The organism is Novosphingobium flavum (assembly GCF_014230315.1).
Taxonomy (GTDB): Bacteria; Pseudomonadota; Alphaproteobacteria; order Sphingomonadales; family Sphingomonadaceae; genus Novosphingobium; species Novosphingobium flavum.
Genome location: NZ_JACLAW010000013.1, coordinates 55802 through 112322, shown reverse-complemented (window position 1 = coordinate 112322; position 56521 = coordinate 55802). Strand labels below are relative to the sequence as shown.

Sequence of the window (56521 nt, the reverse complement as noted above, 5' to 3'; positions counted from 1 at the left end):
CGACAAGACATTGCGGACGGGCGTCCGCGAGACTCCGAGCCGGTCGGCAAGACTGGATTCAGTAATGCGCTCCCCGGGCAACAGTTCGCCCGACAGGATCATCTCGCGCAGGCGGTTCAACAGGGCATCGGCAGCTGCCATACCCTCCTTTCCGTCGGTTCGGCAGCAATGTCAATTCAAGCATCGCACCTCGCCACGACCTCTCGGGAGGGCACGATGGCCACGAAAGGCCTAGGATGGCACCTTCCCCGGAACACAACTACGTATCCAAAAATATCGACATATGCACAACAAACCCCAGAATTTCCGCATAATTGGATACAATGATTGCCGTTTGAATCCAAAAAGTCTATTCAGGCTCGAGTCGAGTCATCCATCATCGCAAGGGAGTTTGGAATGGGCAGTTTACAGGACAGGATCGATCAGGCGGGCGGGCCGCTCGCCATGTTGCGCAGCTCACAGATCGGTCAGTACGTTTTCCCGGTGGCCGCCGAGTGGTCGAACTGGCGCGACGAACAGGAAGCCTGGAACAATTCCGCCGTCCTGCTGGACCAGTCGCACCACATGACCGATCTTTACATCGAGGGACCGGACACCGTCCGCCTGCTGTCGGACTTTTCGATCAACAACTATCGCAATTTCGGCCGCGACAGGGCCAAGCAGATCGTGTGCTGCAACGAGCAGGGCCAGGTGATTGGCGACGCTGTGCTGTTCGGCCTCGATGATTGCCGCGTCAACGTGGTGGGCCGGCCGCATGTCCCCAACTGGCTGGAATACCAGGTTTCGCGTGGCGGCTACGACGTCGTCCTGGATCGCGATGAACGCACAGTGGGCAATCTGCGTGGCCGCCGGACTTACCGTTTCGAGGTCCAGGGCCCGAACGCCTGGGCCGTTCTGGAGAAGGTCAACGGCGGTCCGATCGAGGGCATCAAGTTCTTCGGTATGGGTCAGATCACGATTGCCGGGCGCCGCGTGCGGGTACTCAAGCATGGCATGGCTGCGGCTCCGGGGCTGGAAATCTGGGGTCCGGCTCACGAGGGCGAATTGGTTCGCAACGCCATACTCGAGGCCGGGCGCGAATTCGGCCTCATTCAGGGCGGCGGCCGGGCCTATTCCACCGCCAGCACGGAATCCGGCTGGTATGCGTCGGTCCTCCCTGCGGTTTACAGCGATCCGACGATGGCGGACTACCGCAAGTGGCTTCCCGACAACGGCTTCGAGGCAATGGCCTCGCTGGGCGGCAGCATGATCTCCGACCGGATCGAGGACTACTACATCCTGCCGTGGGACGCGGGGTACAAGTTCGCCGATTTCAACCACGATTTCGTCGGCCGCGATGCCCTGCTTGCCCTCAAGGACGAGCCGCACCTCAAGAAGGTCTCGCTGGTGTGGGATAACGACGATGTCGTTGACATCTTCCGCTCGCAGTTCAACGACGGCGATCAGCGTTACAAGTTCATGGAAGCGCCGGCCGCCTATTACGCCACCTTCCCGTTCGATCAGGTCACCAAGGATGGCAGGTCCGTCGGATTTTCAACTTACGTCGTCTACAGCTCCAACCTCCGCCGCTGGGTGTCACTCGCCCTGGTCAACGAAAATGACCTTACCGATGGCGACCAGGTCGAGGTGCTTTGGGGCGAACCGAATGGCGGATCGAACCGGCCGCTGGTCGAACGCCACCGGCAGAAACTGGTCAAGGCCACCGTCATGCCCAGCCCGGTTCCCTCGCGTGTTCGGGAGGGTTATCGCCCATATCTTGAAATGGCCTGAACCTTTCGATCGATGACCTGTCACGCGCCCCGGCTCACGGTTGGGGCGCGTGGCAACTTTTCGCTCCACGTCGCCATCGGCGCTTTCGGCTATAGCCGTATAGGAAGTTCGCTGCGCCCCGAACCCGCAGGTCCCGTATAGGATACGATCCCGTAGCAACCGCACCCGGACGTGTGCGGAACATCATGCACGGGAGAACGAGTGATGAGCCAATATTCGCGACGGGCGTTCGGCCTCGGCGCAACTGTAACACTTGGCGCCACGTTCCTACGCGGTCCGGCCCTGCATGCCGCACGTCCGCGCGGGGAAATCCGGGTGATCTGCGGATTCCCGGTCAAAAGTGGCGGCGACAACTTCGTGCGCTTCTTTGCCAAGGCGATGCAACCGCTGCTTGGCGCAAAGACCACCGTGTACAATTTCATGGAGGAGAACCTCCACTATGAAGGCAATCTCGCCACCCAGAACGTGATCGATTCCCCGCCCGACGGTAGCACGATCTACATCACCTCAGGCGGTATCCTCGCCGCCAATCAAGCGTTGATGAACGCCCCCCCGTTCGACGCGGGCAAGGCGCTCCAGTCGTTCGGCACCATCACCACGGTGCCCAACACGCTCCTTGTGCGCGCGGATTCTCCCTATCGCGACCTCAACGACCTGACCCGCGCAATGATGACCAAGGGCACGGCGGCACGCTATGCCGTGGCCAACGGCTCCGTCGTCCGGATTGTCGGCCTGCTCTACAAGAAACTGGCCGGCCTGGAGGTCGAGGAGGTTGTGCGGCGGGAAAGCCTGCAGACCCTGAAAATGCTGTACGACGGCGAGGTGGACTATGTCTGCTCCAACAATGTCTACCCGGTAGCCGAGGAGAAGGCGGGCCGGGTGCGGATCCTCGCCATAAACGGCCAGACCCGCCAGAAGGTCGCGTCCAAATACCCAACCTTCAAGGAGTTCGGCTACGACATGAAGCTGGACAACTGGTGGGGCGGCTTCGTTCGCGCCGACACCCCCAAGCCGATCGTGAACCGCCTCGGCCGGATACTCACAGCCGTCACCAATCTTCCCGCCAGCCGCGCCTACCTGAACGGTATCATGTGCGATCCCTGGACCCAGACCCCGGCGCAAAGCCAGGCCCATCTCCTCGAGCAGATGGAGGCCTGGCGCGAATCCGTCGACTTGGCGGGCCTGGCCAAGGAAGGCTGATCACCCCAGGTGAGCGCCCCTGACAGGCCGGCATCTCCACTCAAGCCGCACAACGAAAGGGCCGGACTTCATTATCCGGCCCCCTTTTCCTCGTCCGCTCAGGCTGTCACAGCCGGTGAACGTCCAGCCGGCGATTGTCCTTCTTGTAGGGCGCAGGCGCGATCGTCGCGCGGATCTCCTTTTGCGGACCACCCGGATTGCCCCAGATCACCGTCACCGCCTTGCCGATTTCGGCATGCTTCACGTCGATCGTCGCGAGCGAGATCATCTCGCGGAAGAAGTAGCTGTAGCCGCGCGAGGTCGCCGCGCCGATGACATTGCCGTTGAGACGCACCTCGTCGACCCACATGTACCCGCGCTGGTCGCGCGGCAGTTCCATCACCGGGTAGGGCTCGCCCTCACGGAACAGCGACATGTAGACATCAGCCACGTCCTCAGGGTTCCACACCAAGGTGCGGATCGTCCGGCGAGGATTGGCAACCAACTCCTCGAGTGCGGTCCTGCCAACGAAGTCGTGGTCGAACTTGATGACCTTGGACCACCCCAGCTCGACCGGGTTGCGGTAATAGTCGCTTACTTTCGCGCCCGGGAAACTGCCCGCGACATTGAAAGTGGTCGCGAAAGCCGGCATCGCGGCCTCGAACTCGTTGCGGTAGTCTTCCATCTCCGGCTCGAAGATCGCCGGAAGATAGTCCACCACAATGGTTGGGAAGCAGGCCTCGAGGTGATTGACCCCCGAAACCCGCGCGCCCAGCCGGCGGATACCGAATTCGGCGCCCGCCTCCAGAATCGCATTGTAGATTTCCTGACCGTAGGCCTTTGGCCCCTGCAACTCGTAGCCTATCTCACCGGCCATGCCCTGCCGCAGCGCCCAGACATCGTGCCCGGCGATCTTGATGACGTCGAAGTGCATGAACTTGACGTCGCGCATGCTGCGCCCGGCCGCCTTTTCGACCACATGAATCGCCAGCGGGCCGGAAACCTGGAAAACGAACCAGTCATCCTCCTGCGATTCCACATCATAGTTGCCGTGGCGCACGCAATAGTCGGCCCAGAAGCCGCCACGGCCGAACAGCATGAAGTCTTCCTCGCCCAGCTTGCTCAGCACGCCTTCGTGGATGATATTGCCATTAACATCGGTGTGGATCAGGTGCTTTGACCGGCCTACGGCATAGTTGGCAAAACTGTTCACCGAGATATCCGAAAGCAGGCGCGCCGCATCCGGACCGCGCAGGCGACGCTGCCAGAGGAACGACCAGTCGCCGATGTAGCACGTCTGCTTCCAAGACATGCTCTCGTCCAGCCAGTCGGTATATTCCGGCTGGCCGAACCGGACGTTGAAATAGCCCACGGGCGGTTTGCGCATTTGCTCGATGGTCGGAATCATTCCAGGTCGCTCCTCGGGTTGGACCGAACCGCGCCGACAGCCGGCACGGCACGCTGACAAGGCGCCTGCCCGCGCACCCGCGCCACCCATGGCGCCATGAATGCAGTTGCTGGACGCGATGAGCTGTCGTTATGGTCTGAGGTTCAAGCTATGGCAGTGAAATTGACATGTCAATATCAAGCAGTGGAATGGTGCCTGAGCCCGCGCGGCTCGATCTGGAGCACTACGTCCCCCACTTCCTCTCCACCATCGCCAATCGGTGGATGTCCACGTCATCGCGGATATACCTGCAACGATTCGGCATCGGGGTGGTCGAATGGAAAATTCTCGGCCACCTCGGCTCGATCGGGCCGGAGCGCAACGCGACATCGCTCGAGATCGCGCGGGCATCGTCGATCGACCCTGCGGCCGCCAGTCGCGGCATGCAGGCACTGGTGCGCAAGGGGTTGGTAGAGCCTCTGAAGGGTCGCTTCACAGGCAACGCCAAGCCGTTCGCGATGACAGAGCAGGGCGTCGCGCTGTTCAGGGATGTTCACGAGGTAGCGCTCGAACGTGAAGCCATGCTCCTGCATGGCCTGGGTTCGGACGAACGCACACAGTTGCTGGACCTGCTCAAGAAACTCGATGCCAACCTTGATCGGCTATAGCCGATAGAGGTTGGTGTGGCGGGACCCGCGCTCGCAGACTTCACGAACCAAGCCCATCGAGCCGATTTCGCCTCAAGGCTGGGTAGAATTGGCTATATCGATATCACGATATTCGACATTCTGACACTGCCCTCCTCTCGCTACGATCCGCATCATGACGCGAAAATCATCCCGTCGTTGGGGCTTGAGACCGCGTCAGCCGGATCAATTCCACCCGCCCCGGACGAGGGCTGGAAATTGCAAGAGATGCCAGAACGCGACCGTTGAGTCGCAAGTTTCCAGGATCAGGTCGAATGCATGGCTTCCCCGCTCTGGAGAAGGCCCTGCATCGAACGAACGCGGCGAAGCGATTCAGCGCGACGACTAACAAAACGAGCCGCCGGAAGCTCCGTTGTTGTCACACCGGACAGGCTGTTCAAGAACATGGGATGGGAGAAAGCATGACATATCTTGGTTCGCAATCGCATTGCGCCGCGCGCAAACGGCTGTTGCTTGGCGCCTGCGCGGTCGCCCTCGCCGCCGCCTCTTCGCCTGCCATGGCTGCCGAAGCCACGGCGGAGCAGGACAGCGCCGCGAACCAGGCCGATAACGGCGGCATTCAGGACATCGTCGTGACCGCCCAGCGGCGCAGCGAGCGCATGCAGGACGTTCCTATCGCGGTTACCGCTATCGGTGGCGAAGAGCTCAAGCAGCGCGGCATCCAGTCGAGCGCAGACCTTGCGACCAGCGTGCCTAGCCTGTCGTTCAACACCCAACTCGGCGGCCTCGGCCAGCCTCGCATTCGCGGCGTCGGCACCGCGGCCTCGGGTCCCGGCCTCGAGAACCCGGTCGCCGTCTATATCGACGGCTTCTATTACGGCGCGCAAACCGGCGCCCTGCTCAACCTGCGCGACGTCTCCCAGGTCGCGGTGCTCAAGGGGCCACAGGGCACCCTGTTCGGCCGCAACGCCACTGGCGGCCTGATCCAGATCACCTCGCGCGATCCCTCTCAGGAGCTGACTGGCGACGTCTCTGCTACTTACGGCTCGTTCGACACAGTCGGTGCCGACGTCTACCTCGCGGGTGGCCTCACCGATGGCGTCGCCAACGGCCTGACGTTTCACATGGACAACCAGTACACCGGCTACGGCAAGAATTTCTTCAACGGCCTCGGCACGCAGACGCACCGCTCCTACGCCGTTCGCGACAAGCTCGTGATCACGCCGGATGAAGCCACCAAGATCACCCTGCAGGGCGCCTATTCCTATTATACCGGGGCCAACACCTCGATGCAGAAGGTGGCCAACATCACCCCTGCATATCCCGCCGGTTTCGGACCGTGGGATGTCTACCTCAACACCCAGCCGACGCTGACCACCAAGCTCTACAGCCTTGGCGCGACGATCCAGCGCGATATTGGCGGAGTCCGCCTGACCAGTCTGACTGGCTACGTCAATTCACGCTTCGTCACCACGATCGACGCTGACCAGCTCCCGGCCAACAACGTCGTCATCGACTTCGACGTCAAAGACAAGAGCCTGAGCCAGGAACTCCAACTCTCCTCGCTCGGCAGCGGGCCAGTGACTTGGGTGGCAGGCCTTTACTACTATCGTGCGCGCAGCGGCTACCTGCCGATCATCACCCGCCTTTATGCATTCGGCTCGACGCTGACGCTAAACTCGCACAGCGATCTCGATTCCTACGCGGGCTATGCCCAGGCGACCTATAAGATCGGCGATAGGACCAACCTGACCGGAGGACTTCGCTACACGATCGACGATCGCTCGTTCGACGCCGTCAATACCGCCGTTTCGTCGTCCACCACGACGACCACGGCGAGCGACAGTCACGTGTTCCGCAAGGTGACTTGGCGCCTTTCACTCGACCACCATTTCACACCGTCGATCCTGGGTTACGTCTCATACAACCGCGGCTTCAAGAGCGGCTTTTACGAGCCGCAGACCCTTCCGGCGCTGCTGCTCTTGCCGGAAACGCTCGACGCCTATGAAGTCGGCCTGAAGACTGACCTTTTCGACCGAAAGGTGCGCTTCAATATCGCCGCCTATTACAACGACTACAAGAACGTCCAGGTCACTCAAATCTACAACAGCCGGCAGACCGTGTTCAACGGTGACGGAGCGAAGATGTATGGGTTCGACGCGGACCTGACCGTCGCACCGACCAGCAATCTGGAACTGACCGCCGGCGTCAGCCTGATTCACGGCCGATACGGCGCGTTTCAGCAGGCATTCCTGAGCACGCCGAACCTCGTCTCGGCTACGGGCGGCAACGTCGTCACCCTGGGGCCGCTTGCGCCGGGCAAGCGTATCCAGAACACCCCCGACTTCACCCTCGACCTCGGCTTCAACTACACGATCCCGACCTCGATTGGCGACTTCAGCCTGGGCGGCACGTTCTATCACAACTCGGGCTATTTCTCCGAGCCTGAGAACCGCGTACGCCAGTCGGACTACAATCTCGTCGGCGCCTCGCTGCGGTGGCGTTCGACCGACAAGAAGTACGACATTCAGGTCGTTGGCAAGAACCTTGGCAATGTTGCCTATGCTGCACAGCTGAATGCCAGCGGCACGGGTGACAATCGCCAAACCGCCGCTCCACGTACCATCATGATTACGGCCGGCGTCCACTTCTAATCTTGTCTTTAATCCGGGTCGGATCACTACCCCGACCCGGATTAAACTGAACCGCCCCGGAGTTTTGGAGGCTCCGACTCCTGAGAGAAAGAGCTACTGCGCGAAAGCATGTAGAGGGCTTCGGCAAGACCCAATCGATTGCCTCGAACGCCACGACTCAAGGTCGCGAAGCCAATTGTGCGTTGAGATCGGACACCCTATACATCGTGACGCGGAAGCTCCGGGCCTTCCCATCACTGTGTAAAATCGACGGTCCATTGAAGGTCCAATTACGCCGACAGACCTGCCCTTTAGCCAGCCTGCGCCCATCTTCAGAAGCCGCCGTTCATACTGATCTTGGCCAACCTGTATAATTTGGAATTGGCCGTGCCGGGACAGCCGCTGGCGGCAGAATGGCCGATGACTGGCGAACTACCCGATGAGAGAAACCAGTGTGGTAGTGCTGTCCGCACCCACCATTAGGCGCGGGGAGCGCAAAGCCAAGACAATTCAGGCAGACACATGGCCCGCAAACATTCGAAACACGATCCCTATGGCGACCTACATCGCGAGGAGGAGGAGCCGGCACCGGCGGTACCCTGCTGGCTGTGTGGCAGACCTACTGGCGAGACTATTGTCTGGCACCATCCCGTCCCCAAGAGCCGCGGCGGGCGCGATGTTGTACCCATGCACCCCATTTGCCAGCAGACGTTGATCGCCAATTTCACCACTTCCGAACTGCAACGCCATGGGATGGATGTGGAGGGCCTGCGGGACAACCCCACCGTGCGCAAATTTGTCGATTGGGTAGCGAACAAGGACCCCGATTTCACGGCGACCACGGCCAAGAAGAAACGCTGATCAGGCCGGACGTTCGGCATCCCCCCTCAACAAGAGCTGCCATCCATCTCGCCAGATTGCCCCCTTGTTACCTGCCGATCGTTCAGGAGTTTTAGCCCAGCTCCCGAAACGGATTGGGAAGCTGGAATTCGGTCCAGGTTTCCCTGCGCTCGGAAAGAGTGGGATGGATTGCCTGCGACCATCCATAGCTGATATGCATCATGTGTTGCGGACGCGTCGCAAATCTTAAGGGGGACCAATGAGTTCGCACGCCCGTCAAGCGGCAAAGAATCTTGGGGCATATTATACGCCCGAAACAATGGCTGACCTACTTGCCGAATGGGTAGTTCAAACGGGTGACGAAACGCTTCTTGAGCCAAGCATTGGCGATGGAGCGCTCATAAAGGCCGTGCTGGCCTGGTCGGCTCGTAAAGCCTCAGGGACAGCCAGACTACGTGTCGTCGGGTGTGACATCGATGAGAATGCTGTCACCGCCGTTCGAGATTGGCTCCCAGATGGCCATCATATGATCAGACAGAATTTCCTAGAGGCGGATCGCGCTCTTATTGGCGAGGTAGATGGGGTAATTTCCAACCCTCCGTTTACCCGCAATCATGCTCTACCAAAGGCAGAGCGTGACGAACTGAGAGAGCGATTTGGCTACAAGGGTGCCGCAGGGCTCTGGGTGCCGTTCGTGCTCCACGCAATTGGTTTTCTAAAGCCGGGTGGCCGTTTGGCCGCCATTGTACCGGGGGCAGCTCTCTTTTCGAACTATGGCCGCGAAACGCTGGAGCGTATTTGCAATAAGTTCGAGCATGTCGAAATACGCCAGATCGTCGACAAGCCCCTGTGGTCGCACCACGCTGAAGAGCGCGGCGCCATCATTTTTGCGCGCGGCTATGAACAGGGGGCGTGTCCGCTCCCGCCCGCTACACGATGGTCTGCGGCGGGATCGCGGGTTGCAGACATTAAGCCACGCTGCTTCGCGCAGGCCTTGCTGGGCGCTCACCAACTTTCCGAGATTGCTTCGTTGTCGATCGGCGTCGTGACCGGCTACAACAAGGTATTCCTTTTGTCCGAAGCGGAACGGGCCGAAGCGCGCATAGCGCTCGATGATGTAACTCTGGTCGCGGCTCGGGCGCGCCATGTTCGCAGCCTTGAAGTTTCTGAGACCGACTTACGCAATCTCGGCAAGCATGGAGAGCGGACTTGGCTGCTGACGCCGCGCGACATCGAGCGCAGAGGAACGGGGATCAGGAAGCGATTGGCCCTCATACCCCCAAGTATGAGGCGGTCCGTTCTGTGGCTCAATAAGCGTGCACCATGGTGGAAAGTGGATCAGGGACCGGGGTGTGACGCAATTTTCACATATATGAACGATGTCGGTCCCAGGATCGTGATTGGGACGGGGAAGCTCCGATGCACAAATACCCTTCACCAGCTTCGGTTTTCTTCCGAGCTATCTGCCGATGAACGGCGGCTTGTAGCGCTCAGTATGATTTCGAGCTTCGGTCAGTTGGCGGCAGAACATTTCGGTCGATCTTATGGGGGCGGCATCCTGAAGTTCGAGCTGGCCGACGCTCGCCGATTCCCGATACTTCTGCACAAGGGCGTTCGATCAAGACCGGCGTTCCAAGAGGCCGACCGGGCGATCCGGGCTGGGGAGACGGACGAGGCGCGCCACATTGCCGACCGCCTCCTCTTGCCAGCGGTTTTCGGAGCCTCATGGCCGATAGCGGCTGCAGAGATGATGGGCGAGGCGTTAAGACTGCGCGGAACACGGCGCGGAACGAGCAAGCCGTGAGTGAGGAACTTCGCTTCACCACTGACGCGGGCCTGATCGACCGTTTGGGACGCGAACTGGTTGGCCGACAGGAAACGGCGCTCATCGAGCTTGTTAAGAACAGCTATGACGCAGACGCACAGAATGTGACAGTCACCCTTGAACCCCATGCGCTCGTTATCGAAGATGACGGGACTGGGATGACCCGCGAGGAAGTGATCGCAGGTTTTCTCCGCCTCGCAAGCACCCTCAAAGTCTCGGAGCCACGTTCCAGATTATTCTACCGTCAACGCGCCGGTCGGAAGGGAATTGGGCGTTTTTCAACGCAACGCCTCGGCCAAGTGCTCCGCTTGCAGACGTGGATCGACAATACCAGCCCAGGCATCGAGTTGGTGGTCGACTGGCGGAATTTCGAGAGCGGACGCGATCTCAATGAAGTGCCGGTCTATCTGGGTGCGGTGCCGCACCGCAAGCGGGGAACGAGCATCAGGGTCGAGGGGCTGCGCGACGATTGGTCGGATGCCCAGATCCGCCGATGCTGGCGCGGACTTCTGGCCCTGCAGCAGCCCTTTCCTGTGGTACCCGTCGAGCGGCGTCCCAATGCCGACCCTGGGTTCAAGGTCTCGTTCCTTCGTGACGGCGGCCTGTTTGATGATCCGAGCCTCGTTGCCGATTTCCAGACCGAGATTCTCTCGCACCATCATGCCCTGATAGAGTTTCGGGTGGATGGGGACGGGATGGCCGAGTGGCGTATTTCGCAAAACAACTTCGGACCTGATCGGGGATGGGCAAAGATTCACCACGCATACCGCGACGCGATCGATCCGCCGAAATACGCGATCCTGCGCGACGTGGCGATGAAGACCCATTACTTTATCCTCCTCCCCGAATTGTTGCCGACTGTCGTCTTCACGCGCATTCGGGACACACTACGCGCGGAAGGGGGAATTCGGCTCTATCGTAACGGCTTTCGGGTGGTTCCGTATGGCGAACCAGAAAATGACTGGCTGCGACTGGACCAGATCTATGCCCAGCGCGGCACCGTGCTCGCCCCGATCGCCAACCGGAACTTCTTCGGCGTCATCGAAGTATATGACCCCGCGGGCGAACAATTCGAAGAGCATACGTCGCGTGAGGGTCTTATCGAGAAGGAGGCCTTTCTCGAACTGACCGGTCTTGCAACCGCAGTGATCGTGACAGCCGTCAGCCGGATTGCAGAGGACCGCGGGCGCAAGCAGAGCGCCGGCGGATCGACCCAGCGCAAGGCTAACGAGAATCTCGAAAAGCTGCGCGACGCGGCGCGCGCTGCGCGCGAGTCGGAAGAAGAGAGTTCTCGGGAAGCGGCAGGAAAGAAGGCAAACGACCAATCCGCTGGTGATACCGGCACCGCTCCTCATCCGAAACCGGCAGGCGGCGAAAGCTCCGCTGCACTCATCGAGCAATCGATCGATCTGATCGAGAAACAGCGGGCGGAACTTGCCGACGAAGCGGCGCTGCTCCGGCTCCTCGCGACTCTCGGTCTGACCACGTCGGAGTTCAGCCATGAAACGGGTATGACGTTCGAAGCCGTGCGGATGGACTTTCAGGCGGTGTTTGAGATTGCGCTGGCTGCGCGCGCCGGTGACAACGCCTTCTCGACCCAGGCAGAGCGCGCAAAATCGATGCTGGCGCGCCTCGACGCCCTCACCGGCTATCTCAACGAGCTCGCATCGGCGCGATCGGTGCGTCAGTTGGCGCCCGTCAGCGTCAGCAAGGCCCTTGGCGAGTTCAAGGTCGGGGTATCGAAGCTCGCGGAAAAGGCTGGAATCGAACTGACGATCGACGTGCCTGCCTATGATCCACTTTATACTAGGCCGATGCACGCAGCCGAAATCGCCTCAATGCTACTCAATTTCTTCTCCAATTCATTGAAAGCGCTGCGACGCGTCGAAGGAGAGCGCCTTATCCATGTCGAAGCCGCGGCCGATGGCCGCGAAGTCGTCATCCGCTTTTGCGACTCCGGGGATGGCATTCCCGACGACCATAAGGAAAAGGTGTTCGACCTCTTTTTCACGACACGAATTGCGGCTCCCGCGGGGGCCAGTACTGCCGAGCAATTCTCGGGAACCGGACTGGGTCTTTGGATCGTCCATCAGATCATATCCAAGGCTGGCGGCGATATTGAGGTGGTCGATCCTCCGGCAGGCTATTCGACCTGTCTCGAAGTCCGGCTACCGGCGGAGGAACAGGAATGACCGGCGATTGGCTTTTGATTGACGACAGCCCCGAAGAGGCCGCTTCCTTCGCCACCGGCCTGAGTAAGGACGATGCGTTAAAGATCGCACCCATGGGTGCGCAGGAAGCGGCCGTTGCTATCAACGCAGGCAATTTCTCGCCTTCGGGGGTGCTGATGGACGTCGATCTTTCGAACGAGAAGGGCAGTCAGCAATCTGGGCCGGGCATGGCGCAGGATATTCGGGTAGCTCAACAGAAACGGGCCGTCCCTGGCTTTCCGATCGTGCGCTTTTCCCTTCGCGACAAGGTGCTCGAGAATATCGGTCACGATTCGAGCAGCGATGATATTTTCGATCTTAAGATCGAAAAGGACGGTCTCAGCACGCCCGAAGCACAATCGGCGGCGCAAGCGAAGCTTATCGGCGTGCGCCAACTTTATGACGCTCTTATCGACGAGGGGGCCGGGCTGCTGCAAATTCTCGGGCTGGCCGAGGATCAATGGTGTCAATGGGGGAGCACGGCCTTTCAGTCGGATTTCGACTTCGGTGATCGGGTTCATCTGAAAGCTGGTCCGCTCGTTCGAATGCTGATCCACCCCGGCCTGCTGATTGACGAGGATATGCTCGCGGTGCGACTCGGAGTTGACCTCCACAACTCAAAAGGGTGGAAAACCCTGGCCGGCGAGCTCGAGCCCTATACCTATCGCGGTGTGTCCAGCGAATGCTTCCCACGCTGGTGGGCCCGCGGTATCGAGGATTGGTGGCAAGAGAAGGTTGTCGCCGACGTCCCCCTCGCCGGATTTACTATCGCTCAGCGGATGGAACATCTTACGGCGATCGTCACCGACCTCGTACCGCTCCAAATGCCGAAGGGCAGCCTCGGCGACCGTCCTTGGCGATACTGCCTGCTCAGCAAAGAGGCGCAGCAGCAGCTCGTACCGATTGACCCCGCGCGCGCTGTAAAAGTGAAGCCCCGAAGCAACATGCCGCCTTGGCTCGACCCTCTTTATGCCGCGTTGGGAGTTGCACTTCAGAACCGCGAAGATCCGAGGCTCGACAAGGAGGATTTGAAGCGGCTCCAAATCTATCTGCGCGAGGCCTGAATGGTCTTTTCGCTCCCGGATGAGCTGGACCGATTAAGCGCGGTGCTTCGGCGCGAGCATGCGACTTATGCAACTGCTGATGCGCTTGATACGAATATGGGCCGGTTTCGTAGCCAGTGGATCAAGAGCCACCAGATGAAGGGAAGCCAGCTTCCTCTGCCCGTCCCCAGAAACCAAGGCCTTCATCCGAATGGATGCGAGCTGCACGCGTCGTACCTCGATTTCCAGTTCGAGTGGAAAGAGGATGCACAAACGCCATGGCGTGCGGAATATCAGGTTCGGGTCGAGGGCTATCTGGATGCGGGCGGTGCGCTCTTTAACCTTCAGGATCATTGGCGCCTCGACACTGACATGTATGCTCCCTCCCGGCGCGCGGCAGCCGACGGCAATGCCCATCCTTCGAAGGAACCGCACCCGCTTTTTCATTTCCAGCGAGGGGGTCATGCACAAGATGCCTTTGCGGCGGCTGATTTCCTCCCTTCGAATCCATGCAGCATTTCCGGAATATGGAATGGGTTGATGCAAAGCCCTGGTCCACGAATTCCGATTGTCCCGCTCGATCCCATTTTGGCAATCGATTTCTGCCTTAGCCAGAACGACGGGCTGGTTTGGCGGCGTCTCCGCAACTTCCCAGAGTATCTTGACCTTATCGAAAGCGCTCAAAGGCGCCTTTGGCTGCCTTTTTTTGCGCAACTACAGGATCAGAAATTCAGGCGAACTTGGTTTGGGCCCTCGATGTTGGTTTAACCACGATGCCGTTGGCACGGCCTCCATGAAGCCTCGACGCAAAGTCTGACATTGGGCGCTTGGCGGACGCACCAGTTCATCATTCGGGAAGTCCGCTATCCTGATCTCCCCAGTGGCCAGGCCATCAGCACAAGCTTGATTTTACCCAGGTTCGCCACTGGCGTTGTGCTTCAACGGGCGCTGACCCGCCAGACCGTGTTGCCCACATCATCGGCGACCAGCAGCGCCCCATCGCGGGCGATCTCGACACCAACCGGGCGACCGAACGCCTTGTCACCGACCCGAAAGGCGCTCAGCACTTCAATCGGTTGTCCGCTTGGCCGGCCGTTGGCAAAGGGCACGAACACCACGTTGTAGCCGCTGTATGGCCGCCGGTTCCACGATCCGTGCTGACCGATGAACGCCCCGCCGGCGTAAGCCGGGCCAAGGCGGGCGCCGTCGGAAAAAACAAGGCCGAGCGGCGCAACGTGCGGACCGAGCGCGTAGTCGGGCACGGTCGCACGCGCCACCATGTCCGGGCGCGGCGGCTTGACCCTGTCATCAACCCGCTGCCCAAAATAACTCCACGGCCAGCCGTAGAACCCGCCTTCTCGCACGTGGGTGAGGTAATCGGGCACCAGGTCACTGCCGAGTTCGTCGCGCTCATTGACCACGGCGTAGAGCTCGCTGCTGCCGGGGCGGAAGTCGAGACCGACGGGGTTGCGCAGCCCGGTCGCAAACAGGCGGTGCTTGCCGGTGGAGGGGTCAATCTCCCAGATCGCCGCACGCTCTTCCTCTTCGGCCATGCCGTGCTCGGCGACGTTGGAGTTGGAGCCGACCCCGACGTAAAGCAGCCCACCGGGGCTTGCGGCCAAGCTCTTCGTCCAGTGGTGGTTGCGCCCCGCAGGCAGCCTGACGACAGTTCGCGGCGGCGCGAGGATTGCCGGGGCCTGCGGGTCATACGGAAAACTGATCAGCGCGTCGGCATTGGCGACGTAGAGCGAAGATCCGACCAGTGCCATGCCGAACGGCGAGGACAGCCCGGTTATGTAGGCCGTGCGGATCTCGGCCACGCCGTCGCCGTCTCCATCACGCAGCAGGGTAATCCGGTCAGCGCTCGGCACGGCGGAACCCGCCTTCTTCATGAACATGCGCATGAACGCGCCCTTGATCGAGTTGTCCTTGTATTGGGGCTGCTTGGGCGGTGCGGCGGTCTCGGCAACCAGCACGTCACCGTTGGGAAGCGCCAGCAGCCAGCGCGGATGATGGAGCCCCGCCGCGAAAGCGGTCACGCTGAGGCCGGGGGCGGGCACCGGCGCGCGCCCCGCCGGCCACCCGACCGCATCGGCCACCTTAACGGTCGGGATCAGGGTCTTGGACGGTGCCGGCAATTGGGGCAACGGGCCGATCCCCCGGGCCAGCGGGAGCTCGGCGGTGTGGCCGCAGCCGGCGAGCAAGATCAGCAGCGACAGGGTCGGGGCAATGGTGACCGGGCGGGACATAGGGCCTCCTTTCTGACGATCAGGCCGGCTGCATCCAGGCATCGAGCGTGATCGTCACCTTGCGTCCGACGATGCCCGAATAGGCGGTCATGCCGAAGACCCTGCGGTCAATGACCGCACGGCCGCTGAGTGCAATTGGCTCGCCGCCGGTAAGCTGCGCAGGATCGGCGGCGAAGGTGACGTTGAGCACCGTAGGGCGGGTCACTCCACGCGCGGTCAGCTGCCCGCGCACAGCCGCATTGCGCGGGCCCGTCGTCGTCATCGTCTCGCCGCGGAAGGTAACGGTCGGATGGCGCGCGATGTCGAAGAACGCTGGGCCCTTGAGCCGGCGCAGGGTGGTCGGGTCGCCGGCAGTGAGCGCCGCGGCATCGATGGTGATGTCGAGGTCGATCGCCTCGGGCCGGCCGGGCGTCAGGGTAACGGATCCGCTGACCTTGGGAAAGCGCGCGGTCTTGCTGGCAATTCCGAAAAACGCCACTCTGGCGCTCACCTCGCTGCCCGGTGCGACGGTGTAACGGTGGGATGGACCGGCCATTGCGAACGGTGCCGTGAAGAACAAGGCTACGGTGATTTCAATCGCCAAAGAGGTTCGGAACATCGCTCCTGATCCTCGGGGAGCCTGCGAACGTTCGCGCAGCTCCCGCCAGAATGAATGCCGCGCAGTGACTGCGGTTCCCCGTTGCGAATGGACGGCAGCGTGGTGACCGTTTCGCCTGGAACCCGCTGTTCCGGGCCGCCCGACCAGTCAAAAAGCCATGCCAGGTGCCACGCGCCTCTTCGGGCACTTGGCATGACCGCCAGCCTCCCTGCCTTGCGGAACGCCGCCAGACAATACGGCGCTGCCTTTGGACGCGGTATTTGCGGCGGAATCCGTGATCCCGCCGCAAATACCGCGGTCAGGTTTCGGGACCTGACAGTACCCGCGCCGCCGCCGTCAACGCGGCGATATCCGCGCTAGCCTTCTCCAGCACCGCAATCGCTGCAGCCCGCCCTTCCCGATCCAGGCCACCTATCGTCAGCGCGACAAGGTTGGCATCCTCCATGATCATGCCGATCCGGGTGCAGAGCTGCACGATGAGGTCAGAGGTCGCGTCGTCGTCCATGACCGCGACCACGCCCTGACGGGACAGCGAAGTCCACCGCCAGCTTTGTCGCAGGACTTGCGACATTCCATTCGACTTCGCCGGCAAAGCAAGCGTTGGTGTTGCTCGTGAGCCGGCCCATGGAGCCGGCAAATGCCCTGCCGATGTGATCGGCAGGGCTTCGGGTGGTGGGAGCAGCGCGGTGCTGCGCCCGACAGGAGACCACTCATGACCGATACCGAGAGCCCCTCGCCCGCCCCGCAGCGCAAGCGCCGCATGGCCCGCGAACCGCGGAACGGCGCCCCCGCCAAAGCGCGGAATGTGTCCGCCCCGGCAGAACGCCAGCCAGCCAAGACTTCGGTCGTGATCGACCTGCTCGGCCGCCCCGAAGGCGCCACGCTGGAGCAGCTCATCGCAGCCACCGGCTGGCTGCCCCACACCACCCGTGCCGCCCTCACCGGCCTCAAGAAGAAGGGCCACAGCATCGCCAGCGAGAAGCCGGCCGAGGGCACGCGCATCTACCGGATCGTCGCGGCCCGGGAGAATGCGGCGTGAAGCACCTTGAGGCACAGGTCGCCGCAATCGAGGCAATGTCCGCGCGGGACCGCAAGACCGAGTGGCACCGCCGCACGGGAACTGTCGCACCACCGGCGTTCGGCTCGGGCCTTCTGGCCCGGGCCCTCGCCCATGCGGCGCAGGAGCGCGCGCTGGGCGGGCTCGGCAAAATCGACCTCCGCCGTATCGCGCAAGCCGCGGCATCCGGCCAGAACAGCACCGTTGCCGACGGACTGAAGGTCGGAACGTGGCTCTCCCGCACCTGGCATGGCGAGGTCCACCAGGTCGTCGTGCTCGATACCGGGTTCGAGTACAACGGCCAGCGATTCAACTCGCTCTCGGAGATCGCCAAGCGGATCACCGGGGCCCACTGGTCGGGTCCACGGTTCTTTGGCCTCAAGAGCCCGCGGATGGGCATGCTGGGAGTCAGCACCAATGGCCGTTAGTCCTCCCAAACGCCTGCGCTGCGCGGTCTATACCCGCAAGTCGACCGAAGAAGGGCTGGATCAGGCCTTCAACAGCCTCGATGCCCAGCGCGAGGCCTGTGCCGCCTACGTCATGTCCCAACGCCACGAAGGCTGGACCCTGCTGCCCGATTCCTATGATGATGGCGGCTTCACCGGTGGCAACATGGAGCGCCCCGGTCTCCAGCAACTGCTCGCCGATGTCCGGGCCAGCCGGGTCGACGTCGTCGTGGTCTACAAGGTCGACCGTCTGACCCGCAGCCTCGCTGATTTCGCCAAGATCGTCGAGGTGCTGGACAACGCCGGGGTCTCGTTCGTCAGTGTCACCCAGGCGTTCAACACCACCAATTCGATGGGCCGCCTAACACTGAATGTCCTGCTCTCCTTCGCCCAGTTCGAGCGCGAGGTCATTGCCGAGCGCATCCGCGACAAGGTGGCAGCCTCCAAGGCCCGGGGCATGTGGATGGGAGGGCCCCTGCCGCTGGGCTACAAGGCCGAGGACCGCAAGCTGATGGTGGTGCCGGATGAAGCTGGAACCGTGCGCGAGATCATGCGCCGCTACCTTGCCGCCCCCAACATCATGGACCTGCTCGACGAGCTGCGGCGGGACGGCATCGTCAGCAAGAAGCTGAAGCTGCGGGACGGATCGATCCGCGGTGGGATTCCGTTCCGGCGCGGCGCACTCCATCACCTCCTCTCGAACCGGATCTACGTCGGCGAGACCGTCCACAAGGACAAGGTCTATCCCGGCCAGCACGAGGCCATCATCGACCGCGAGTTGTTCGACGCGGTGCAGGCCAAGCTGGCCGGGCGCACCAACACGCCCCTTGCACCCGGCGCACGGCGCCGGGTCAGTCTGCTGGCCGGACTGATCCGGGACGAGCAAGGGCGGCCGATGTCACCGGTTCACACCTTCAACCATGGCTGGCGCTACAGCTATTACGCCTCGAACCTGGGCGATGGTTCGAAGGAAGCGGCCTTGCGCCTGCCCGCAGGCGAACTGGATCAAGCGGTTCGGGCCGAGCTGGTTGCCTTCCTGACCGACGTACACCGGATCAGGGACGTGGCTATCGATCAGTCGCCGGACGACCAGGTCAATCTCGTCGCCTCGTTCGCCGTCCTCGCCTCCAACATCGAGAGCATGGCAATCGGCGAGCTTCGCCACCTCCTGCAGCGGATCGAACTGACCGTCATCGTCAGTCGGGACAATGCCGCGGCGCAGTTCGATCTCCCCGCACTCACGGCATGGGTTGGTCTCGAGATCGACCACCCGCAGCCGTTCGCCCTGCCGCTGAGCACCACGACCGTGGCCTGGGGTCACGAGGCAAGGCTGCGGCTTGATCCCCCAGCCGGAAAGAAGGTCGAGGCCGATCCCAACCTCGTCCAGCTCATCGCGCGGGGCTTTGCCGCGCGAGACGAACTGCTCGCGATGTCCCCTGAGCAGGCCGCAGCAATGCCCGTCACCACCTTCCGTCACACCGAGCGGATTGCCCGGCTCGCCTACCTGGCGCCGGACATCATCCGGGCCATTCTCGATGGCCATCAGCCGAGGCGCGTGACGGCACGATATCTCTCCCGGCTTGGCGCCCTGCCCCTCTCATGGACAGCGCAACGCGAGATGCTCGGCTTCGCTGCCGCCCGACCCAGCGTTTTCAACTTTTAGGACGCGAAAACGGCGGCAGAGATCTTGCCGCCGTTTTCGTGTTTTGGGGCGCCGACAGAGAGACTCGCGACCTAAAAGTCGCGGATCTGACATGCGCAAACCCGCGGAAATGGGCGGGTGTTGGGCACCCAGTCTCGCAGAGACCGGAACTCCGAGGTTATGCTAAGACTGAGTGGTGAGCCCTGCTGGGTTCGAACCAGCGACCTACTGATTAAAAGTCAGTTGCTCTACCGACTGAGCTAAGGGCCCGTGCGCGCGGGGGCGTCAGGTGTGGGGCGGCTTAGGAGCAGGTCGGGGACGGGTCAAGCGGGCATGAAGCTGCCGCAGGGAAAGGCCGGTCAAAGGATCGTGCCAGCCGCCCACTCCCCGCAGCGCCGGACCCAGGACAAAGATCCTCTCGCGGAACGAGCGGTGCGGCACGATCAGCGCCTCGTCAGCCCAGCAGCCGCCGTCCCACAGCACGACATCGAGATCGAGCACCCGCGAAGCCCAGCGGCGGCCGCGCGGGCGGCGGCCGAAGCGGGACTCGATCTCCTTCAGCCTGGCCAGCATTTCCGGCGGATCGAACGGAGCCACGACCGCGGCGACGGCATTGGCATAGGTCCGGTCGGACGGACCGAGCGGCCGGCTCGCGACGACCGGCGAGAAGCCGGCGACCGTGATCCCGGCTTCGGCGAGGGCCAGCCGCGCGGCGGCGAGGACCGCGCGCGGGCCGCCGTGGCGGTGGTGCCGGCGATTGGAGCCGAGCGCGATCAGGTAGCGCTGGCTCACCGCGTCAGATGTCTTCGCAGATCCGGGTGTAGAGCTGCGGGCGGCGATCGCGGAAGAAGCCCATGCCGGCGCGGTGACGCGCCGCGCGCGCCGTGTCGAGCGTGGCGACCAGTACGCCGGTATCCTCCTCCCCGAAGGCCGCGATGTAATCGCCCCATTCGTCGGAGATGAAGCTGTGGCCGTAGAAACGCTGGCCGTCCTCGCTGCCGATGCGGTTGGCGGCGATCACCGGCATGCAGTTCGAAACCGAGTGGCCGACCATCGCCCGCTTCCACATCCGGCTGGTGTCGAGTTCGGCATCATAGGGTTCGGAGCCGATCGCGGTGGGGTAGAAGAGCAGTTCGGCGCCCATCAGGGCCATGACCCGCGCGCATTCGGGATACCACTGGTCCCAGCAGATGCCGACGCCGATCCGGGTGCCGGCGACGTCCCAGACCTTGAAGCCGTCGTTGCCGGGGCGGAAATAGTACTTTTCCTCGTAACCGGGGCCGTCGGGGATATGGCTCTTGCGGTAGGTGCCCATGATCTCGCCGTCGGCGCCGATCATGGCGAGGGTGTTGTAGTAGTGGTGGCCGTCGCGCTCGAAGAAGCTGGTCGGGATGGCGACCTTGAGCTTGCCGGCGAGCGCCTGCATGGCCTTGACCGAGGGATGCTCGGCGGTCGGGCGGGCGAGCGCGAAGAGGGCCTCATCCTCGACCTTGCAGAAATAGGGGCCGGAGAAGAGCTCGGGCGGGAGGATCACCTGGGCGCCCTGGGCCGCGGCCTGTTCGACCAGCGCGGAGACGGCGGCGATGTTCTCGGCCTCGTCATGCGAGCCGAGCGGAAGCTGGAGGGCGGCGACGGTTACCTCGGTCATGTTGTCCAATTAGGGTCCCGGATCCCGGAAGTCCACCGCTGCCGGTTGCAGGACGCGGTGCGATTCCTATCTGAGGGGGCAAGGCGAACGGCGAGGAATTTGGCAATGACACAGGCGATTGTGGCGGGCGGGTGCTTCTGGTGCACCGAGGCCGTGTTCCGCGACGTGATCGGGGTGAGCGAGGTCGAGAGCGGCTATATCGGCGGCGACATGCCCGACCCGACATACCGGCAGGTCTGCACCGGCACGACCGGCCACGCCGAGGCGATCAAGGTGACCTTCGATCCCGATGTCCTGTCCTATGCCGAACTGCTCGACATCTTCATGGCGACGCATGATCCGACGCAGCTCAACCGGCAGGGCAACGATGTCGGCACCCAGTACCGCTCGGCGATCTTTCCGCTGGATGGCGAGCAGCTGGCCGAGGCCGAAGCGGCCATCCACCGGGCGCAGGAGGAGCGCGCGGTCCCGGTCGTGACCACGATCGAGGAGGCGGAGGAATGGCATCCGGCCGAGGACTATCACCAGGAATACTGGGACGGCGAAGGCCAGCGCAATCCCTACTGCCTCGCGGTCATCCCGCCCAAGTTGCAGAAGCTGAGAAAGAGCTTTGCGACGAAAGTAAAGTCCACTTGAGGTTCAGACTTTCTTCCAGCGCGCGACAAGAAAACCGTCCAGACCACCGGAATCGCTGAGCATTCCCGGATCGGTCCGCAGCCAGCCCTGCGCCGTGGGGGCAATCCCTGCAGGCAGTTCGTCGGCGCGGATCGGATCGGGCGCGAGGGTCACGGCGGCGGCCTGATCCTCGCCCTCCTCCACTTCGAGCGAGCAGACCGCGTAGATCAGGCTGCCGCCGGGGGCCAGCCAACCGACGGCGCGTTCGAGCAGGCGCCGCTGGAGGTCGGCCATCTCGCGGATCTGGGTGCGGGTGATCCGGTGGAGCACGTCGGGGTGGCGGCGGCAGGTGCCGGTGGCGGTGCACGGCGCATCGAGCAGGATCGCGTCGAACTGGCCCTCGGGCTCCCATTGCAGGGCATCGGCGGCCACGGCTTCGGCAGCCAGATTGCAGCGCGCGAGGTTTGCGGCCACCCGCTCGAGCCGTTTCGCGGAAATGTCCAGCGCCGTGACCTGCCAGCCAGCGGCGGCCAGTTGCAGGGTCTTGCCCCCCGGCGCGGCGCAGAGGTCCAGCGCCCTGCCGGTCCCCTGCCCCAGCAGCCGCGCGGGCAGGCTGGCGGCGAGATCCTGCACCCACCAGGCGCCTTCGGCAAAGCCGGGCAGGCGTTCGACCATCTCGCCGCGCGGCAGGCGGACATGGCCGCGCATGAGCGATGTGCCGCCAAGCTTTTCGGCCCATTCGGCGGTTTCCGAGGGATTCTTGAGCGTGAGGTCAAGCGCGGGGGGTTCGGCCAGCGCCTTGGCGATGGCGGGGGCGCCAAGCCCCCAGCGTTCGGCCACGGCGGGCGGCAGGGTTGGCGCATCGGGTAATGTGACCTCGCGCCGGGTCAGCGTGGCGAAGACGCCGTGAGCGAGGCGCTTGGGCCCGCCCATCAACAGCGGCAGGGCCGTGGCGACAACCGCGTGCGGCGGGGTGCCGAGGCGCAGCCACTGGGCCAGCATCAGGCGCAGGACGGCGCGGGGCTTGGCATCGTCCGGCAGGGGCTGCTGCGTCGCGCTGTCGATCAACGAGTCGAAATCGGTCTGCCAGCGCAGGGCCTCGGCGGCGATGGCCTTGGCCAGCGCGCGGTCGGAATCGGCGGAAAGGCCCTGCACGGCATTGTGCGCGGCCTGATCGAGCGTTTCGCCCCGGCGCAGGACGGCATCGACCAGCTTGAGCGCGGCGCGGCGGGCGGGAAGACCGGGAATATCCATCGCCCGCCCCTAAGCGCAATTGCATTCAAGGGCCAGAGCGCGCATTTGGGGCGCATGACCCAGCGTGCAACCAAGCGCCCCGAAGGCTTCGTCAAGCCGGCGCACTGGACCAATGATCCGGCGCCCGCGCCCAAGGCGGCAAAGGACGAGCCCGATCCGCGCGGCCTTTCTCCCACCCGTTACGGCGACTGGGAGCAGAACGGCATCGCGGTCGACTTCTGAACCGTTGCGCGGTGGCCGGGTGACACGAGTGTCACCCGGCGCGCAGCCCTGCCCCCAATGATTTGAAGCACTTGTGCCCGTGTGCATGGGTGACACTTGTCCAACTCTTGCTCGTTTTTCGCCGGTGGAGGCGATCGGGGCGGAGTTTGGCAGGCGGCGCGGGTGTAGGAAAATGGTTTTGGTTGGGGTGTTTTGGGGAGAGGTTGCTGGCCCACCCCCGGCCCCTCCCGCCTGCGGGAGGGGAGATCAGGCGTCAGCTTTCGAAACCTGCCCGGCGCTATCCGAATGGCCGGAATGTCGGGGGAGCGGACGAGAGAACCGATTCTACGACAACTCAAAGCATTCCAACGGCTCCACCAACCGTGATGACGAGCAAGAAAAGTCCAAGTAGGAGCCACAACAGGCCGGTAAACATGGTGGCCCAAAAATTTAACGGCTCTTCTCCACGGGAAATCAATCGCGGTTTGTAGCGGCTTAGGCTTTGGGTTTCATTATTCAAAATATCGCGGAGAGTTCTTCCACCAACGGCAACACAGATCAAGGCGACTGCGAATAGCAACAATCCCCCCAGTATGTTGAGCACGCCGTATAGCTCCTTTTTGCCAGTGGCACCTTAACCGTTATGATGATGTCCGCAATGTTGGCGTGTCCTGACAGTCCGCTTTCAGACGTAGCGTGTTTGCAAACGGACGTTTGGAGTCGGTTCGCCGGTCGCCTACACCCACCCCGCCAGTTCGCGGCGGACCAGCGCTTCCAGCATGGCCATGCCCGCTTCGCCCGCGTTGAGGCATTCGAGGGCGGCGAAGTCCTGGCCGCCGGCTTCGAGGAACTGTTCGCGGCCCCGGATGGCCAGTTCCTCGAGGGTTTCGAGGCAATCGGCGGAGAAGCCGGGGGCGGCAATGGCGAGGCGTTTGGTGCCTTTGGCCGCCTCGGCAGCGAGTACGGCGTCGGTTGCGGGTTCGAGCCACTTGGCGCGGCCGAAGCGGGACTGGAAGGTGGTTTCGATGCGGACATCGCCCCAGTCGGCCGCCAGCGCTTCGGCCAGGAGGCGGGCGGTCTTGCGGCATTGGCAGTGGTAGGGATCGCCGAGGTGGAGGGTGCGCTCGGGCATGCCGTGGAACGAGAGGAGCAGGACCTCGGGGCGGAACGGCAGGGTGGAGAGCTGGCGCGCGGTGTCGGCGGCGAGGGCCGCGATGTGGGCCGGATCGTCGTAATAGGGCGGCAGGGTGCGGATCGCGGGCTGCCAGCGCAGGGCGCCCAGCGCCTCGCCCAGCTTGTCGACCACCGTGGCGGTCGTGGCGCCGGAATATTGCGGATAGAGCGGGGCGATCAGCAGGCGGTCGCAACCTTCGGCCTTCAAGCGGTTCAGCTCGGCCGGGATCGACGGGTTACCGTAGCGCATGGCCCAGCGGACCTTGATGCCATCGCCGAGGCGCTCCTGCAGGGCCTGCGCTTGCGTGCGGGTGATGGCGGCGAGCGGCGAGCCATCAGCGGTCCAGACCTGCTGGTAGGCGTGAGCGCTCTTTTTCGGGCGGGTGTTGAGGATCACGCCGCGCAGGATCGGTTGCCAGATCAGTTGCGGGATTTCGACCACACGGGGGTCGGAGAGGAATTCGGCGAGGTAGCGCTTGACCGCCGCCGGAGTGGGCGCATCGGGCGTGCCGAGGTTGACGAGGAGGACGCCGACGCCGCCGGTGGCGGGGACGCTGGGGTGATCGGAGGGCTTGGTCACAGATCCTCGGCAAAGAGCGGCAGGCGGCGGAAGCGCAGGCCGGTGGCGGAATGGAGGGCATTGGCGATGGCCGGCGCGATGGCGACGACGCCGATCTCGCCGGGGTCGATCGCCGGTTTGTCACTGGTGATGAATTCGACCGCGATCTCGGGCGTGGAGGCCAGCAGCGGCAGGCCCATTTCGCCGAGCCGCGCGGTGAGCGGGAGGCCGCGCGCGTAGGAAATGCTGGAGCCAAGCGCGAGGCCGAGGCCGAAGACCAGGCCGCCCTCGACCTGCTGGCGGGCGATGTCGCGGTTCACGATGCGACCGAGATCGGCGACCGCGCTGATCCTGTCGACGCTGACCCCGGCCTCGGTGCGGCGGGCGGTGGCGATGACTGCGATGCGGGCCGCTTGGTCACTGTCTGGCGCATCCTCGTTCTCGCCCATGCGGTGGCAGGCGAGGCCCTGCCCGCTGGCATCGGCGCCGGCATCCCACTGGGCCAGCGCGGCGCAGCGCTGGAGGCATTCGGCGAGGCGCAGGTCGTCGCCCAGCATCTCCATCCGGTAGGACAGCGGCTCGCGCCCGGCCTTGCGGGCCAGCTCATCGACGAAGCTCTCGGTGAAGAAGGCGGTCATCGCGTGAGCCTTGCCCCGCATCCGCCCGGCCGGGATACCTGTCCCAACGGGCACGTGATCGAGGCTGGCATTGGGCAGGCGGTAAGGCGGCATCCCCCCGGCGACGGCCATGGGATCGGCCTCGCCGAGGCTGGCGGTGCGGGCCTGCTGCGGCGTTTGCGCGCCGAACAGGCGGCGGCCGAATTCGCGGGCGGCGGCGGGAGTGGCGATGCGCGCCTTCCACGCGAGGACCTCGCCGCCATCGGGGTTGGTTTTCGCCCAGAGCACGGCGGCAGCGGGCGCGCGGGGGAGCGCGGCGAGCGTTTCCTGCCAGCGCGACCAGGTGAGCTGGACGGGTTTTTCGACCTCCCGGGCGATCAGCGCGGCTTCGACGGCGTGAGGCGTTTCGAGCCGGGCATCGAAGCTGCCGCCGGCCGGAAGCGGGTAAAGCACGACCTTGCCGGCGCTGACGCCGAGCGCGCGGGCGACGGCGCGGCGGGTGGTTTCGGGCGACTGGGCGGCGACCCAGATCTCGACCTTGTCCGCGCTCACCCGGGCGGTGGCGCTGGCGGTTTCGAGCGGGAGGGGGAGCGCGGGTTCGATATCGTAGCGGGCGACGTGGGAGGGCTCGCCCGCGATCACCGCGTCGGGATCGCCCACCGTGGCTATGCGCTGGGTAGCGGCCTTCCGGACCGCCTTGTCGAGCGCGGCGGCGGTGCGCTCGCTGTCCACCGGGCGGTCGGCCTTGAACGTGGGGGCGACGGCGGTGAGCGCCTGTTCGGCGGCCCACCATGTTGGGGCCGTAGCGGCGAGCCAACCCTCGCCCCGGACCAGGCGGACGCCGGGGCGGTTGGCCTTGGCCTCGTCGACATGGGCGAGTTCGCTGGATGCCGCGAGGGGTCCGTGGCGGATCGCGGCGTGGAGCAGGCCGGGCAGGCGCAGGTCTCCGGCAAAGGTCATGCCGCCGCCGACCTTGGCCGGGCCGTCGAGCCGGGGGAAGGAAATGGCGTCGGCGCCGTCCGCCGGGGGCGGGAGGAGCGGCAGGTCGGACGGGGGATCGTAACGGACGGCGAGTTCGGCGAGTTCGCCGAAGGAGGCGCTCTGGTTGCCGTGCGTGACGCGGCCGGCGGCGACCTTGCACTCGCGCCAGTCGGCATCCCAGCGGTCGGCCGCGGCCTGCATCAGCATGGTGCGAGCGGCGCAGGCCGCTTCGCGGGCGCCCTGTTCGTAGGCGGCCATCGAGGTGCCGTCGGCCGTGGCCATGAAGGCGTTGCGCTCGGCATAGGCGCGGGCGAGCGCCGCGCCCCGGCCCTCTGCCAGACGGGAGGCGAAGGCCATCCACAGCCCGGCCCAGTCCTCCGCGAGCGGGAGATTGGCATAGGCGCCGCTGATCGGGGCGGGTTCGGCCGCGACCATGCGCCAGTCCGCTCCCAGTTCCAGCGCGACGACCTGCGGGATGAGGGTGGTGATGCCCTGCCCCATCTCGAGCTGGGGCACGGCGACGGTGACGACCCCGTCCGCTCCGATGGTCAGCCAATTGCCGAACAGGGCCTGATCCTTGCCCGGCACCAGCGGAGGGGGGAAGCGGCGCGGGGTGAGCCCCCAGGCGAGCAGCAGGCCGCCGCCCAGCGCGCCGCCGATCAGCACGCCCCTGCGGGTCAGCCGGGGGAGCGGGCCTGCCATTTCAGGCGGTCTGCTCCAGCCAGGCGGCGACCTTGCGGGCGATGGCGAGGAAGGCCTTGCCTTGCGGGCTGTCAGTGGCGGCGGGGGGCTTGCCGGCGTCGCTGTCCTGCCGGATCGAGAGATCGAGCGGGATATGGCCGAGGAAGGGCACCTCTTCGGCATGGGCGACGGCCTCTGCCCCGCCGTGGCCGAAGGGATCGCTCGATTCGCCGCAATGGGGGCAGACGTAGCCAGACATGTTCTCGACCATGCCGATCACGGGAACGTGGGCCTGCTCGAAGAAATTCATCGCGCGCGTGGCGTCGATCAGGGCGAGATCCTGCGGGGTAGAGACGATCACCACGCCGACCGGCTTGTGCTTCTGGACCATGGTCAGCTGGACGTCGCCGGTGCCGGGCGGAAGGTCGAGGACGAGGACGTCGACATCGCCCCATTCGGCATCGACCAGCTGGCCGAGCGCGCCCGAGGCCATCGGGCCGCGCCAGGCGATCGCCCGGCCGGGTTCGACGAGGTGGCCCATCGAGAGAACCGGCACGCCCCAGGGGCTTGGCACGGGGAACAGCTTGCTGTCGTGCGCCTCGGGCTTTTTCCCCTCGTTGGCGAGGAGGCGCGGCTGGGAGGGGCCGTAGATGTCGGCATCGACCAGCCCGACCTTGAGGCCGAGGCGCAAGAGGCCGATGGCGAGGTTGGCCGAGAGGGTGGACTTGCCGACCCCGCCCTTGCCCGAGCCGACCGCGATGATCCGGCGGGCGCGCGGCACCGCGCGGTCCGCCGTCATGGCGACGCGGACTTCGGAGACGTCGGCGGCCCCGGCGAGCGCGGTGCGCACCGCGCCTTCGAGGCCTTCGCGCCCGGCCGCGTCGAGGCCCGAGGCATCGAGCACCAGCGTTGCCACGCCGTCGCTAAGCCGGCCGCTCGACAGCCGTTTGCGCACCGCTTCGGGCAGCAGATCGGCAAGGGGCGCAGGCAGGGGATCGGTCATGGTGTCTCCGGATGGGATGCGCCTGCGCCCTAGCAAGGAACGCGGCGAAGGAAAATGCGCGCGTGGGCACTGTTTTTGTGCGCGGCAGTTCCTATAACGACCGCCATGAAGCGTATCAGTGATGCAATCGCCCGTGGCTGGCTGGCCATGAGCGGGGAGAACGGGACCGGCGGACGCAGCCCCTGGGGGGGCTCACCCACGCCGCCGGAAGGGGACGGCACCGGAAACGATGCACCCGACGACGGCGGCGACAAGCCGGAGCCGTCCGAGCCCGCGCGCGGCCCGCGCAATCCGTGGCTGCCCGGTGCCGGGGGCCTTGGCCCGCGGCCGGGCGGTTCGGGCCCGGGTGGTTCGGGCCGGGGCGGCTCGGGGCCGGACGCCCCGCGCGGCATGCCCGGTTTCGACAACCTGTTCCGGGCTCGCCCCGGCGGCGGCGGGGGCGGCAATGGCCCCTTCCCCCGGATGCCGCAGCGGCCCGACGGGCGCTCGTGGTTTCCGCTGATCGCGGGCGGGCTGGCGGTGATCTGGGTCCTGGCCAGCACGACTCACATGATCGGGCCGAAGGAACAGGGCATCGTCACCACGCTCGGCAAATATTCGCGCACGATCACGCCGGGTGTCTCGTTCACCCTTCCCTGGCCGCTGGAAAACGTGCGGATCGAGGACGTGACCTCGATCAAGCGCGACACGATCCCCGAGGGCGAGGCCGAAAAGCTGATGCTGACCAGCGACCAGAACCTGGTCGACATTTCCTATCTGGTCCGCTGGAACATCAAGGACCTCAAGCTCTATGCTTTCCAGCTGGCCGACCCGGACAATACGGTGAAGGAAGTGGCCGAGGCGGCCATGCGCGCCTCGATCGCCGAAGTGCCGCTGACCGAGGCCATGGGCGGCACCGGCCGCGCCCTGATCGAGCAGAACGTGCGCAGCCGGATGCAGGCCGTGCTCGACACCTATCGCTCGGGCGTGCTGATCCAGGGCGTGGAGATCAAGAAGGCCGATCCGCCGAACAAGGTGATCGACGCCTTCCAGAAGGTGACCGCCGCGCAGCAGGACGCCCAGCGCGAGCAGTCCAACGCCCAGGCCTGGGCCCAGCAGGTAACCGCCCGCGCGCAGGGCGATGCCACCGCTTTCGACAAGGTTTATGAGCAGTACAAGCTCGCCCCCGAGGTGACCCGCCGCCGGATGTATTACGAGACGATGGAACGCGTGCTGTCCAACAACCAGAAGGTGATCGTGGCCGCGCCCGGCGTGACCTCCTACCTGCCGCTGCCGGAAGTGAAGCGGAACAAGACCGACGGGGAGGGCCAGTAAATGCTGACCTCGCTGTGGCAGGACAACAAGCCGGTGGTGATCGCCGCGGCCGTGGCCGTGGTGGCGCTGCTCTCCAGCGTGACCGTGGTGCCCGAGACCGAGCAGGCCGTGGTGGTGCGGATCGGTGAGCCGGTGCGGGTGATCAACCGCTATCGCCCCAATACCGATTTCGGCAGCACCGGGGCAGGCCTCGTCTTCCGCATCCCCTTTGCCGAACGGCTGGTGCGGATCGACAAGCGCGTGCTCTCGGTCGACATGGACCGCCAGCAGGTGCTCTCGACCGACCAGCAGCGGATCGAGGTCGACGCCTATGCGCGCTACCGGATCATCGACCCGGTGCGCATGGTGCGATCTGCCGGGACGACCGAGCGGGTAAGCGAACAGCTCCAGCCGATCCTCTCCTCGGTCTTGCGCCAGGAACTGGGCAAGCGCTCGTTTGGCTCGCTGCTGACCGCCGAACGCGGCCAGGCGATGAAGAACATCCGCGACGGGCTTGACCGCGAGGCGCGGGAATATGGCGCCCAGGTGATTGACGTGCGGATCAAGCGCGCCGACCTGCCCGAGGGCACCCCGCTGGAATCGGCCTTTGCCCGGATGGCGGCGGCGCGCGAGCAGGAAGCGACCACGATCGTCGCCCAAGGCCAGAAGACCGCCCAGATCATCCGCGCCACGGCCGAGGCCAATGCCGCGAGGATCTATGCCGAGGCCTTCAACAAGGACCCGGCATTCTACGATTTCTACCGCTCGATGCAGAGCTACGACACCACCTTCTCAAACCCCAAGAGCACCGGCCAGAGCACGATCCTGCTTTCGCCCGACATGGATTACCTGCGCCAGTTCAAGGGCAAGTTCGGCCAGTAGTGATGAAGGGCGGACCGGGACAATAAATTACAATTCCGCAAGGCTCAGAGCGTGAACCTTGCCATTCAATTTGCGTTCATGCCGGACAGCGTGAAACCTTTTGCAAGGTTCAGCCACCGGAACGCTTGATACGAAGGATGACAAAGGACGTGAAGCCCGTGCGATACGCTTATGGAGTGACTTCGGCGCTGCTGCTCGGCGGCGCGGCGATCTCGCTGGTCACCGGCCTTCCCGCCGGGGCCCAGGTGGCCCAGAACGATGCCCAGCAGATCCAGCAGGTCGTGCCGCGCGCCGGCGCGCCGGCCAGCTTTGCAGACCTCACCGCCCAGCTCACCCCGGCCGTGGTCAACATCTCGACCCGGCAGAAGGTGCGGGTCGCGGCGCAGGACAACCCCTTCGCGGGCACGCCCTTCGCCGACCTGTTCGGCGGTGACCAGGGCGCCCAGGGCGGCAATGCCGCCCCGCAGACCCGCGAGGCGCAGTCGCTCGGATCGGGCTTCATCATCTCGGCCGACGGCTATATCGTGACCAACAATCACGTGATCACCGCCGACGGCCAGGGCGAGGTGGAATCGATCACCGTCAAGACCACCGACGGCACCGAATACCCGGCCAAGCTGGTCGGCCGCGACGCGGCCTCGGACCTTGCCGTGCTCAAGATCACCGCGCCCAAGGCCATGCCCTTCGTGCGCTTCGGCGACAGCCGCAACGCGCGAGTGGGCGACTGGGTGATCGCGATCGGCCAGCCCTTCGGGCTTGGCGGCACCGTGACGGCCGGGATCATCTCGGCGGTCTACCGCGCCACCGGCACCGGCTCGGCCTATGACCGCTATCTCCAGACCGACGCCGCGATCAACCGCGGCAACTCGGGCGGCCCGATGTTCGACATGCGCGGCTCGGTGATCGGGATCAACAACGCGATCTATTCGCCCACCGGCGGCTCGGTCGGCATCGGTTTCGCCATTCCGGCCGAGATCGCGGCCCCGATCGTCGAGAAGCTCAAGAACGGGCTGGCGATCGAGCGCGGCTACCTTGGCGTGCGCATCCAGGGCATGAACGAGGACCTCGCGGATTCGCTGGGCATCCCGCACAATCGCGGCGAATTCATCCAGGCGGTCGAGCCGGGCGGCGCGGCGGCCAAGGCGGGCCTCCAGGCCGGCGACGTGGTGCTGCGGGTGGACGGCAAGGAAGTCACCCCCGATCAGACCCTGTCGTTCATCGTGGCCAATACGCCGGTGGGCAAGCGCATCCCGCTCGACCTCATCCGCAACGGCCAGCGCCTGACCGTGACGGCGATCGTGGCCAAGCGCCCGACCGAGGAGGAACTGGCGCAGCAGACCTTCGATCCGCAGCAGCAGAACCAGCAGGACAACCCCTACAACCAGCGCCCGCAGCGCCAGGGCGAGGGCGTGGTCGAACAGTCGCTCGGCTTCTCCGCGATTCCGGTGACGCCGCAGATCGCCCGCCAGCTCGGCGCGCCGGAAGCGACCCAGGGCGTGGTGATCACCGCCGTCGACGCCTCGTCGGACGCCGGCCAAAAGGGCCTGCAGCGCGGCGACATCGTGCTGACCGCCAACAGCGCTCCCGTCACGACGATTGCCCAACTGGAAGCCGTGGTGAAGGCCGCCAAGTCGCAGAGCCGCCCGGCGGTTCTGCTGCGCGTGCAGCGCCGCGGCCAGCCGGTGACCTTCCTGCCGGTCCGCATCCGCTGATCCTGCCGAAATGGCGCTAATTGAGGCCCGCTGCCGCGAGGTGGCGGGCCTTTTTCGCGGCCGATCGCGCCCGGATCTTAGCGGATCGTTAACCACCAATCGGCTAAATAGTCCGGCTTGAAGGGTTGTTGCATCCGAACGACAGCAACCGATTGCACGGCGGGCCGCGGATGTATCACAACAGCACCTTGCACGACGAACCGGCCCGACTCGCCGCGGTGAAGCGCATGGCTGTGCTCGATACCGCGCCGGAGCAGCCTTTCGAGGACGTGGTCGCGCTGGTCCGCTCGGTGCTTGGCGTGCCGATGGCCGCCGTCTCGCTGATCGACGAGCATCGCCAGTGGTTCAAGGCGCGCAGCGGCATCGCCGCGGCCGAGACGGCGCGCGACGTTTCGTTCTGCACGCACACGATTGGCCAGCGGGTGCCGATGGTCGTGCCCGATGCGACCGCCGACGCGCGGTTCATGGCCAATCCCTTCGTCACCGGCGAGGCCAATGTGCGTTCCTATGCCGGGGTGCCGCTGGAGACGGCCGACGGCTACAACATCGGCGCGCTTTGCGCCGTGGATACCAAGCCGCGCGACTATTCCGAGGGCGAGATCGCGATCCTCGCCAATCTTGCGCGGATCGTGGTCAAGGAACTGGAGCTGCGCCAGATCGCCCAGCGCGATCCGCTGACCGGGGCGCTGAGCCGCCGGGGCTTCATGGACAAGGCGGCGCAGGAGATCGGCCGGACGGGGCGCTATGGCCATCCCGCCAGCCTGATCATGCTCGACGTCGATCACTTCAAGTCGGTCAACGACACGCACGGCCATCCCGCCGGCGATCAGGTGCTGCGCGAACTGGCGGGCCTGCTGACCATGCTCAAGCGGCCGAGCGACGTGCTCGGACGGCTGGGCGGCGAGGAGTTCGCCCTGTTGCTGCCCGAAACCGGGGCCGACAGCGCGCTGGCCGCAGCCGAGCGGTTTCGCGCGGCGGTGGCCGAGCACCCGATCGAACTGACGGGCGGCATCTGGCTGAAGATCACCGCCAGCTTCGGCGTGGCCGCGCTGACCCCGCGCATCGCCACCCCGGAAGACTGGCTCGCCGCCGCCGATGGCCCGCTCTATGCAGCCAAGCGCGGCGGGCGCAATCGCTGCGTGCTGGGCGGTGCGCCCTCGCAAGTGCGGCTTTCGGCCTGAAGCTGGCCGGGAGCGCACAATCCCGGCGCCGAGGCGCCGGGCTGCCACCCTTCCCGATCTGCCTTACGGCGCGCGCGGACTGACCCGGACCGGGGGCGGAGCCGGGGCGACCGCGCCCTGCCCGCTGCGCGGCTGTTGGCGCCCGGTGGCCTGGTTGAGGAAATCGTCGCCCGCCGCCGCCGGAGGGCCGCCATCTTCGGCGGGCGGCTGGCCGCCGTCCTCGGGGCGCGGGTCGGCATTGCCCTGGTTGCGGCGGTTGGGATCGATCAGGTTGCCCTGCTCGTCGACGTAGTAATAGTCTTCCGGGTTCTGGCCGAAGTTCGCCTCGTCGTCGGGCTCGACCTGATACTCGGGCATCTTGAGCTGGGTCTCGAACTGTTCGACCGGGCGGCGGGCCGTGGCGATCTTCATGTACTGGGCGAAGGCGCGCGCCGGGGCCGTGCCGCCGTGAAGGCCGGGAATGGGCTTGGCATCGTCGCGGCCCATCCACACGCCGGTGGTGATCCCGCTGGAGAAGCCGACGAACCAGCCGTCCTTGCTCGACGAGGTGGTGCCGGTCTTGCCCGCGACGGGGCGGCCGATCTGGGCGGCGCGGCCGGTGCCGATGTTGACCGCGGTCTGCAGGAGGTCGGTGATCCCGGCGGCGACATAGTCCGGCACCAGTTGCTGGCCGGTGACGGACTTGTGCTCATAAAGCACGCGGCCGTCGGTCGTGGCGACCTTGGTGATGCCGTAGGGCTCGATCGAGGTGCCCTTGGCGGCGACGGCGGCGAAGGCGCGGGTCATGTCGATCACGCGGACCTCGGAGCTGCCGAGGACCATCGAGGGGAGCGTGTTGATCGGGGTGGTGATGCCGAAGCGGCGCGCCATGCCGGCGACAGTGCCGAACCCGACCTCGTTGCCGAGCTGGGCGGCGACGGTGTTCTTGGAATAGGCGAAGGCGGTGCGCACGTCGATCTGGCCGGCATAGCGGCCGCCATCGTTGTGCGGGCTCCAGCCGTCGATCGTGACCGGCTCGTCGACCACGGCATCGTCGGGCTTGTAGCCGGCTTCGAGCGCGGAGAGGTAGACGAACAACTTCCACGCCGAGCCGGGCTGGCGCACGGCGTTGACCGCGCGGTTGTAGTTGCTGGTCACATAATCGGTGCCGCCGACCATGGCGAGGATCGCGCCGTCGCGGTCCATCGAGACCAGCGCGCCCTGGGCGCCTGCCGGGGCGTTCTTGGCCACGGAATCGGTCGCGGCGCGCTGCATGCCGACGTCGAGCGTGGTCCAGACCTCGATCGGCTCGTTGTTTTCGGGCACCAGCAGGTCGAGCTGGGGCAGCGCCCAGTCGGTGAAGTAGCGGACCGAGTTCTGGCCCTTTTCCGCAGCGAACTTCACCGCGTCGAAATCGGCGGCGGCGGCTTCGCTCGCGCCGATCGCGCCGGCATCTTCCATCGTGGCGAGGACGACCTTGGCGCGGCTGACGGCGGCCTTCTGGTCGGCCGTGGGCGAATAGCGGCTGGGCGCCTTGACCAGCCCCGCGATGATCGCCGCCTCGGGCAGGGTCAGCTGTTCGCCGGGGTGGCCGAAGAACTTGCGGCTGGCCGCGTCGATCCCGTAGGCGCCGCCGCCGAAATAGACCTTGTTGAGGTAAAGTTCGAGGATCTGGTTCTTCGAGAAGCGCGATTCGAGCGCGATGGCGAGGATCGCCTCGCGGGCCTTGCGGGCGAAGGTGCGGTTGTTGTTGAGGAAGATGTTGCGGGCGAGCTGCTGGGTGATGGTCGAGCCGCCCTGCCGCCACGAGCCGCTTTCCACGCGCACGAACAGCGAGCGCAGGATGCCGACCGGATCGACCCCGAAGTGATCGTAGTAGCGCCGGTCCTCGACCGAGATCATCGCGTCCTTCATCACCGCCGGGATCTGGGCGACGGGAATCCAGCGGCCGTAGCTCGGCCCGAGCGAGACCAGTTCCTGTCCGTCGCGCGCGCGCACGACGATCATCTGGCCCTGCGCCTGTGACTTCATCGACTGGTAGGAGGGCAGCGACTGGGCGGCCACGAAGACCGCGACGCCAAGCGCGACCACGCCGGCGACGGCCAGGGCCAGGCCCCAGATGAAGATCCGGCGGAAGAAGCGGCGAATTCCGCCGCCGCCGCCCGAACCCTTGGGCGACTTCTTCGGCCCGCGCGGCGGAGGCGGCGGCGGGCTTGGCGGCGGTGTGTCAGAAAGAGAGCGCCGGATGGCGGATCGGGCCATTATTTAGACTTCGTCCCCTTGCGGGCCGAAGTCGGCGCCGCTCGTGTCGGCGCCATGCATAGGGCAAGCCGAACCGGGGGTTAACAACAAAAGCGCCCCGGTCCGCGCGGGTGGCCGTTTTATTCCTTCGGCTCGAAGGCGAGCGAGGCGGAATTGATGCAATAGCGCAGCCCCTCAGGCCCCGGACCATCGGGGAAGACGTGGCCGAGATGGCCCTCGCAGGCGGCGCAGCGCACTTCGGTGCGGACCATGCCGTGGGAGGCATCACTATGTTCGTCGACCGCGTCTGGCTCGACCGGAGCGGTATAGCTCGGCCAACCGGAGCCCGAATTGTACTTGGTCTCGGACGAGAACAGCGGCGCCCCGCAGCCGGCGCAATAGTACATGCCGGGGGCCTTGTTGCCCTCGTACTTGCCGGTGAAGGCGCGCTCGGTCCCCGCCTCGCGCAGGACGTGATACTGTTCGGGCGTCAGGCGCTCGCGCCATTCGGTCTCGGTCAGGGTGAGCTTGTCGGTCATCGGCGCCGTCTCCTTGGAATCGGCCTCCATGTGGGGTCAGCCCGCCGGTTCGACAACCAGCACGGCGCCGTCATGCCCCACCACCTTCATCCGCGCGCCGACCGGGGCATCAGGGCCGCGCACCAGCCATTCGCCGTCACCCTGCCGGACCCGGCCCATGCCCGCGACGATGGCCTGGGTGACCTCGACCACCTCGCCGACCAGCCGCCCGCCGCGATCGTTCATCAGCGGATCGGCCGAAGTCACCGCCCCCTTGGCGACGATGCGCCGGGCAATGAGGATGAGCGCCATGGCCAGCATGGCGAAAAGCACGACCTGCGGGCCGAACCCGATCGGCAGGACCCAGGTGGCGACGCCGGTGAGCAGGGCCGCGCCGGCGAGCCAGATCAGGAAGAAGCCCGGAACGGCGATTTCCGCGGCGGCGAGAGCGAGGCCGAGCCCGAGCCAGACCCAGTGCGGATCGACCCCGTTCATCGCGCGCCGCCTGCCGGGGGCACGGTGGAACGGGGGCTGCGCGGCGCCGCTCCGTCACCGCCCTGCCCCGGCCCGAGCGCACCGCGCGCGAGTTCGGCGATCCCGCCGAGCGTGCCGATCAGCTGGGTCGCCTCGACCGGGAACAGGATGGTCTTGGCATTGGGCGAGGTTGCGAACTTGCCGACGGCCTCGGTGTATTTCTGGGCGATGAAGTAGTTGAGCGCCTGGCTGCCGGAACCGGCGATCGCATCCGAGACCACGCGGGTCGCCTCGGCCTCGGCCATGGCCGAGCGCTCGCGCGCCTCGGCATCGCGGAAGGCGGCTTCCTTGCGCCCTTCGGCCGAAAGGATCGCGGCCTGCTTCTCGCCCTCGGCGCGCAGGATCTCGGCGGCGCGCAGGCCCTCGGCCTCGAGGATCTGGGCGCGCTTCTCGCGCTCGGCCTTCATCTGGCGGGCCATGGCGTTGGAAATGTCGGCCGGGGGACGGATGTCCTTGATCTCGATCCGGGTGATCTTCACCCCCCACGGCGCCGTGGCATGGTCGATCACGACCAGCAGCTTGGCGTTGATCTCGTCACGCTTCGACAGGGTCTCGTCGAGGTCCATCGAGCCCATCACCGTGCGCAGGTTGGTGGTGGTGAGCTGCATGATCGCGACATAGAGGTTCGACACCTCGTATGCGGCCTTGCCCGCATCGAGCACCTGGAAGAAGACGATCGCATCGACCCCGACCATCGCGTTGTCACGCGTGATGATCTCCTGCCCCGGGATGTCGAGCACCTGCTCCATCATGTTGACCTTGTGGCCCACCCGATCGACGAATGGCACGATGATGTGCAGGCCGGGCGTGGCCGCGAGGGTGAACTTGCCCAGCCGCTCGATCGTATAGACATGGCCCTGACGGACCACGCGGACGCCCATGGCGATGTAGATCACCACCAGACCGGCCAGCACGAAGAGAACCGATTCCATAGCCTAACCCCCTGGGCCAATGCGGCGGCGGACACCGGGTGGCGCCCGCCGCGATACGATCAAAGCTTTGCGTAAAGTGCCAGCAGGCGAGCGAAGGCGCGGTCCGCCTCGGCCTGGTTGTAGGTCGGGCTGTCGGGCACGGTCCAGCCGTGGTCGCCCTGATAGACCTCGACCTCGGCCGGGCGGCCGGCAGCGGCGGCATCGGCCTTGAAGATGTCCTTGGCCGCCGGATCGCGGGCATCGTCGTTCTTGGCGATGGCAATCAGGTAGCGCGCCTTGGTCTGCCCGATCATCTTGCTCGGGCTGTCGGGCTTGTCGGTTGCCACGCCGCCGCCGTGGAACGAGCCGACCGCGAGGACGCGCGCCGGAGCAGCGACGGCCGTGCGGATCGCCCAGGAGCCGGTCATGCAATAGCCCTGCGCGCCGATCCCGCGCTTGCTGTCGACCGATTTCTGCTTGTCGAGCCAGGCGACGAAGGCCTTGGCATCGCGCATGTTGGTTTCCGGGCTGACGCCGGCGATCAGCGGTGCGAGCCTGGCCTTGCCCTCGGGCGTCATCCATTCGGAAATGGTCTTGAGGAACGGCGCCTTGCCGCCGCGGTAGTAATGGTTGACCGCGAGCACGGCATAGCCCTGCGCGGCGAGGCGGCGGGCCATGACCTTCTTGGCTTCGCGCAGGCCCGCGATATCGGGCCAGAGGATCACGCCGGGATGCTTCCCCTTGGCGGGGCGAACGAAGAAGGCATCGCAGGTGCCGTCCTGCGTCGGGATCATGACCGTGCCTTCGGTGAGGGCAGGACCGGCGGCCAGCGCTTCGCTGCCATAGGTTGCCATTACCGCGGCGGCCGTGCCGACCAGCCCGAAATCGCGGCGCGACAGGCCGCGTGCGGCTTCACCCCGTTCTATATCGGCCTGCGTGTTTTCATCGCACATTTCAATCAATCTCCCCAAACGCCCTTCCCTCGCCATGCTAGCCGGGCGAAGATTACTTGGCTAGGACAAGTGGATGGCGACATTCATTCTTGTTCATGGCTCGTGGCACGGCGGCTGGAGCTTCGACCTGCTGGCGGCGCGGCTGGCGGCGGCGGGCCATTCGGTCGATGCCCCCACCCTGCCGGGCATGGGCGGGAGCGAGGAGGAACTGCGCGCGGTGACGCTCGACGGCTGGACCGATTTCATCGTCGCGCGCTGCCGCGCGGCCAGGGAACGGGGACAGGGCCCGGTGGTGCTGGCCGGGCACAGCCGGGGCGGGATCGTGATCACCGCCGCGGCAGAGCGCGATCCCGAGGCGATGGACGCGCTGGTCTATATCTGCGCGCACATGCTGCCCTCGGGGCTCTCTCGTGCCGATTTCGCGGCGCAGTCGCCCCGCAACGCTGCCTTTGCCGCGATCGTCAGCCCTACTCCGGGCGGGGCGGGCACGGTGGTCGATCCGGAGGGGGCCCACGCGGTCTTCGCGCAGCTTTCGCCGCCGGAAGTGACGGAGAGCGCCGCCGCGCGGTTGCTGGCCGAGCCCAATGCCCCGCGCGACACGCCGGTCTTCACCACGCCCGAACGCTGGGGCAAGCTGCCCCGCACCTATGTCGAATGCACCGAGGACCGGGTGATCCCGATCGCCGACCAGCGCCGCCAGCAGGCGCTGAGCCCGGGCGCGCGGGTGGTGACGCTGGAGGCGGATCACAGCCCGTTCTTCAGCCGGCCGGACGAACTGGCGGCGGCGCTGATCTCGGCGATTCCTTGATGGGGTGCGCCTTCGACATCCGTCGAAGGCTTGCGGCACCGCGCAAGGGGCAGGCGCAGCCTGCCCCGGACCATGCGCTCAGCGCCGCGAAAGGGCCTGTTCGCTTTCGGCCAGCAGGCCTTCGATGATCGTGGCGACGGGCTCCTCGCTGGTCACCATGCCGACCGACTGGCCGGCCATCAGCGAGCCGTTCTCGACGTCGCCGTCAATCACCGCGCGGCGCAGGGCCCCGGCCCAGTAATGCTCGATCCTGAGCTGAGCCTCGCCCATCTCGACCTTGCCGTCATCGAGGAGCTGGGCGACTTCGCGCTGCTTGGCGGTGAATTCCTCGGTGCCCTTGTTCTTGAGCGCGCGGACCGGGATCACCGGCAAGCGCGGATCGACCTGCACGCTCGCCACGGCATCGCGGGCATTGGCCCGGAAGAAGGCCTTCTTGAAATCGGCGTGTGCGATCGATTCGCTGGCGCAGGCGAAGCGGGTGCCGAGCTGGACTCCGGCCGCGCCCATTTCGAGATAGGCCGCGACCATGTCGCCCCGGCCGATCCCGCCCGCGACGAACACGAGGTGGTCCTCGGCCAGGGCCGGTAGGAATTCCTGGGCGAGCACGCTGGTCGAGACCGGGCCGATGTGGCCGCCGGCTTCCGAACCCTCGATCACCAGGGCATCGGCGCCGGAGCGGAGCAGCTTCCTGGCGAGGGCGAGAGTGGGGGCGAAGACCAGCACCTTGGCGCCGAATTCCTTGATCGCCTCGACCGAGCCCTTGGGCGGAATCCCGCCCGCGAGCACGACGTGGCCGACCCCGTGGCTGGCGCAGACCGCGATCAGGTCGAACAGCGCCGGGTGCATGGTGATCAGGTTGACGCCGAAAGGCTTGGCGGTGAGCGTCTTGGTTGCGGCGATTTCCTTGTCGAGCAGGTCCGGGGTCATCGCCCCGCAGGCGATCACGCCGAAACCGCCGGCATTGCTGATCGCGGCCACGAGGTTGCGCTCGGAAACCCAGCTCATCGCGCCGCACAGGATGGCGTGCTCGCTGCCCAGAAAAGCCGCGCCGCGCGCCATCAGCGCCTTAGTCTTGTCGTACACTCAGATTCCCCGTCGGGGCCCGGTTCGGGCCGAATTCGTTGGCCGCGCCTATAGGCGCTGGCGGGCGCGGGCGAAAGGGGCGAGGTTAACAATCGCCCCTTTCGATCACAGAATCGATTTTATCCGGTTTAGCCGAACAAAAGCTGCCGCCTACAAGGTTGCTCGACAGCAATGGACGGCGGCCGAGGATCGGGCCGCTTGTCCCGAGCCCTGACTGGCCGAACCTCCCCCATCCCGGCCAGCGGGTCGCAAGCGAAGCCCCGTCCCGGACCCTCTCCGGGGCGGGGTTTCCATGTCGAAACGCTTTTTCGGCAAAGGCTTGGGAAACGGCTCGCCCGGCGGACGTTGGCGCTCTATGCGGAAGGCTCAGTCCGCCACGAACAGGGTCCGAGCGCAGGAATGAAGGCCACTCTCGACGTCGTCCTGTTCCTGTTCAGCTCGATCGCGATCGGCGCGGCGACGGTGGGCGGCGTGGTGACGAGCGCCTGCGCGGTGCTGGGCGGAGGCTGCTGGTGGTGGCTGAGGCACAGGCGCCGACGGCCCTAGGGCGATCGGCGTGCAGGACCAAGGCCGGTTCAGGCGACCGGCAGCAGCAGCTTCGACATGAAGCCGACCAACCCGATCGAAAAGACGATGGCGGCGAGCGAGCGCGACGAGGCGCGGACGAAACGGTCACGCGAAACCGGCCACATCACCAGCACGGCGAAACCGACGAACATCGTGAGAAGATAATTGGTCATCATGGGAGGTCTCTTTCCGGTGGGACGAAAATCAGCGTCAATTCCACTAGACCAGCCCTGGTTAATCCGCGGTCGAGAGGGACAGTTAACGTGAAATTGCCTGGCGAACGCGCGGAAAACGGCGGGCTTCAGACCAGGGGCGAAGCCAGATTCCAGACCAGACCAGCAAGGCCGACGCCAAAGGCACTCATGCCGACCCCCTTCGAGGCGAGTTGAACAAGGCGATAGCGGCGCGACGGCAGGGCGATCAGCAGGACCGCACCGAGAACCATGGCCATGATGCAAAGCTGGATCATCTCAAAGCTCCTTGGCTATGCTTGCATTATGCCGCCAAGGTTGGTTTGCACCGGGTTCACGGACAGTATTATCCGCAATTTAACCATTTAATCCACTTGTTTATAACAGAAAAATTCAGTCAAATAAAACGAGTTAGCAGAAGAAATGGGGCAGTCACCTGCTTGCCATCCCGCGCAAGCTGAACCAATGTTGCCAAAAGCCAGTTGGCATAGGAATTCCAGATGAGTCTTGCTTCGCCCGTGTTCATTCTTGCCAACGCGATTGCCCCAGCCCCCGGAACCTCCCAGATAGTCGTGCATGGTACGGGCACCGTTGAAACCCTGCCCGACACTGCGACGATCGGCTTTTCCCTTCGCGGCGAAGCCCGGACCAGCGACGATGCGGTCCGGAGCGTCAACGACAATCGCAAGTCTATTGTCGACGCAGTTTCGGCGATCGCCCCTGTGGTGCTTCACGATGGAGAACTGGCCTTGCAGCCGGTTCGGGGCGAGGACTGCAAGCGGGACTACGGCAAGGAAATGCTGTCCGCCGGACCTTGCGCGATATTGGGCTACGTAGCGACAATGGATGTCACGGTCCAGACCAGTTCGGTCAAGGATGCAGCAACGCTGGTAAGCCTGATCGGCCGCCTCAAGGGCTACGAACCAAGCGTCAAGGCATTCCGGATCGGCGACGACGCATCTGCACGCAGAGCTGCCATCGCAGAGGCAGTGAAGGACGCCCGCGGCTCGGCGGAAGCCCTTGCGCGCGCTACGGGCTCAAGTCTGGGCCGCATTATCAGCATGAGCGATACACTGGAACCGGGCGACCGATCGGACGAACTCAGGCCGCCTGCCCCCAGGCAGGAGGCGGCACCGTCCGTTAAGATCGAACAACACGTCGAAGTTCCAATCACTCCCGCACCGATCGAAACGAAAGCGTCGGTGACGGTAACCTACGAACTACTGCCCTGAAGGGCAGCAGTTCGTGAGTCGCGCTTATTCCGAGTCGAGCCCGTAGGCGGTGTGCAGGACGCGCACGGCCAGTTCGGTCTCGTCGGCGTCGATCAGGACGGAAACCTTGATCTCGCTGGTCGAGATCGCCTGGATGTTGATGCCGCGATCGGCGAGGCTCTTGAACATGGTGGCGGCGACGCCCGCGTGGCTGCGCATGCCGACGCCGACGACCGAAATCTTGGCGACCTTGTCGTCGCTGATCATGCGGTAGAAGCCGATCTCGTCCTTGCGCTCCTCGAGCAGCGACTGGGTGCGCAGCAGGTCTGCGGCCGGGACCGTGAAGGTCACGTCGGTCTGGCCCTGGTCCTTGGCCACGTTCTGGATGATCATGTCAACGTTGATGTTCGAGGCCGCCAGCGGCCCGAAGATCGTCGCCACCGCGCCCGGCCGGTCGGCGATGCGGGTCAGGGTGATCTTGGCCTCGTTCTTGTCGGCGGCGATGCCGGTGATCAGCTGGCGTTCCATATCCAGTCCTTCAAGTTCTTCGTCAGAGACAATCATCGTGCCGGGAAGCGTGTCGGCCAGCGGGGCATCGTCGTCGATGAACGACGAGAGCACCTGGACGCGCACCTTCTCCTTCATGGCGAGGCTGACCGAGCGGGTCTGCAGCACCTTCGAGCCGACCGAGGCCAGTTCGAGCATTTCCTCGTAAGTGACGTTCTTGAGCTTGCGCGCCTTGGCGACGATGCGCGGATCGGTGGTGTAGACCCCGTCCACATCGGTGTAGATGTCGCACCGGTCAGCTTGAACCGCCGCCGCCACGGCGACCGCCGAAGTATCCGACCCGCCGCGCCCGAGCGTGGTGATCCGGTTTTCCGGGGACAGGCCCTGGAAGCCGGGGATCACCGCGATCTCGCCCGCCTGCATCGAGGCGATCAGGGCTGCGGAATCGATCTCCTCGATCCGCGCCTTGGCATAGGCATCGTCGGTCTTGATCGGCAGCTGCCAGCCGAGCCACGAGCGGGCCTTGCAGCCGAGCGACTGGAGCGTGAGCGCGAGCAGGCCCGAAGTGACCTGTTCGCCGCTGGCCACGACCACGTCGTATTCCGCCGGATCATAGAGGGCATGGGCCTCGCGGCAGAAGCCGACCAGGCGGTCGGTCTCACCCGACATGGCGGAGACGACTACGGCCACTTCGTGCCCGGCTTCCTGCTGGCGGCGGACGATGTTCGCCACCCGGCGGATGCGCTCGGACCCGGCCATGGAGGTGCCGCCGAATTTCATCACGATGCGCGCCACTGGAACTCCCCCGAAAGACGCAACAACAACCCTGCGACCCCTTGGCCGCGCGAAGGGCGCGCCTTAGGATGGGGTCATGCCTAATGCAACTACGATCCGCCCCGAAGAGGCCGCCCACTTCGGCAAACTGGCCGCCGAATGGTGGAACCCCGCCGGTTCCTCGGCCATGCTGCACAAGCTCAACCCGGTGCGGCTGGGCTTCATCCGCGAGCAGATCGACCTGCACCTGCACGGCGATTCGCGCGATCTCAAGCCGCTGGCGGGCAAGCGCGCGCTCGATGTGGGCTGCGGCGCGGGGCTCTTGTGCGAGCCGCTCGCGCGGCTCGGCGCCGCGGTGACCGGGGTGGACGCGGCGGCGGAGAACATCGCCGCGGCGGCGGCGCACGCGCAGGGCGCGGGGCTGGCGGTGGACTATCGCTGCGGCGACCTGGCCGCGCTCGGGCTGGGGCAATTCGATCTCGTCACCTCGATGGAAGTGATCGAGCACGTGGCCGACAAGGGCGTCTTCATCGCCGCGCTGGCCGCCAGCCTTGCGCCGGGCGGGCTGATGATCCTCTCCACCCCCAACCGCACCGCCCGCTCACGCCTGCTGCTGGTCGAGGCGGCCGAGCGGCTGGGCGCCGTGCCGCGCGGCACCCATCACTGGGCCGATTTCATCACGCCCGAGGAACTGCGGGAGGAACTGGCCGTTCACGGCCTTGCCATGGGCGAACCCTGCGGCATCACCTGGTCTCCGCTGCAGGGCCTGCACCTTTCGGACGACCTTTCGCTCAACTACATCGTTACGGTGACCGCCGCTTGATCCGACCGCTCGTTTTCGCCGCCGCTCTCGTTTCGGCGCCTGTCCTCGCCCAGAATCCGGCGCCGCAAAGCCCGCCTCCCGCCCCGGCGACGCCTTTCGTGGCGCCGCCGACCGGGATGAGCGACGCGCCCTGCCCGGTGCCCTCCGCCAAGGCCGACGATGGCTGGCAAAAGGCCTATCGCGGCTGGGTAGCCGGGAACGACTGGCCGTGGCTGTGCCGTTACAAGGCCGCCAATCTCTCGGTCAACGCGCGGCCCGACGTGGTGTTCATGGGCGATTCGATCAGCGAGCTGTGGCTGGTGCGCGATCCCGCCTTCTTCCGCGCGGGACGTCTGGACCGGGGGATCAGCGGGCAGACCACGCCGCAGATGCTGGTGCGCTTCATGGCCGACGTCGTGGCGCTGAAGCCCAAGGCGGTCCACATCATGGCCGGGACCAACGACATTGCCGGCAATACCGGGCCGACCAGCGTGGAGGCGTGGCGCAACAATATCCGGGCCATGGCCGACCTTGCCCGGGCCAACGGGATCGCGGTCGTGCTGGGTTCGATCCCGCCTGCGGCGAGCTTCGCATGGCGTCCCGGGATGCAGCCGGCGGCGCGGATTGCCGAGTTGAATGGGTGGCTCAAGGGCTTCGCCGCCGAACGCAGGCTGGTCTATGCCGACTATTACGCCGCGCTGGCCGCGCCCGACGGTTCAATGAAGCCGGGGCTGAGCAGCGACGGGGTCCACCCCAATGCGGCGGGCTATGCGGTGATGGACCCGGTGGCCGAGGCCGCGCTGGCCGAGGCGCTGAAGGTGCCTACAGCAGGGCCGCCGTCCAAGCCTCGGCGTTGAAGCCGACGAGCAAGCCGCCGGGATATTCGACCACCGGGCGCTTGATCACGGAGGCGTTGGCCGCAAGCACGTCCGGAGCGCCGGGGCCTTCGAGCGCGGCCTTTTCCGCGTCGGTCAGCTTGCGGTAGGTCGTTCCGGCCTTGTTGATGATCTTCGCGGCGCCCGCTTCCGCGATCCAGCCGGCGATGCCGGCCGGGTCGGCGCCCTGCTTCTTGTAGTCATGGAAGGTGTAGGCGAGGCCGTTCTGGTCGAGCCAGGTGCGGGCCTTCTTCACCGTGTCGCAATTGGGGATGCCGTATAGGGTAATGGTCACTCAATGCTCCACACGGTCGTTGCACCGCCTCGAAAAAGCGATGCGGAACCACCTTTTGCTCTTGCGAGCAACCCTTAACGCGAGGGAGACAGCCACGTAAGCCCAAGGGAAAAGCAAAACGGCGCTGTTCACCGGATCACGGACGACTCCTTGGACAAATTCTAAAGAGGACGGGCTTGCCTCCGAAAAATACCAAAGCAAGCCGATGCCGCTGACGAGCAGCCACATACCCAAGCATCCAAACCAAGCAGGATTCATGCTCCCTCTTTCAATGTTCCATCACTACGATCGCAGCAACTTGCTAGCAGCTGGTTACCGTAAAGGGTGATGGACATAGTATCGTCCATGGTTGCGCCCGGTCCATACCCACCCCACTGCGACTAACCAAGCCGGCGGCTTGGCAAGTCTCGCTCCCCTCCCGCCTGCGGGAGAGGTAATGGACATTTCCGTCCTATTGAGACTAAAGCGCGTCCCATGTCGTTCAACACCTTTGGCCGCCTGTTCCGTTTCACCACCTGGGGCGAAAGCCACGGGCCGGCGCTGGGCGCCGTGGTTGACGGGTGCCCGCCGGGGCTGGCGATCAGCGAGGCGGACCTTCAGCCGTTTCTCGACGCGCGGCGGCCGGGGCAGTCCAAATTCACCACCCAGCGGCAGGAGCCGGACCAGGTCCGCATCCTCTCGGGCGTGTTCGAGGGCAAGACCACGGGGACGCCGATCTCGCTGATGATCGAGAATGTCGACCAGCGCTCGAAGGACTATTCCGAGGTCGCGGTGTCGTACCGGCCCGGCCATGCCGACTATGCCTATGACGCCAAGTACGGCTTTCGTGACTATCGCGGCGGCGGGCGCTCCTCGGCGCGCGAGACGGCGGCGCGGGTGGCGGCGGGCGGCGTGGCGCGCCTCGTCATCCCCGAAGTGACGATCCGCGCATGGGTCTCCGAAATCGGCGGCGACGCGATCGACGAGGACAATTTCGATTTCGCCCAGATCCGCGAGAACCCGTTCTTCTGCCCCGACGCCGAAGCGGCCAAGCGCTGGGAGAAGATCGTGGACGAGGCGCGGCTGGCGGGAAGCTCGGTCGGCGCGGTGGTGGAGTGCGAGGCGACTGGCGTTCCGGCCGGCTGGGGCGCGCCGCTCTATGCCAAGCTCGACAGCGAGCTGGCCTCGGCCATGATGAGCATCAACGCGGTCAAGGGCGTGGAGATCGGCGACGGTTTTTCCGCCGCGCGGCTGACCGGCGAGCAGAACGCCGACGCGATGCGGCCCGGAAATGACGGGCCGAGCTTCCTTGCCAATCACGCGGGCGGGATCGCCGGCGGCATCTCGACCGGGCAGCCGGTTCGCGTGCGGGTGGCCTTCAAGCCGACCAGTTCGATCCTGACGCCGGTAGAGACCATCACCCGCAGCGGCGAGGCGAGCGAAATCCGCACCAAGGGGCGGCATGATCCCTGCGTGGGCATTCGCGGGGTTCCGGTGGTGGAAGCCATGATGGCGCTGGTTCTGGCGGACCAGAAGCTGCTGCAACGGGGGCAGTGCGGGTAAGCCCTCACCCTTCGTCATTGCGAGCTTAGCGAAGCAATCCAGAGCGGCGGCGCGCTGCGGCTCTGGATTGCTTCGTCGCTTCGCTCCTCGCAATGACGAGAAGCGGACGGCCCCCATTATATGGGTACGCCGCGCATTTAATCGGCAAAAACGATCAATATCCACTGATCGGTAGGGCAAATCTGATTAATCGGGATTCCGAATTTAGGAACCACCGCCCCCTCCCCTATCTCGGTCTCCGGTTGAAGCTTCACCACCAACTGGAGATTAATAATGGGTATCATCGGCAGCCAGCTCAAGCCGTTCGCGACGACGTCGTACAAGGACGGCGCTTTTGTCGAGGTCACGGATAAGGACGTGCTCGGCAAGTGGGCGGTGTTCTTCTTCTACCCGGCTGACTTCACCTTCGTCTGCCCGACCGAACTCGAAGACCTTGCCGACAAGTACGACGAGCTGAAGGCGATGGGCGTCGAAGTCTACGCCGTGTCGACCGACACGCATTTCAGCCACAAGGCCTGGCACGACAGCTCGCCGGCCATCAGCAAGATCAAGTATCACATGCTGGGCGACCAGAACCACGTGATCTCGAACAACTTCAACACCCTGCGCGAAGGCGTGGGCCTGGCTGACCGCGGCACCTTCGTGGTCGATCCGGCCGGCGTGCTGCAGCTGGTCGAAGTGACCCCCGAGGGCGTGGGCCGCAACGCGGCGGAGCTGGTCCGCAAGATCAAGGCCGCCAAGTACTGGCAGGAACACCCGGGTCAGGTCTGCCCGGCCAAGTGGGAAGAAGGCGCCGAGACCCTCGCTCCCTCGATCGACCTCGTCGGCAAGATCTGATCCGCCTTTAGCGGATCGGACCTGACGGGTCCGACCGGACGGCCCGGGGCACTCCCCCTCTCCCCACCCCGGGCCGTTCAACCTTTCCCGAGACACCCGAAACGCGAAGGAATTTTTCGATGCTCGACGCATCCGTCACCCAGCAACTCTCGCAATACCTCGCCATGCTGCGCGAACCGATCGAGCTGATCGCCTCGCTCGGCGAGGATGCCAAGTCGGCCGAGACCCGCAAGCTGCTGGAGACCATCGCCGGCCTGTCCGACAAGGTTTCGGCCCGGTTCGACGGCGACGACGCCCGCAAGCCCAGCTTCGAGATCCGCCGCGCCTCCTCTCCGGAGTTGAAGGTGCGCTTCGCCGGGCTGCCGCTGGGTCACGAATTCACCTCGCTGGTGTTGGCCCTGCTCTGGGCCGGCGGCCACCCGCCCAAGGTGGCGGACGAGACGATCGCTGCGATCAAGGCCCTGCCCGGCGACTACGATTTCGAGATGTATTTCTCGCTGACCTGCCACAACTGCCCCGACGTGGTGCAGGCCCTGACCCTGATGGCGCTGACCAATCCGCGCGTCTCGGCCACCCTGATCGAGGGCGGTACTTACCAGGCCGAGGTTGACCAGCGCGGCGTGATGGCCGTGCCCGCGACTTTCCTCGACGGGGCGATGTGGGGTTCGGGCAAGATGAGTGTCGAGGAAATCGTCGCCAAGCTCGATACCGGCGCGGATGAGCGGGCCGCCGCCGCCATTGCCGAGAAGGAGCCATTCGAGGTGCTAGTCGTCGGCGGTGGGCCCGCTGGCGCCGCCGCGGCGATCTATACGGCGCGCAAGGGCATCCGCACCGGGATCGCGGCCGAGCGCTTCGGCGGGCAGGTGGTGGACACCATGGGGATCGAGAACTTCATCTCGGTGCCCTATACCGAAGGGCCCAAGCTGGCGGCGAGCCTGGAAGCCCACGTCAAGGAATACGACGTGGACGTGATGAACCTGCAGCGCGCGGAAAAGCTGATCCCGGCGGCGCGGCAGGGCGGCTTCCACGAAGTGGTGCTGGCCAACGGCGCGTCGCTCAAGGCCCGCACCGTGATCCTCTCCACCGGCGCGCGCTGGCGGAACATGAACGTGCCGGGCGAGGCCGAGTACAAGGCGAAGGGCGTGGCCTATTGCCCGCACTGCGACGGCCCGCTGTTCAAGGGCAAGCGCGTGGCGGTGATCGGCGGCGGCAATTCCGGCGTCGAAGCGGCGATCGACCTGGCGGGGATCGTGGCTCACGTAACCCTGGTGGAGTTCGACCAGAATCTGCGCGCCGACGCGGTGCTCCAGGCCAAGCTGCGCTCGCTACCCAATGTTGACATCATCACTTCGGCGCTCACCACCGAAGTGCTGGGCGATGGCAGCAAGGTGACCGGGCTGACCTACAAGGACCGCCTCTCCGACGCGGTGCACAGGGTCGAGCTCGAAGGGATTTTCGTCCAGATCGGGCTCGTGCCGAACACCGAATGGCTGAAGGACTCGGTCGGCCTGACCCTGCGCGGCGAGATCGAGATCGACGCGCGCGGCGAGACCACCGCGCCCGGCGTGTTCGCGGCGGGCGACGCGACCACCGTGCCTTACAAGCAGATCATCATCTCGATGGGCGCGGGCGCCACGGCGGCCCTTTCCGCCTTCGACTACCTGATCCGCCTGCCCGCCGAGGACGAGGTGATGGAGGCGGCCTGATAGTCAGGACAAGGGGATAAAGCTGGGGCCGAGGGCCCCAGACCCCAAACCGTCTACCGACGCCGAGGCAGTGAGAGAGGTGCCTTGCGCACGGCCTTGGCGCCGGAAAACGTCATGGGGTGCAGGGGTATTAACCCCTGCATTTTCCTTTCCCGCTCAGGCCTCAATCCCGGCTTCGCCTGAGCACGATATAGACCGCCCCTGCCCCGCCATGACGCGGGTGCGCGCCGCGCACGGCCGCGATGCGGCTGGCGTGGGGGCCGGCGGCAAGCCAGTCGAGCAGCTTGGCGCGGATCGCCCCGCGGCGTTCGCCCCGGCTGGCGTAATCGTCCGAGGGGCGCGGCTTTCCGGTTACCAGCAGGACGAGGCGGGCGCCCATCGCTACCGCCTGGGTCAGGCCCTGATCGAGCCGGGCGTGGGCCGTGTCGAGCGTATGGCCGTGGAGGTCGAGGGTGAAGTCGGGCGCGACGGCGGCACGGGCGAGCTTGCGTTCCCAGCTCGAATCGAGGCCGTGCTGATCGAGCGGACGGCCGGGCGCGGGCGGCGGCGGCGCCGGGGGTAGCGGCGGCGGGACACGGCCCTTGACGCGCGGGCGCGGGGGCGGCGGAGGAGCTGCGGGCTCGGTCGCGGCGGCGGCGGGCTTCGCCGCGCGGCGCGGATGGAGCGGTTTGACCGTCGCGGCCAGACGCGCCCACAGTTCGGCTTCCTCGGGGCTGAGCCCGCGCGGGGGCCTGCTCATTTGCGGGCTGCGGTGGTGCCGGAACCAGCCGAGGCCAGCCGCGCCAGCGTGCCCTTGGGGAGCAGGAGCAAGGCATCGCCGCGCGCGCTCATGCCGCCGGCTATGGTTCGCGCGGTGGGCCCGGCGCCCCAGAACGAATCGAAGCGGTTGGCGCCCTTGATCGCCCCGCCGGTATCCTGAGCGACCCACAAGCCGCTGGTTTCCTCCCGGTCCGTCACCAGCCAGACCGGGGCGCCGAGGGGAACGAAGGCGGGATCGGCGGCCACGCTGACCTGGCCGCGCACCGGCACGCCGAGCGCGCCGATCGGGCCATCGCCGGTCAGTTCGCGGAAGAAGACCCACGACTGGTTCATCCGCATCAGCGCCTTGCCGTCGTCCGGGTGCTCGCGCAGGTAGGCCATGATCCCCTGCATCGAGCCGGGATATTGCCCCGGCCCGGTGCCGATCAGGCCGCGATCGCGCATGACCTGGCCGATCCCGGTATAGGGGAGGCCGTTCTGCCCGGCATAGCCGATGCGGACGACGGTGCCGTCAGGCCCGATCAGGCGGCCCGAGCCCTGGATCTGGAGAAAGAACAACTCGACTGGATCGGCGGCCCAGCCGATCTCGAGGCCCTTGCCGGCGAGGGCTCCGTCTTCGATCTGGGCGCGGTCGTAATAGGGCAGGAACTTGCCGCCAGCGTCGTAGCGGCCGAGCGGCGGCTGCCCGGCGCGCTGGTCGAACGGCGTTTCAAACGGCCAGCCGCGCACGAGATCGGGCGGCATGGCATAGACCGGGACCGCGAAACCGGGCTGTTTCGCGCGGGTGCCGGCGATCTCGGGCTCGTAATAGCCGGTGACGTAGGTCCGGCCGTCGCCGATCCGGGCGCTTTCGAACTGGCTGGCGAAAAACTCCGCCGCGCGGGCCGGAGGCCAGCTCGCCGCGGCATCGCACGCCGGCTTCCAGTCCGCCGGGCGGGTCAGCCCGCTCTGGTCGGTGCGGGTGACCAGCACTTTGCAGCTTTCGATGAAGGAACGCAGCGCGGCCGCTGGCCGGGCGCCGGCAAAAGCGAGGCCCTGCGGCGCGGGGCCGGGCTGGACACCGAGCGAGACGGCCGAGCCGGCGGCGGGCGGCGTGGTCGGCGTCGGGGTGGGCGCCGGGCGCGGCGCCGGTCCGGCCGGGTAACCCGGCGGCGGCGGGGCGTGGGGGATTACGGTACAGGCCGAGAGCGCAGCGGCCAGCACCATCGGCGCAAGGCGCAAGGCATGCTTCCGGAAAACGCCAACCGCCCCTTTCCCCGGCATGGGCAGATCAGGCTTCGTCGGTTTCGTCGAGCAGCCAGTCCGGCCCCGGAGCGGAGAGATCGCGGCTGAAGGTCCACAGGTCGCGCGCCTCGATCGCATCGTCGAGCGAGCCGGCGATCATCGTGCCTTCGGCATTGCGGGTGATGGCCGCAATATCGGCCGAGAAGCGGACGGTGATGCGCGCCCAGTTGCCCTGCAGATCGGCGTCGACGATCATGGCCTCCTCGATCCGCACCAGCGAATTCTCGAGCTTTTCGCCCGCTTCCTCGCGCGCGGCGATGGCGGCAAGGAAGCCCTGGTAGACGTCACGGTCGCACAGCTGGGCCAGCTGGTCCTTGTCGCCGCGCCAGAAGGCTTCGAGGATCATCCGGTAGGCGCCGCGCGCGCCCTGGAGGAACAGCATGGCATCGAAGCGGCGGTCGGCGGTGGCAATGTCGCGCAGCCCGCGTTCGGCCACCGGGAGCACGCCCGGCAATTCGCGCGGGCGGACCGGCGCGGCCGTGGTGGCCGCGCGCTCGGGCAGGCGCTGGGCGGGATTGGCGCCGCGCTCGTTCGCCTTGCCGTCGATCACCGGGCCGCGGCCGTCCATCCGGCCCTGGATGGTCTCTTCCTCATGCTCGGCACGGCGGCCGAGAACGGAATAGAGCCTCAGGCCCAGGAAGGCCGCGATCATGGCGAGGATGATGACTTCGACGGTCACAGCACTGTCTTTCACATGGGCTACGCTGGGCGCAGCCTCTGAAGGCATACTTTGCCTCAGATAGGTACGCTTGACAAATGAACAACGCATGATCGCGATCCCGGTGCATTTTTCGGGGCAGAACGATGCATGCTTGCAACCGGCGGAGATCGGCCCCGCCGGTTGCCGCGTTTCCTTGCCGGGCTTCCTTGCCGCGGGGGGCCGGCAGTGCTAGGCGCCGGCCATTTCCGATCCAACGCATCTGCAAAGAGAGACCTGATCCATGGCCGACGAAGGCAACGTCATTTCCGACCTCAAGCTCGACGCTCCCGCCGCCAACGGCGAGGATACCGGCCCTGCCGCGGGCGTCATCTCGCAGTACGTCAAGGATCTTTCGGTCGAGAACCCGAACGCCCCGCATTCGTACCAGTGGACCGAGCAGCCGCAGCTTGACGTGCAGTTCAACATCCAGTCGACCCCGGTCGACGGCGAGGTCCACGAGGTCGAGCTGAAGATCCAGATGTCCGCCAAGTCGGCCCAGGGCACGGCCTATATCATCGAGCTGAGTTATGGCGGCATCGTCGGCATGCGCGGCCTCGCGCCGGAGCAGATGCACGCTTTCCTTTACGGCGAAGCGCCGCGCATCCTGTTCCCCTTCGCCCGCCGCATCCTTGCCGATGCCGTGCGCGATGCCGGCTACCCGCCGGTGCTGCTCGAGCCGATCGACTTCAACGGGCTCTACCTGCAGCAGATCGCCCAGGCCGCGCAGACCGCCGAGGCGGAACCGGCCGGCAACGCCTGATCGAACGGGAACATGGTTGAACCTGGGCAGGTGAGGCCATGAACCTCCTCAAGGCGACGGGAACGATCGGCGGGCTGACGCTGGTCAGCCGCGTGCTCGGCCTGGTGCGCGACAGCCTGTTCGCGCGCTACATCGGGGCGAGCTTCGCTTCCGATGCGTTTCTCGTCGCCTTTCGCCTGCCCAACATGTTCCGGGCCCTGTTCGCCGAGGGCGCCTTCGCCTCGGCCTTCATCCCGATGTTCAACCGCAAGGTCGGCGATCCCGACGGCAACGGCCTGAGGGACGGGCTCGACTTTGCCGAGCAGGCGCTGGCCGTGCTGCTGCCGGTCCTCCTCGTGATGACCGCGCTGCTCGAGATCTTCGCCTGGCCGGTGACTTTCGCGCTCTCCGGCAAGTTCAACGGGGTGAGCCATGACCAGTTCGCCTTCGCGGTTCAGCTGAGCCGGATCACCATCCCCTACCTGATGCTGATCAGCCTCGTCTCGCTGTTCGGCGGCCTGCTCAATTCGCTGCACAAGTTCTGGGTGAATGCCGCCGCGCCGATCCTGCTCAACCTGACCCTGATCGCGGCCCTGCTCGGCTTTCACACCACGGACCCGCTGGAAACGGCGCGCAACCAGGCGATCGCGGTCTCGGTCTCGGGGCTGCTCCAGCTGATCTGGCTGGCGTTGGCCTGCAAGCGCAACGGGGTGAGCCTGCGCCTGCGCCGCCCGCGCCTCAATCCCGAGGTCAAGCGGCTGATGGCGCTGATTTGGCCGGCAGCCGCGGGTGCGGGTGCGGTGCAGATCAACCTTGTCATCTCGACCGCGCTGGCCGCCTCGCTGCTGGCTCACGGCTCGGTGACCTACATCTACATGGCCGACCGGCTGAACCAGCTTCCTCTGGGCCTGATCGGGATCGGGCTCGGCACGGTGCTGCTGCCGACGATCTCGCGCCAATTGGGCGCGGGCGAGGAACAGGCCGCGATGGAAACCCAGAACCGCGGGCTGGAGCTGGCCCTGCTGCTGACCCTGCCCGCGACCGTGGCGCTGGTCGTGGCCGGGGAGCCGATCGCCGCCGCCCTGTTCGGCTATGGGCGTTATACGCCCGAGGATACCCATTTCACCGCGCAGGCGCTGGCCGCCTTCTCGATCGGCCTGCCGAGCTACATCCTCGTCAAGGTGCTGACCCCCGGCTTCTACGCCCGGCAGGATACCCGCACGCCCGTGCGCTATGCCACCCTGTCGATGGTGGTGAACCTGGTCGGCAACCTCGCGCTGATCCTGCCGCTGCAACACATGGGCCCGCCGCTGGCGACGGCCATCGCCTCGACCGTCAACACGGCCCTGCTCTATCGCACGCTGGTCAAGCGCGGGCACTTCACCGCCGATGCGCGCCTGCGCCGCCGCGCGCCGCGCCTTGCCCTCGCCGCCCTGCTGATGGGCGCGGTGCTGTGGTTCACGCAAGGGGCCCTGACGCCCTATGTCCATGGCTCGTGGGCCGTGCGGATCGCGGCCCTTGCCGTGCTGGTTTCCGCGGGCGGGCTCGTCTATGGGGCCTCGACCATCCTGCTGGGCGCCTTCTCGAAAGACGACCTCGCGCTTCTCCTGCGGCGCCGCCGCTCCACCACCTGAACGAGTTTTTCCATGCGCATCGTTTCCGGCATCCAGCCCACCGGCAATCTCCACCTCGGCAATTACCTGGGGGCGATCCGCAACTGGGTGCGGATGCAGGACGAGCACACCGCGCAGGGGCATGAGTGCCTCTACTTCCTCGCCGACCTTCACGCGATCTCGATGCCGCACGTGCCGGCTGACCTTGCCGCCAACACCCGCGAGATGGTGGCCGCGCTGGTCGCCTGCGGGATCGATCCCGACAAGTCGATCCTGTTCAACCAGACCCAGGTGCCCGCCCATGCCGAGATGCAATGGCTGCTTAACGGCACGGCGCGGATGGGCTGGTTGAACCGCATGACCCAGTGGAAGGACAAGGCGGGCAAGAACCGCGAAGGCGCCAGCGTCGCCTTGTTCACCTATCCGGTGCTGCAGGCCGCCGACGTGCTGCTTTATCAGGCGACCCACGTGCCGGTGGGCGAGGACCAGAAGCAGCACCTCGAGCTGGCGCGCGACATTGCCCAGAAGTTCAACAACGACTTCTGTGACGAAGGCGCGCCGCTGTTCACCCTGCCCGATCCGATCATTCCGCCCGAGGCGGCGCGGATCATGAGCCTGCGCGACGGCAGCGGCAAGATGAGCAAGTCCGATCCTTCGGACATGAGCCGGATCAACCTGACAGACGATGCCGACACGATCATGACCAAGATCAAGAAGGCCAAGACCGATCCCGAGCCGCTGCCTTCGGAAAAGGCCGGCCTCGAGGGACGGCCCGAGGCGGCCAACCTCGTCGGCATCTATGCGGCGATGGCGGGGACCAGCGCCGAGGTGGTTCTGGCGGACTTCGGCGGCAAGGGCTTCGGCGCGTTCAAGCCGGCGCTGGGCGAGTTGCTGGTCGAAAGCCTCGCCCCGATCAACGCCCGCTTCGTCGAGCTGCAGCAGGACCGCGCGGTGCTCGACGGTTTCCTGCGCAAGGGTTCGGAAAAGGCCCGCGCCTTGGCCGCGCCGACGCTGGCCAGGACCTATGAGGCGCTCGGCCTGGTCACGGCCTGACGGCGGGCAATGCTGCGGGCGCGGCGTGGTTCCGACGCGGGACATGCTGCGCTGTCAGCCGCGGAACAAATCGCTGGTTTCGCGCGCTTATTCAACGCATGTTCAGCGCGCGCGAGCGACTATGCAGGCAGACTGCTAGAGTCTCATGCCCGTGGCAGGGGACGCCCCGGATATGGTTCAGATCGTCACGGAGAATTGACCATGAGATCGTCCGGAAAGAAGTTTGAATTCAGCGCGCTGGGCCGCTCCCTCAAGCTGGCCGCCGTGCCGCTGGTGCTGGCCAGCCTGTCTGCCTGCGCCACCGGCTTCGACGCCAACGTCAAGCGCTTCCAGTCGCAGATGCCGCCGCCGGCCGGCCAGACCTTTGCCGTCGTGGCCGACAGTCCGGCGCTCTCGGGCGGGCTGGAATTCGCGCAGTACGCCCGGCTGGTCGAGGCGCAGATGGCCCGGCTCGGCTATGCTCCCAGCGATCCCGCTCACGCCACGCTGATCGTCAAGTTCGACTACGGAGTCGACAAGGGCCGCGAACGCATCCGCTCGACCGGGTTCGGCCGCGATCCCTTCTTCAGCCCGTGGTATGGCTATCGCGGCTGGGGCGGCGGCTTTTACGGCCGGCCCTATCGCTGGGGCCCTTACGGTGGCTGGGGCTATGGCTGGTATGATCCGTGGTTCGACAACAGCGTCGAAAGCTACACGATCTACACCAGCGGCAT

At 65.7% G+C, this 56521-nt stretch carries 55 protein-coding genes and 1 tRNA gene (2 of these 56 cut by a window edge); 30 read left to right on the top strand and 26 right to left on the bottom strand.

Translation table 11 applies throughout. From position 1 onward, the window contains the following. Positions 1-141, bottom strand: the 5' portion of a protein-coding gene (locus H7F51_RS15830) for a GntR family transcriptional regulator (protein WP_185665283.1). 552 nt of this gene lie to the left of the window's left edge; the window shows 141 of its 693 coding nt (coding positions 1-141); its start codon is at positions 139-141; its stop codon lies off the left edge, out of view. Between the two features lie 255 nt (positions 142-396). On the opposite strand from H7F51_RS15830, the gene H7F51_RS15825 reads away from it, so the two are divergent. Further along, positions 397-1770: an aminomethyl transferase family protein gene (locus H7F51_RS15825; protein ID WP_185665282.1), complete on the top strand. Its 1374-nt coding sequence runs from the start codon at positions 397-399 to the stop codon at positions 1768-1770. 204 nt (positions 1771-1974) lie between these two features. Next, entirely contained in the window at positions 1975-2970 is a 996-nt protein-coding gene (locus tag H7F51_RS15820; protein ID WP_185665281.1) for a Bug family tripartite tricarboxylate transporter substrate binding protein, read from the top strand. Between the two features lie 106 nt (positions 2971-3076). Here H7F51_RS15820 and H7F51_RS15815 read toward each other — a convergent pair whose 3' ends face one another. Next, positions 3077-4357 carry a hypothetical protein gene (locus H7F51_RS15815; protein ID WP_221774179.1) on the bottom strand — a complete coding sequence of 427 codons (1281 nt, stop codon included), beginning with the start codon at positions 4355-4357 and terminating at the stop codon, positions 3077-3079. Positions 4358-4548: 191 nt separating this feature from the next. Between H7F51_RS15815 and H7F51_RS15810 the strand changes: the two genes are divergently transcribed. The 7 genes from H7F51_RS15810 (at position 4549) to H7F51_RS15780 (ending at position 14302) form a co-directional block, all read left to right on the top strand. After that, positions 4549-5004, top strand: a complete 456-nt coding sequence (locus H7F51_RS15810) for a MarR family winged helix-turn-helix transcriptional regulator (RefSeq protein WP_185665280.1) — start codon at positions 4549-4551, stop codon at positions 5002-5004. 440 nt (positions 5005-5444) lie between these two features. Further along, the gene (locus tag H7F51_RS15805; RefSeq protein ID WP_185665279.1) at positions 5445-7637 is read left to right on the top strand and encodes a TonB-dependent receptor; all 2193 of its coding nucleotides are present in this window, start codon (positions 5445-5447) and stop codon (positions 7635-7637) included. Positions 7638-8138: 501 nt separating this feature from the next. After that, positions 8139-8477, top strand: coding sequence for a hypothetical protein (locus H7F51_RS15800; RefSeq protein WP_185665278.1), 339 nt, complete (start codon positions 8139-8141; stop codon positions 8475-8477). A gap of 238 nt (positions 8478-8715) precedes the next feature. Continuing rightward, the gene (locus H7F51_RS15795; RefSeq protein ID WP_185665277.1) at positions 8716-10260 is read left to right on the top strand and encodes an N-6 DNA methylase; all 1545 of its coding nucleotides are present in this window, start codon (positions 8716-8718) and stop codon (positions 10258-10260) included. Continuing rightward, entirely contained in the window at positions 10257-12473 is a 2217-nt protein-coding gene (locus H7F51_RS15790) for an ATP-binding protein (protein WP_185665276.1), read from the top strand. Before H7F51_RS15795 ends, H7F51_RS15790 begins: the two co-directional genes overlap by 4 nt. After that, positions 12470-13555, top strand: coding sequence for a hypothetical protein (locus H7F51_RS15785; protein WP_185665275.1), 1086 nt, complete (start codon positions 12470-12472; stop codon positions 13553-13555). Before H7F51_RS15790 ends, H7F51_RS15785 begins: the two co-directional genes overlap by 4 nt. Continuing rightward, a complete protein-coding gene (locus H7F51_RS15780) occupies positions 13556-14302 on the top strand; it encodes a hypothetical protein (protein ID WP_185665274.1) in 747 nt (248 codons plus the stop codon). A gap of 170 nt (positions 14303-14472) precedes the next feature. Here H7F51_RS15780 and H7F51_RS15775 read toward each other — a convergent pair whose 3' ends face one another. The 3 genes from H7F51_RS15775 to H7F51_RS15765 all read right to left on the bottom strand — a co-directional run bounded on the left by H7F51_RS15775 (position 14473) and on the right by H7F51_RS15765 (position 16886). Next, on the bottom strand, positions 14473-15783 hold the full coding sequence (locus H7F51_RS15775; protein ID WP_185665273.1) for a PQQ-dependent sugar dehydrogenase: 1311 nt from the start codon (positions 15781-15783) through the stop codon (positions 14473-14475). A gap of 19 nt (positions 15784-15802) precedes the next feature. Next, on the bottom strand, positions 15803-16381 hold the full coding sequence (locus H7F51_RS15770) for a YceI family protein (protein WP_185665272.1): 579 nt from the start codon (positions 16379-16381) through the stop codon (positions 15803-15805). A 298-nt stretch (positions 16382-16679) separates the two neighbouring features. Beyond that, on the bottom strand, positions 16680-16886 hold the full coding sequence (locus H7F51_RS15765) for a hypothetical protein (protein WP_185665271.1): 207 nt from the start codon (positions 16884-16886) through the stop codon (positions 16680-16682). Between the two features lie 207 nt (positions 16887-17093). Between H7F51_RS15765 and H7F51_RS15760 the strand changes: the two genes are divergently transcribed. The 3 genes from H7F51_RS15760 to H7F51_RS15750 are packed head-to-tail and all read left to right on the top strand — an operon-like array spanning position 17094 to position 19547. Beyond that, the gene (locus H7F51_RS15760; protein ID WP_246448614.1) at positions 17094-17420 is read left to right on the top strand and encodes a DUF3489 domain-containing protein; all 327 of its coding nucleotides are present in this window, start codon (positions 17094-17096) and stop codon (positions 17418-17420) included. Next, complete coding sequence (locus tag H7F51_RS15755) at positions 17417-17866, top strand: DUF2924 domain-containing protein (RefSeq protein ID WP_185665269.1); 450 nt, start codon at positions 17417-17419, stop codon at positions 17864-17866. The genes H7F51_RS15760 and H7F51_RS15755 overlap by 4 nt, the downstream gene beginning before the upstream one ends. Continuing rightward, positions 17856-19547, top strand: a complete 1692-nt coding sequence (locus tag H7F51_RS15750) for a recombinase family protein (protein ID WP_185665268.1) — start codon at positions 17856-17858, stop codon at positions 19545-19547. The genes H7F51_RS15755 and H7F51_RS15750 overlap by 11 nt, the downstream gene beginning before the upstream one ends. A 173-nt stretch (positions 19548-19720) precedes the next feature. Here the strand turns inward: H7F51_RS15750 and H7F51_RS15745 are convergent. From H7F51_RS15745 to aguB, 3 genes are all read right to left on the bottom strand, one after another. Continuing rightward, positions 19721-19796, bottom strand: a tRNA-Lys gene (locus tag H7F51_RS15745). Between the two features lie 15 nt (positions 19797-19811). Further along, positions 19812-20318: a 2-amino-4-hydroxy-6-hydroxymethyldihydropteridine diphosphokinase gene (folK, locus tag H7F51_RS15740; protein WP_185665267.1), complete on the bottom strand. Its 507-nt coding sequence runs from the start codon at positions 20316-20318 to the stop codon at positions 19812-19814. Between the two features lie 4 nt (positions 20319-20322). Beyond that, positions 20323-21174, bottom strand: a complete 852-nt coding sequence (gene aguB / locus H7F51_RS15735) for an N-carbamoylputrescine amidase (RefSeq protein WP_185665266.1) — start codon at positions 21172-21174, stop codon at positions 20323-20325. Positions 21175-21279: 105 nt separating this feature from the next. Here aguB and msrA point away from each other — a divergent pair, with 105 nt between their 5' ends. Beyond that, positions 21280-21810 (top strand): peptide-methionine (S)-S-oxide reductase MsrA, encoded by a 531-nt coding sequence (gene msrA, locus H7F51_RS15730; RefSeq protein WP_185665265.1) that lies wholly within the window; start codon positions 21280-21282, stop codon positions 21808-21810. A gap of 3 nt (positions 21811-21813) precedes the next feature. Here the strand turns inward: msrA and H7F51_RS15725 are convergent, their stop codons facing one another. Further along, a complete protein-coding gene (locus tag H7F51_RS15725; protein WP_185665264.1) occupies positions 21814-23043 on the bottom strand; it encodes an RsmB/NOP family class I SAM-dependent RNA methyltransferase in 1230 nt (409 codons plus the stop codon). 54 nt (positions 23044-23097) lie between these two features. Between H7F51_RS15725 and H7F51_RS15720 the strand changes: the two genes are divergently transcribed. Further along, positions 23098-23265 carry a DUF1674 domain-containing protein gene (locus H7F51_RS15720; protein WP_185665263.1) on the top strand — a complete coding sequence of 56 codons (168 nt, stop codon included), beginning with the start codon at positions 23098-23100 and terminating at the stop codon, positions 23263-23265. Positions 23266-23599: 334 nt separating this feature from the next. On the opposite strand, the gene H7F51_RS15715 is transcribed toward H7F51_RS15720, so the two are convergent. The 4 genes from H7F51_RS15715 to H7F51_RS15700 form a co-directional block, all read right to left on the bottom strand. Further along, a complete protein-coding gene (locus H7F51_RS15715) occupies positions 23600-23848 on the bottom strand; it encodes a hypothetical protein (protein WP_185665262.1) in 249 nt (82 codons plus the stop codon). Between the two features lie 132 nt (positions 23849-23980). Continuing rightward, complete coding sequence (gene hemH / locus H7F51_RS15710; RefSeq protein WP_185665261.1) at positions 23981-24997, bottom strand: ferrochelatase; 1017 nt, start codon at positions 24995-24997, stop codon at positions 23981-23983. Next, positions 24994-27276, bottom strand: a complete 2283-nt coding sequence (locus H7F51_RS15705) for a xanthine dehydrogenase family protein molybdopterin-binding subunit (RefSeq protein WP_185665260.1) — start codon at positions 27274-27276, stop codon at positions 24994-24996. The genes hemH and H7F51_RS15705 overlap by 4 nt, the downstream gene beginning before the upstream one ends. Before the next feature lies 1 nt (position 27277). Beyond that, on the bottom strand, positions 27278-28258 hold the full coding sequence (locus H7F51_RS15700) for an Mrp/NBP35 family ATP-binding protein (protein ID WP_185665259.1): 981 nt from the start codon (positions 28256-28258) through the stop codon (positions 27278-27280). Between the two features lie 105 nt (positions 28259-28363). Between H7F51_RS15700 and hflK the strand changes: the two genes are divergently transcribed. The 4 genes from hflK to H7F51_RS15680 all read left to right on the top strand — a co-directional run bounded on the left by hflK (position 28364) and on the right by H7F51_RS15680 (position 33326). Continuing rightward, positions 28364-29572 (top strand): protease modulator HflK, encoded by a 1209-nt coding sequence (gene hflK / locus H7F51_RS15695; protein WP_246448613.1) that lies wholly within the window; start codon positions 28364-28366, stop codon positions 29570-29572. Then, the gene (gene hflC / locus H7F51_RS15690) at positions 29573-30433 is read left to right on the top strand and encodes a protease modulator HflC (RefSeq protein ID WP_185665258.1); all 861 of its coding nucleotides are present in this window, start codon (positions 29573-29575) and stop codon (positions 30431-30433) included. It begins immediately after the preceding gene. Between the two features lie 158 nt (positions 30434-30591). Beyond that, the gene (locus H7F51_RS15685) at positions 30592-32145 is read left to right on the top strand and encodes a Do family serine endopeptidase (RefSeq protein WP_343061311.1); all 1554 of its coding nucleotides are present in this window, start codon (positions 30592-30594) and stop codon (positions 32143-32145) included. A gap of 170 nt (positions 32146-32315) precedes the next feature. Then, positions 32316-33326, top strand: coding sequence for a sensor domain-containing diguanylate cyclase (locus H7F51_RS15680; RefSeq protein WP_185665256.1), 1011 nt, complete (start codon positions 32316-32318; stop codon positions 33324-33326). A gap of 63 nt (positions 33327-33389) precedes the next feature. Here the strand turns inward: H7F51_RS15680 and H7F51_RS15675 are convergent, their stop codons facing one another. The 5 genes from H7F51_RS15675 to H7F51_RS15655 form a co-directional block, all read right to left on the bottom strand. Then, the gene (locus H7F51_RS15675; protein ID WP_185665255.1) at positions 33390-35567 is read right to left on the bottom strand and encodes a transglycosylase domain-containing protein; all 2178 of its coding nucleotides are present in this window, start codon (positions 35565-35567) and stop codon (positions 33390-33392) included. Positions 35568-35686: 119 nt separating this feature from the next. Further along, on the bottom strand, positions 35687-36085 hold the full coding sequence (msrB, locus tag H7F51_RS15670) for a peptide-methionine (R)-S-oxide reductase MsrB (RefSeq protein ID WP_185665254.1): 399 nt from the start codon (positions 36083-36085) through the stop codon (positions 35687-35689). A gap of 36 nt (positions 36086-36121) precedes the next feature. Beyond that, entirely contained in the window at positions 36122-36559 is a 438-nt protein-coding gene (locus tag H7F51_RS15665; RefSeq protein WP_185665253.1) for an NfeD family protein, read from the bottom strand. Continuing rightward, positions 36556-37530 (bottom strand): SPFH domain-containing protein, encoded by a 975-nt coding sequence (locus H7F51_RS15660; protein WP_185665252.1) that lies wholly within the window; start codon positions 37528-37530, stop codon positions 36556-36558. The genes H7F51_RS15665 and H7F51_RS15660 overlap by 4 nt, the downstream gene beginning before the upstream one ends. Before the next feature lie 59 nt (positions 37531-37589). After that, on the bottom strand, positions 37590-38462 hold the full coding sequence (locus H7F51_RS15655; protein WP_185665251.1) for a dienelactone hydrolase family protein: 873 nt from the start codon (positions 38460-38462) through the stop codon (positions 37590-37592). 73 nt (positions 38463-38535) lie between these two features. Here H7F51_RS15655 and H7F51_RS15650 point away from each other — a divergent pair, with 73 nt between their 5' ends. Next, positions 38536-39270, top strand: coding sequence for an alpha/beta fold hydrolase (locus H7F51_RS15650; protein ID WP_185665250.1), 735 nt, complete (start codon positions 38536-38538; stop codon positions 39268-39270). Positions 39271-39348: 78 nt separating this feature from the next. On the opposite strand, the gene H7F51_RS15645 is transcribed toward H7F51_RS15650, so the two are convergent. Beyond that, entirely contained in the window at positions 39349-40329 is a 981-nt protein-coding gene (locus H7F51_RS15645; protein ID WP_185665315.1) for an NAD(P)H-dependent flavin oxidoreductase, read from the bottom strand. A gap of 423 nt (positions 40330-40752) precedes the next feature. Here H7F51_RS15645 and H7F51_RS15640 point away from each other — a divergent pair, with 423 nt between their 5' ends. Continuing rightward, positions 40753-40899, top strand: coding sequence for a hypothetical protein (locus H7F51_RS15640; protein ID WP_185665249.1), 147 nt, complete (start codon positions 40753-40755; stop codon positions 40897-40899). Between the two features lie 29 nt (positions 40900-40928). Here H7F51_RS15640 and H7F51_RS15635 read toward each other — a convergent pair whose 3' ends face one another. Both H7F51_RS15635 and H7F51_RS15630 read right to left on the bottom strand, forming a co-directional pair. Then, positions 40929-41096 carry a hypothetical protein gene (locus tag H7F51_RS15635; protein WP_221774178.1) on the bottom strand — a complete coding sequence of 56 codons (168 nt, stop codon included), beginning with the start codon at positions 41094-41096 and terminating at the stop codon, positions 40929-40931. A 125-nt stretch (positions 41097-41221) separates the two neighbouring features. Then, entirely contained in the window at positions 41222-41389 is a 168-nt protein-coding gene (locus H7F51_RS15630) for a hypothetical protein (RefSeq protein ID WP_185665247.1), read from the bottom strand. Between the two features lie 222 nt (positions 41390-41611). Here H7F51_RS15630 and H7F51_RS15625 point away from each other — a divergent pair, with 222 nt between their 5' ends. Continuing rightward, entirely contained in the window at positions 41612-42343 is a 732-nt protein-coding gene (locus tag H7F51_RS15625; protein ID WP_185665246.1) for an SIMPL domain-containing protein, read from the top strand. Positions 42344-42367: 24 nt separating this feature from the next. On the opposite strand, the gene H7F51_RS15620 is transcribed toward H7F51_RS15625, so the two are convergent. Further along, on the bottom strand, positions 42368-43624 hold the full coding sequence (locus H7F51_RS15620; RefSeq protein ID WP_425491033.1) for an aspartate kinase: 1257 nt from the start codon (positions 43622-43624) through the stop codon (positions 42368-42370). A 76-nt stretch (positions 43625-43700) separates the two neighbouring features. Here H7F51_RS15620 and ubiG point away from each other — a divergent pair, with 76 nt between their 5' ends. Next, the gene (gene ubiG / locus H7F51_RS15615) at positions 43701-44426 is read left to right on the top strand and encodes a bifunctional 2-polyprenyl-6-hydroxyphenol methylase/3-demethylubiquinol 3-O-methyltransferase UbiG (RefSeq protein ID WP_185665245.1); all 726 of its coding nucleotides are present in this window, start codon (positions 43701-43703) and stop codon (positions 44424-44426) included. Next, positions 44423-45262, top strand: coding sequence for a GDSL-type esterase/lipase family protein (locus tag H7F51_RS15610; protein WP_246448612.1), 840 nt, complete (start codon positions 44423-44425; stop codon positions 45260-45262). The genes ubiG and H7F51_RS15610 overlap by 4 nt, the downstream gene beginning before the upstream one ends. On the opposite strand, the gene H7F51_RS15605 is transcribed toward H7F51_RS15610, so the two are convergent. Beyond that, positions 45228-45575 carry a Spx/MgsR family RNA polymerase-binding regulatory protein gene (locus tag H7F51_RS15605; RefSeq protein WP_185665244.1) on the bottom strand — a complete coding sequence of 116 codons (348 nt, stop codon included), beginning with the start codon at positions 45573-45575 and terminating at the stop codon, positions 45228-45230. The two genes, H7F51_RS15610 and H7F51_RS15605, sit on opposite strands and share 35 nt — an antisense overlap. A 474-nt stretch (positions 45576-46049) precedes the next feature. On the opposite strand from H7F51_RS15605, the gene aroC reads away from it, so the two are divergent. From aroC to ahpF, 3 genes are all read left to right on the top strand, one after another. Continuing rightward, positions 46050-47117 carry a chorismate synthase gene (aroC, locus tag H7F51_RS15600; protein WP_185665243.1) on the top strand — a complete coding sequence of 356 codons (1068 nt, stop codon included), beginning with the start codon at positions 46050-46052 and terminating at the stop codon, positions 47115-47117. A gap of 273 nt (positions 47118-47390) precedes the next feature. Next, the gene (gene ahpC / locus H7F51_RS15595) at positions 47391-47954 is read left to right on the top strand and encodes an alkyl hydroperoxide reductase subunit C (protein WP_185665242.1); all 564 of its coding nucleotides are present in this window, start codon (positions 47391-47393) and stop codon (positions 47952-47954) included. A 119-nt stretch (positions 47955-48073) separates the two neighbouring features. Beyond that, positions 48074-49660 carry an alkyl hydroperoxide reductase subunit F gene (gene ahpF / locus H7F51_RS15590; RefSeq protein WP_185665241.1) on the top strand — a complete coding sequence of 529 codons (1587 nt, stop codon included), beginning with the start codon at positions 48074-48076 and terminating at the stop codon, positions 49658-49660. 163 nt (positions 49661-49823) lie between these two features. Here ahpF and H7F51_RS15585 read toward each other — a convergent pair whose 3' ends face one another. The 3 genes from H7F51_RS15585 to H7F51_RS15575 all read right to left on the bottom strand — a co-directional run bounded on the left by H7F51_RS15585 (position 49824) and on the right by H7F51_RS15575 (position 52382). Beyond that, the gene (locus H7F51_RS15585; protein WP_185665240.1) at positions 49824-50399 is read right to left on the bottom strand and encodes a Smr/MutS family protein; all 576 of its coding nucleotides are present in this window, start codon (positions 50397-50399) and stop codon (positions 49824-49826) included. Further along, a complete protein-coding gene (gene mltA, locus H7F51_RS15580) occupies positions 50396-51625 on the bottom strand; it encodes a murein transglycosylase A (RefSeq protein WP_246448639.1) in 1230 nt (409 codons plus the stop codon). Before mltA ends, H7F51_RS15585 begins: the two co-directional genes overlap by 4 nt. 64 nt (positions 51626-51689) lie before the next feature. Beyond that, a complete protein-coding gene (locus H7F51_RS15575) occupies positions 51690-52382 on the bottom strand; it encodes a Tim44/TimA family putative adaptor protein (RefSeq protein ID WP_185665238.1) in 693 nt (230 codons plus the stop codon). Positions 52383-52644: 262 nt separating this feature from the next. Here H7F51_RS15575 and secB point away from each other — a divergent pair, with 262 nt between their 5' ends. The 4 genes from secB to H7F51_RS15555 all read left to right on the top strand — a co-directional run. Continuing rightward, entirely contained in the window at positions 52645-53163 is a 519-nt protein-coding gene (secB, locus tag H7F51_RS15570; RefSeq protein ID WP_185665237.1) for a protein-export chaperone SecB, read from the top strand. A 38-nt stretch (positions 53164-53201) separates the two neighbouring features. Beyond that, positions 53202-54776 (top strand): murein biosynthesis integral membrane protein MurJ, encoded by a 1575-nt coding sequence (gene murJ, locus H7F51_RS15565; RefSeq protein ID WP_185665236.1) that lies wholly within the window; start codon positions 53202-53204, stop codon positions 54774-54776. A 12-nt stretch (positions 54777-54788) separates the two neighbouring features. Continuing rightward, entirely contained in the window at positions 54789-55808 is a 1020-nt protein-coding gene (gene trpS, locus H7F51_RS15560) for a tryptophan--tRNA ligase (protein WP_185665235.1), read from the top strand. Positions 55809-56009: 201 nt separating this feature from the next. Beyond that, positions 56010-56521: the 5' portion of a DUF4136 domain-containing protein gene (locus tag H7F51_RS15555; protein WP_185665234.1), read on the top strand. 187 nt of this gene lie beyond the right edge of the window; 512 of the gene's 699 nt are visible here — the first part of the coding sequence; the start codon lies at positions 56010-56012; its stop codon lies beyond the right edge, outside the window.

Coding starts and splice junctions, on each gene's coding strand:
- H7F51_RS15825 (WP_185665282.1), top strand. CDS start 397: ATGGGCAGTTTACAGGACAGGATCGATCAGGCGGGCGGGCCGCTCGCC.
- H7F51_RS15820 (WP_185665281.1), top strand. CDS start 1,975: ATGAGCCAATATTCGCGACGGGCGTTCGGCCTCGGCGCAACTGTAACA.
- H7F51_RS15815 (WP_221774179.1), bottom strand. CDS start 4,357: ATGATTCCGACCATCGAGCAAATGCGCAAACCGCCCGTGGGCTATTTC.
- H7F51_RS15805 (WP_185665279.1), top strand. CDS start 5,445: ATGACATATCTTGGTTCGCAATCGCATTGCGCCGCGCGCAAACGGCTG.
- H7F51_RS15800 (WP_185665278.1), top strand. CDS start 8,139: ATGGCCCGCAAACATTCGAAACACGATCCCTATGGCGACCTACATCGC.
- H7F51_RS15795 (WP_185665277.1), top strand. CDS start 8,716: ATGAGTTCGCACGCCCGTCAAGCGGCAAAGAATCTTGGGGCATATTAT.
- H7F51_RS15785 (WP_185665275.1), top strand. CDS start 12,470: ATGACCGGCGATTGGCTTTTGATTGACGACAGCCCCGAAGAGGCCGCT.
- H7F51_RS15780 (WP_185665274.1), top strand. CDS start 13,556: ATGGTCTTTTCGCTCCCGGATGAGCTGGACCGATTAAGCGCGGTGCTT.
- H7F51_RS15775 (WP_185665273.1), bottom strand. CDS start 15,783: ATGTCCCGCCCGGTCACCATTGCCCCGACCCTGTCGCTGCTGATCTTG.
- H7F51_RS15770 (WP_185665272.1), bottom strand. CDS start 16,381: ATGTTCCGAACCTCTTTGGCGATTGAAATCACCGTAGCCTTGTTCTTC.
- H7F51_RS15765 (WP_185665271.1), bottom strand. CDS start 16,886: ATGGACGACGACGCGACCTCTGACCTCATCGTGCAGCTCTGCACCCGG.
- H7F51_RS15760 (WP_246448614.1), top strand. CDS start 17,094: ATGACCGATACCGAGAGCCCCTCGCCCGCCCCGCAGCGCAAGCGCCGC.
- H7F51_RS15750 (WP_185665268.1), top strand. CDS start 17,856: ATGGCCGTTAGTCCTCCCAAACGCCTGCGCTGCGCGGTCTATACCCGC.
- aguB (WP_185665266.1), bottom strand. CDS start 21,174: ATGACCGAGGTAACCGTCGCCGCCCTCCAGCTTCCGCTCGGCTCGCAT.
- msrA (WP_185665265.1), top strand. CDS start 21,280: ATGACACAGGCGATTGTGGCGGGCGGGTGCTTCTGGTGCACCGAGGCC.
- H7F51_RS15725 (WP_185665264.1), bottom strand. CDS start 23,043: ATGGATATTCCCGGTCTTCCCGCCCGCCGCGCCGCGCTCAAGCTGGTC.
- H7F51_RS15720 (WP_185665263.1), top strand. CDS start 23,098: ATGACCCAGCGTGCAACCAAGCGCCCCGAAGGCTTCGTCAAGCCGGCG.
- H7F51_RS15705 (WP_185665260.1), bottom strand. CDS start 27,276: ATGGCAGGCCCGCTCCCCCGGCTGACCCGCAGGGGCGTGCTGATCGGC.
- H7F51_RS15700 (WP_185665259.1), bottom strand. CDS start 28,258: ATGACCGATCCCCTGCCTGCGCCCCTTGCCGATCTGCTGCCCGAAGCG.
- hflK (WP_246448613.1), top strand. CDS start 28,364: ATGAAGCGTATCAGTGATGCAATCGCCCGTGGCTGGCTGGCCATGAGC.
- hflC (WP_185665258.1), top strand. CDS start 29,573: ATGCTGACCTCGCTGTGGCAGGACAACAAGCCGGTGGTGATCGCCGCG.
- H7F51_RS15680 (WP_185665256.1), top strand. CDS start 32,316: ATGTATCACAACAGCACCTTGCACGACGAACCGGCCCGACTCGCCGCG.
- H7F51_RS15675 (WP_185665255.1), bottom strand. CDS start 35,567: ATGGCCCGATCCGCCATCCGGCGCTCTCTTTCTGACACACCGCCGCCA.
- msrB (WP_185665254.1), bottom strand. CDS start 36,085: ATGACCGACAAGCTCACCCTGACCGAGACCGAATGGCGCGAGCGCCTG.
- H7F51_RS15665 (WP_185665253.1), bottom strand. CDS start 36,559: ATGAACGGGGTCGATCCGCACTGGGTCTGGCTCGGGCTCGGCCTCGCT.
- H7F51_RS15660 (WP_185665252.1), bottom strand. CDS start 37,530: ATGGAATCGGTTCTCTTCGTGCTGGCCGGTCTGGTGGTGATCTACATC.
- H7F51_RS15655 (WP_185665251.1), bottom strand. CDS start 38,462: ATGTGCGATGAAAACACGCAGGCCGATATAGAACGGGGTGAAGCCGCA.
- H7F51_RS15650 (WP_185665250.1), top strand. CDS start 38,536: ATGGCGACATTCATTCTTGTTCATGGCTCGTGGCACGGCGGCTGGAGC.
- H7F51_RS15645 (WP_185665315.1), bottom strand. CDS start 40,329: ATGGCGCGCGGCGCGGCTTTTCTGGGCAGCGAGCACGCCATCCTGTGC.
- H7F51_RS15640 (WP_185665249.1), top strand. CDS start 40,753: ATGAAGGCCACTCTCGACGTCGTCCTGTTCCTGTTCAGCTCGATCGCG.
- H7F51_RS15635 (WP_221774178.1), bottom strand. CDS start 41,096: ATGATGACCAATTATCTTCTCACGATGTTCGTCGGTTTCGCCGTGCTG.
- H7F51_RS15630 (WP_185665247.1), bottom strand. CDS start 41,389: ATGATCCAGCTTTGCATCATGGCCATGGTTCTCGGTGCGGTCCTGCTG.
- H7F51_RS15625 (WP_185665246.1), top strand. CDS start 41,612: ATGAGTCTTGCTTCGCCCGTGTTCATTCTTGCCAACGCGATTGCCCCA.
- ubiG (WP_185665245.1), top strand. CDS start 43,701: ATGCCTAATGCAACTACGATCCGCCCCGAAGAGGCCGCCCACTTCGGC.
- aroC (WP_185665243.1), top strand. CDS start 46,050: ATGTCGTTCAACACCTTTGGCCGCCTGTTCCGTTTCACCACCTGGGGC.
- ahpC (WP_185665242.1), top strand. CDS start 47,391: ATGGGTATCATCGGCAGCCAGCTCAAGCCGTTCGCGACGACGTCGTAC.
- ahpF (WP_185665241.1), top strand. CDS start 48,074: ATGCTCGACGCATCCGTCACCCAGCAACTCTCGCAATACCTCGCCATG.
- H7F51_RS15585 (WP_185665240.1), bottom strand. CDS start 50,399: ATGAGCAGGCCCCCGCGCGGGCTCAGCCCCGAGGAAGCCGAACTGTGG.
- mltA (WP_246448639.1), bottom strand. CDS start 51,625: ATGGTGCTGGCCGCTGCGCTCTCGGCCTGTACCGTAATCCCCCACGCC.
- secB (WP_185665237.1), top strand. CDS start 52,645: ATGGCCGACGAAGGCAACGTCATTTCCGACCTCAAGCTCGACGCTCCC.
- murJ (WP_185665236.1), top strand. CDS start 53,202: ATGAACCTCCTCAAGGCGACGGGAACGATCGGCGGGCTGACGCTGGTC.
- trpS (WP_185665235.1), top strand. CDS start 54,789: ATGCGCATCGTTTCCGGCATCCAGCCCACCGGCAATCTCCACCTCGGC.